This is a genomic window from Mesorhizobium sp. M6A.T.Ce.TU.002.03.1.1, from assembly GCF_003997275.1.
Lineage (GTDB): Bacteria > Pseudomonadota > Alphaproteobacteria > Rhizobiales > Rhizobiaceae > Mesorhizobium > Mesorhizobium mediterraneum.
The window spans coordinates 1-57671 of record NZ_RZTI01000007.1; the positions used below are offsets into that span (position 1 = coordinate 1).

46 protein-coding genes (1 of these 46 running past the window's edge) are annotated in these 57671 nt (G+C 61.5%); 21 read left to right on the forward strand and 25 right to left on the reverse strand.

Going from position 1 to position 57671, the window contains the following annotated elements:
- A partial coding sequence (locus EOC93_RS03670; protein WP_127203875.1) for a DUF3095 family protein occupies nt 1-681 on the reverse strand: 681 nt, incomplete at its 3' end.
- Nucleotides 682-755: 74 nt separating this feature from the next.
- On the opposite strand from EOC93_RS03670, the gene EOC93_RS03675 reads away from it, so the two are divergent.
- Both EOC93_RS03675 and EOC93_RS03680 read left to right on the forward strand, forming a co-directional pair.
- Nucleotides 756-1844, forward strand: coding sequence for a glycosyltransferase family 4 protein (locus tag EOC93_RS03675; protein WP_127203876.1), 1089 nt, complete (start codon nt 756-758; stop codon nt 1842-1844).
- Nucleotides 1841-2617 carry a polysaccharide deacetylase family protein gene (locus tag EOC93_RS03680; protein WP_127203877.1) on the forward strand — a complete coding sequence of 259 codons (777 nt, stop codon included), beginning with the start codon at nt 1841-1843 and terminating at the stop codon, nt 2615-2617. Before EOC93_RS03675 ends, EOC93_RS03680 begins: the two co-directional genes overlap by 4 nt.
- Nucleotides 2618-2731: 114 nt before the next feature.
- Here EOC93_RS03680 and EOC93_RS03685 read toward each other — a convergent pair whose 3' ends face one another.
- The 4 genes from EOC93_RS03685 to EOC93_RS03700 all read right to left on the reverse strand — a co-directional run bounded on the left by EOC93_RS03685 (nt 2732) and on the right by EOC93_RS03700 (nt 7437).
- Entirely contained in the window at nt 2732-3586 is an 855-nt protein-coding gene (locus EOC93_RS03685; RefSeq protein WP_095483623.1) for an MBL fold metallo-hydrolase, read from the reverse strand.
- Nucleotides 3587-3707: 121 nt separating this feature from the next.
- A complete protein-coding gene (locus tag EOC93_RS03690) occupies nt 3708-4157 on the reverse strand; it encodes a cyclic nucleotide-binding domain-containing protein (RefSeq protein WP_095483624.1) in 450 nt (149 codons plus the stop codon).
- A gap of 191 nt (nt 4158-4348) precedes the next feature.
- Nucleotides 4349-7063 (reverse strand): ABC transporter ATP-binding protein, encoded by a 2715-nt coding sequence (locus EOC93_RS03695; protein WP_127203878.1) that lies wholly within the window; start codon nt 7061-7063, stop codon nt 4349-4351.
- Between the two features lie 17 nt (nt 7064-7080).
- Nucleotides 7081-7437, reverse strand: coding sequence for a hypothetical protein (locus tag EOC93_RS03700; RefSeq protein WP_127203879.1), 357 nt, complete (start codon nt 7435-7437; stop codon nt 7081-7083).
- Nucleotides 7438-7519: 82 nt separating this feature from the next.
- Here EOC93_RS03700 and EOC93_RS03705 point away from each other — a divergent pair, with 82 nt between their 5' ends.
- Nucleotides 7520-8191, forward strand: a complete 672-nt coding sequence (locus EOC93_RS03705) for a class I SAM-dependent methyltransferase (protein ID WP_127203924.1) — start codon at nt 7520-7522, stop codon at nt 8189-8191.
- A gap of 89 nt (nt 8192-8280) precedes the next feature.
- Here the strand turns inward: EOC93_RS03705 and EOC93_RS03710 are convergent, their stop codons facing one another.
- The 6 genes from EOC93_RS03710 to EOC93_RS03735 form a co-directional block, all read right to left on the reverse strand.
- Nucleotides 8281-9477 (reverse strand): glycosyltransferase family protein, encoded by a 1197-nt coding sequence (locus EOC93_RS03710; protein ID WP_127203880.1) that lies wholly within the window; start codon nt 9475-9477, stop codon nt 8281-8283.
- Nucleotides 9474-10718 carry a glycosyltransferase gene (locus EOC93_RS03715; protein WP_095483628.1) on the reverse strand — a complete coding sequence of 415 codons (1245 nt, stop codon included), beginning with the start codon at nt 10716-10718 and terminating at the stop codon, nt 9474-9476. Before EOC93_RS03715 ends, EOC93_RS03710 begins: the two co-directional genes overlap by 4 nt.
- A 1-nt stretch (nt 10719) precedes the next feature.
- Nucleotides 10720-11934, reverse strand: a complete 1215-nt coding sequence (locus EOC93_RS03720; protein ID WP_095483629.1) for a glycosyltransferase family protein — start codon at nt 11932-11934, stop codon at nt 10720-10722.
- Between the two features lie 1209 nt (nt 11935-13143).
- Nucleotides 13144-13596: a DUF2147 domain-containing protein gene (locus EOC93_RS03725; RefSeq protein WP_127203881.1), complete on the reverse strand. Its 453-nt coding sequence runs from the start codon at nt 13594-13596 to the stop codon at nt 13144-13146.
- A gap of 75 nt (nt 13597-13671) precedes the next feature.
- Entirely contained in the window at nt 13672-14766 is a 1095-nt protein-coding gene (locus EOC93_RS03730) for an alkene reductase (protein ID WP_127203882.1), read from the reverse strand.
- A 61-nt stretch (nt 14767-14827) separates the two neighbouring features.
- Nucleotides 14828-15616, reverse strand: coding sequence for an SDR family oxidoreductase (locus tag EOC93_RS03735; protein WP_095483990.1), 789 nt, complete (start codon nt 15614-15616; stop codon nt 14828-14830).
- 111 nt (nt 15617-15727) lie between these two features.
- Here EOC93_RS03735 and EOC93_RS03740 point away from each other — a divergent pair, with 111 nt between their 5' ends.
- Nucleotides 15728-16294 (forward strand): TetR/AcrR family transcriptional regulator, encoded by a 567-nt coding sequence (locus EOC93_RS03740; protein WP_126103584.1) that lies wholly within the window; start codon nt 15728-15730, stop codon nt 16292-16294.
- Nucleotides 16295-16456: 162 nt separating this feature from the next.
- On the opposite strand, the gene EOC93_RS03745 is transcribed toward EOC93_RS03740, so the two are convergent.
- Together EOC93_RS03745 and EOC93_RS03750 are read right to left on the reverse strand one after the other, a co-directional pair.
- Complete coding sequence (locus tag EOC93_RS03745; protein ID WP_127203883.1) at nt 16457-17008, reverse strand: iron-containing alcohol dehydrogenase; 552 nt, start codon at nt 17006-17008, stop codon at nt 16457-16459.
- 80 nt (nt 17009-17088) lie between these two features.
- Complete coding sequence (locus EOC93_RS03750; RefSeq protein ID WP_095483635.1) at nt 17089-18330, reverse strand: ROK family transcriptional regulator; 1242 nt, start codon at nt 18328-18330, stop codon at nt 17089-17091.
- Nucleotides 18331-18553: 223 nt separating this feature from the next.
- Here EOC93_RS03750 and EOC93_RS03755 point away from each other — a divergent pair, with 223 nt between their 5' ends.
- The 5 genes from EOC93_RS03755 to EOC93_RS03775 all read left to right on the forward strand — a co-directional run bounded on the left by EOC93_RS03755 (nt 18554) and on the right by EOC93_RS03775 (nt 23509).
- Entirely contained in the window at nt 18554-18760 is a 207-nt protein-coding gene (locus EOC93_RS03755; protein ID WP_127203884.1) for a hypothetical protein, read from the forward strand.
- Nucleotides 18757-20352 carry an FGGY-family carbohydrate kinase gene (locus EOC93_RS03760; protein WP_127203885.1) on the forward strand — a complete coding sequence of 532 codons (1596 nt, stop codon included), beginning with the start codon at nt 18757-18759 and terminating at the stop codon, nt 20350-20352. The genes EOC93_RS03755 and EOC93_RS03760 overlap by 4 nt, the downstream gene beginning before the upstream one ends.
- A gap of 244 nt (nt 20353-20596) precedes the next feature.
- A complete protein-coding gene (locus EOC93_RS03765; protein WP_206532210.1) occupies nt 20597-21568 on the forward strand; it encodes a substrate-binding domain-containing protein in 972 nt (323 codons plus the stop codon).
- A 133-nt stretch (nt 21569-21701) separates the two neighbouring features.
- The gene (locus EOC93_RS03770; RefSeq protein WP_127203886.1) at nt 21702-22688 is read left to right on the forward strand and encodes an ABC transporter permease; all 987 of its coding nucleotides are present in this window, start codon (nt 21702-21704) and stop codon (nt 22686-22688) included.
- On the forward strand, nt 22688-23509 hold the full coding sequence (locus tag EOC93_RS03775) for an ATP-binding cassette domain-containing protein (protein ID WP_095483640.1): 822 nt from the start codon (nt 22688-22690) through the stop codon (nt 23507-23509). The genes EOC93_RS03770 and EOC93_RS03775 overlap by 1 nt, the downstream gene beginning before the upstream one ends.
- A gap of 17 nt (nt 23510-23526) precedes the next feature.
- On the opposite strand, the gene EOC93_RS03780 is transcribed toward EOC93_RS03775, so the two are convergent.
- The 6 genes from EOC93_RS03780 to EOC93_RS03805 all read right to left on the reverse strand — a co-directional run bounded on the left by EOC93_RS03780 (nt 23527) and on the right by EOC93_RS03805 (nt 29705).
- Nucleotides 23527-24255: an SDR family oxidoreductase gene (locus EOC93_RS03780; RefSeq protein WP_127203887.1), complete on the reverse strand. Its 729-nt coding sequence runs from the start codon at nt 24253-24255 to the stop codon at nt 23527-23529.
- Between the two features lie 53 nt (nt 24256-24308).
- Nucleotides 24309-25439, reverse strand: coding sequence for a sn-glycerol-3-phosphate ABC transporter ATP-binding protein UgpC (gene ugpC / locus EOC93_RS03785; protein ID WP_127203888.1), 1131 nt, complete (start codon nt 25437-25439; stop codon nt 24309-24311).
- Between the two features lie 4 nt (nt 25440-25443).
- Nucleotides 25444-26277: a carbohydrate ABC transporter permease gene (locus EOC93_RS03790; RefSeq protein WP_095483643.1), complete on the reverse strand. Its 834-nt coding sequence runs from the start codon at nt 26275-26277 to the stop codon at nt 25444-25446.
- A complete protein-coding gene (locus EOC93_RS03795; RefSeq protein WP_095483991.1) occupies nt 26277-27215 on the reverse strand; it encodes a sugar ABC transporter permease in 939 nt (312 codons plus the stop codon). The genes EOC93_RS03790 and EOC93_RS03795 overlap by 1 nt, the downstream gene beginning before the upstream one ends.
- Before the next feature lie 62 nt (nt 27216-27277).
- Nucleotides 27278-28561 (reverse strand): extracellular solute-binding protein, encoded by a 1284-nt coding sequence (locus tag EOC93_RS03800; RefSeq protein WP_127203889.1) that lies wholly within the window; start codon nt 28559-28561, stop codon nt 27278-27280.
- A 127-nt stretch (nt 28562-28688) separates the two neighbouring features.
- Complete coding sequence (locus tag EOC93_RS03805) at nt 28689-29705, reverse strand: hypothetical protein (protein WP_127203890.1); 1017 nt, start codon at nt 29703-29705, stop codon at nt 28689-28691.
- Nucleotides 29706-30104: 399 nt separating this feature from the next.
- Here EOC93_RS03805 and EOC93_RS03810 point away from each other — a divergent pair, with 399 nt between their 5' ends.
- The 3 genes from EOC93_RS03810 (at nt 30105) to EOC93_RS03820 (ending at nt 33054) form a co-directional block, all read left to right on the forward strand.
- Nucleotides 30105-31373 (forward strand): ADP-dependent glucokinase/phosphofructokinase, encoded by a 1269-nt coding sequence (locus tag EOC93_RS03810; RefSeq protein ID WP_127203891.1) that lies wholly within the window; start codon nt 30105-30107, stop codon nt 31371-31373.
- 12 nt (nt 31374-31385) lie between these two features.
- Nucleotides 31386-32159 (forward strand): SDR family oxidoreductase, encoded by a 774-nt coding sequence (locus tag EOC93_RS03815; RefSeq protein ID WP_127203892.1) that lies wholly within the window; start codon nt 31386-31388, stop codon nt 32157-32159.
- A 61-nt stretch (nt 32160-32220) separates the two neighbouring features.
- Nucleotides 32221-33054, forward strand: coding sequence for a DeoR/GlpR family DNA-binding transcription regulator (locus EOC93_RS03820; RefSeq protein ID WP_095483648.1), 834 nt, complete (start codon nt 32221-32223; stop codon nt 33052-33054).
- A 340-nt stretch (nt 33055-33394) separates the two neighbouring features.
- On the opposite strand, the gene EOC93_RS03825 is transcribed toward EOC93_RS03820, so the two are convergent.
- The 4 genes from EOC93_RS03825 to EOC93_RS03840 form a co-directional block, all read right to left on the reverse strand.
- Nucleotides 33395-34453: an alpha/beta fold hydrolase gene (locus tag EOC93_RS03825; RefSeq protein ID WP_127203893.1), complete on the reverse strand. Its 1059-nt coding sequence runs from the start codon at nt 34451-34453 to the stop codon at nt 33395-33397.
- Nucleotides 34454-34637: 184 nt separating this feature from the next.
- Nucleotides 34638-36332: an AMP-binding protein gene (locus EOC93_RS03830; RefSeq protein ID WP_127203894.1), complete on the reverse strand. Its 1695-nt coding sequence runs from the start codon at nt 36330-36332 to the stop codon at nt 34638-34640.
- Complete coding sequence (locus EOC93_RS03835) at nt 36325-42651, reverse strand: non-ribosomal peptide synthetase (RefSeq protein ID WP_127203895.1); 6327 nt, start codon at nt 42649-42651, stop codon at nt 36325-36327. The genes EOC93_RS03830 and EOC93_RS03835 overlap by 8 nt, the downstream gene beginning before the upstream one ends.
- Before the next feature lie 80 nt (nt 42652-42731).
- Nucleotides 42732-43433 (reverse strand): 4'-phosphopantetheinyl transferase superfamily protein, encoded by a 702-nt coding sequence (locus EOC93_RS03840; RefSeq protein ID WP_164759034.1) that lies wholly within the window; start codon nt 43431-43433, stop codon nt 42732-42734.
- Nucleotides 43434-43932: 499 nt separating this feature from the next.
- On the opposite strand from EOC93_RS03840, the gene EOC93_RS03845 reads away from it, so the two are divergent.
- From EOC93_RS03845 to EOC93_RS03885, 9 genes are all read left to right on the forward strand, one after another.
- Entirely contained in the window at nt 43933-44913 is a 981-nt protein-coding gene (locus tag EOC93_RS03845) for a helix-turn-helix domain-containing protein (protein ID WP_095483653.1), read from the forward strand.
- A gap of 103 nt (nt 44914-45016) precedes the next feature.
- Nucleotides 45017-47044, forward strand: coding sequence for a hydantoinase/oxoprolinase family protein (locus EOC93_RS03850; protein WP_127203897.1), 2028 nt, complete (start codon nt 45017-45019; stop codon nt 47042-47044).
- A 3-nt stretch (nt 47045-47047) separates the two neighbouring features.
- Nucleotides 47048-49015: a hydantoinase B/oxoprolinase family protein gene (locus EOC93_RS03855; RefSeq protein ID WP_127203898.1), complete on the forward strand. Its 1968-nt coding sequence runs from the start codon at nt 47048-47050 to the stop codon at nt 49013-49015.
- Nucleotides 49016-49177: 162 nt separating this feature from the next.
- On the forward strand, nt 49178-50029 hold the full coding sequence (locus EOC93_RS03860) for an FAD binding domain-containing protein (RefSeq protein WP_127203899.1): 852 nt from the start codon (nt 49178-49180) through the stop codon (nt 50027-50029).
- Complete coding sequence (locus EOC93_RS03865) at nt 50026-50523, forward strand: (2Fe-2S)-binding protein (RefSeq protein WP_127203900.1); 498 nt, start codon at nt 50026-50028, stop codon at nt 50521-50523. Before EOC93_RS03860 ends, EOC93_RS03865 begins: the two co-directional genes overlap by 4 nt.
- Complete coding sequence (locus EOC93_RS03870; protein ID WP_127203901.1) at nt 50516-52864, forward strand: xanthine dehydrogenase family protein molybdopterin-binding subunit; 2349 nt, start codon at nt 50516-50518, stop codon at nt 52862-52864. The genes EOC93_RS03865 and EOC93_RS03870 overlap by 8 nt, the downstream gene beginning before the upstream one ends.
- A gap of 12 nt (nt 52865-52876) precedes the next feature.
- Nucleotides 52877-53608, forward strand: a complete 732-nt coding sequence (locus tag EOC93_RS03875) for a LamB/YcsF family protein (protein ID WP_127203902.1) — start codon at nt 52877-52879, stop codon at nt 53606-53608.
- Between the two features lie 95 nt (nt 53609-53703).
- A complete protein-coding gene (locus EOC93_RS03880) occupies nt 53704-55086 on the forward strand; it encodes an aspartate aminotransferase family protein (protein ID WP_127203903.1) in 1383 nt (460 codons plus the stop codon).
- Nucleotides 55083-55751: a nuclear transport factor 2 family protein gene (locus EOC93_RS03885; protein ID WP_127203904.1), complete on the forward strand. Its 669-nt coding sequence runs from the start codon at nt 55083-55085 to the stop codon at nt 55749-55751. The genes EOC93_RS03880 and EOC93_RS03885 overlap by 4 nt, the downstream gene beginning before the upstream one ends.
- A 155-nt stretch (nt 55752-55906) precedes the next feature.
- On the opposite strand, the gene EOC93_RS03890 is transcribed toward EOC93_RS03885, so the two are convergent.
- Entirely contained in the window at nt 55907-57100 is a 1194-nt protein-coding gene (locus EOC93_RS03890; RefSeq protein WP_126103561.1) for an ABC transporter substrate-binding protein, read from the reverse strand.
- Between the two features lie 43 nt (nt 57101-57143).
- A protein-coding gene (locus EOC93_RS03895; RefSeq protein ID WP_127203905.1) for a branched-chain amino acid ABC transporter permease crosses the window boundary here: on the reverse strand, nt 57144-57671 show its 3' end. 564 nt of this gene lie beyond the right edge of the window; only the last 528 of its 1092 coding nucleotides appear in the window; the start codon falls outside the window, past its right edge — the gene reads right to left on this strand; it ends in the stop codon at nt 57144-57146.

The window sequence follows — 57671 nt, forward strand, 5'->3', positions numbered from 1 at the left end:
GATGTCGGAAGCCAGAAACTGAAAACCGCGCAGGTCGCGCAACGCCCCCGGTACGGCTATGATCGAGACGATTTCGCCATGCTGGGCTTCGATCGGGTTCCAGCGGCAGGAGAGGCCGGTCAGATCCGGCCGCGCGCCGGCCGGCGCAGGATCGATGCGGTAGCGCCCGGCTTTCATCTCGGCTTCCGCCCAACTGCCGCCACCTCCGGCGAACATGGCATAGAAGACCGCTTCGGAGGCCTGGAACCTCGCCACGCGAACGTCGAGGCCTTGCGCTCTTATATCCTTTATCGGCACGATTGCGGCACGCAAGGTCAGATCCAGTTCGTCCGCCACCCATCTCTGGACAGCCGCCAGCGCGTTGCGGATGATCTCCAGCGCCGAGCCAGGAAACGCCACGAGCGCGCCGTCGCCGCCGAAGACAAAGGGAAGATCTTGCCTACCCAGCGCATTGAGCAGCGCCGAAATGACGCTGGCACCGGCCATATTGACGGTTTTATAGCGCCCCGCCTCGATCGCCTTGGTCGAGCCGACGATGTCTGCGGTGGCCAGCGCCCAGCCATCGGGGAGAGGCCGATAGTTATCGATATCGGCAACGCTTTCGAACCTTGCGAAGACCGGCAAAGAAGCGACAAACGGGTCGGACGCGGCAGCTGTTTCCATGAGCATCAGATAGCACATTCCAGTGCTTGAAGGGTGAAGTCGATCATGGTTCGAAATTGACTTGCGCAGGCTTTCCGATGATAGGGTCCGGGATGCGAATTGCTTTCTACGCGCCGCTGAAGTCACCCAATCATCCTGTTGCCTCCGGCGACCGCCAGATGGCACGGATGCTGGTCAAGGCGCTGGAGCATGGTGGGCATAGCGTCGAACTGGCATCCGAATTGCGCTTGTATCTACGCGAACCGGAGTCGAAGAGTTTCGATGCGCTCAAGACCGAGGCCCGAGAGGAGACCGCGCGGCTGACCAAGCTTTGGGATCGTGACGGCAAGCCCGATCTCTGGTTCTCCTATCATCTCTATTACAAGGCGCCCGACCTGATCGGGCCCGAGCTGGCGTCGGCCTTTGCTGTCCCCTACGTGACAGCGGAAGCCTCCTATTCGAGGCGGCGCAACGCCGGCTTGTGGGCCGATACGCAAGCGTTGGTGGCGCGAGCCGTCGAACAGGCAGCGCTGAACATCTGCTTCACGCAAAGGGATCGTCAGGGACTGACAGATGCGATTCCCGACGCCGCTCTCGGTATGCTTTCGCCCTTCATCGACACATCGGTATTCCGGGAACTGCCGGCACGGGGTTGTCCGACGCGCCTCGTTACCGTCGCCATGATGCGCCCGGGCGACAAAGTCGAAAGCTATCGCATGCTGGCGCAGGCGCTCGGTCCGATCGGCCACGTGCCCTGGACCATGTCGGTCGTCGGGGATGGGCCTGCCCGTGACGAGGTCAAAGCGCAATTCGCCGGCTTGCCCGCCGACCGTATCGAATGGCTTGGCGCGATTGAGCCAGCCGCCGTGCCGGATGTCCTCTACCGTGGGGGAATTTACGTCTGGCCGGGTTATGGCGAGGCCTATGGCGTTGCCTATCTTGAAGCGCAGGCCGCCGGCCTTCCGGTGGTGGCTCAGGACATCGCCGGCGTGCCGGAGGTCGTGCGGGATGGCCAGACCGGGTTTCTCACCCCGCCGGGCGATGTGGCGGCGTTCGCTTCTGCCATTGAAAGGCTTCTGGCCGGCAACGACGAAAGAACCATCATGGCCGCGGAAGCCAGGCGTTTCATCCTCGAAGAACGTTCCCTCGGTGTTGCAGCGGCGCGTCTGGCCAAACTTCTTGCGAAGATCCCGGTTTCATGACATCCGATCAGATCTGGCAGCCCTTGGTGGAAGAACTGGCGTGCCTGCAACGGGCGGACCGTAAGGCAGAGTTCTGGCTGCGCGACGACGACGCCGTGGATCCGACGCCTGCGCTTGATCGGCTGCTCGACCTTACCGGTAAATTCGCGGTTCCGGTCACTCTGGCCGTCATTCCGGCCCTGACTGATGAGAAGCTTGTCGTCCGGCTTGGCGAGGCGCCGCATGCCACGGTCGCCATCCATGGCTGGGCGCACCGAAATCATGCGCCCGAGCACCAGAAAAAGCAGGAACTCGGCGCGCATCGGCCACGCGAGGCGGTGCTCGATGATCTGGCTCGCGGGCTGACGCACGTAACCGAACTGCACCGCGCACGTGCCGTTCCGATGCTGGTGCCACCTTGGAACAGGATCGAAGCCGGCTTGGTATCCGACCTTGGATCGATAGGATTTTCGGCATTGTCGGTCTATGGGCCGCCGAGGCCGGCTTCACTTGCAGTCATCAACAGCAATGTCGACATCATGGATTGGCATGGCACGCGCGGCTGCCGCGATCATGGCCTATTGGTTCAGGCTATCATCGCGCAATTGCAGCATGCAATCGACGGCGGCGAACCGGTCGGCCTGCTCACCCACCATCTCGTGCATGATGAATCGGCCTGGCTCTTCCTCGAACGGCTGTTCACAGTCACCGCACAGACTGAAGCCTGCGCATGGCTTCCGATCAGGACATTGATCGGGCGCAGCGCCGCTAGAGCAATTCCAGGAAAAGTGTGAGCGGTTTTCCCGGGAAAAGCGCGTAGCGCTTTCCCTTGGGAATTGCGTCAAAACAAAGAGATAGAGCGGTTCGCCGTTTCTGTGAAACGGTGAACCGCTCTAGAGGAAAATAGCTCAGCGCTTTTTGCGCAATGAGACTGGAAATTTGAGCGTCTGGCCATCCCGCGCGGCAAAAGCGCCGGTAAACCTGTCTTTGGCCAGTTTCTCGATCTCGTCCAGGTCCTCGTCGGTCCGCGTCGGATCGTGGTGAAACAGCGCAAGCCCCCGCGCACCGGCCGCCTCACAGAGCTTGACGCCCTGTTGCCATGTCGAGTGCCCGTAACCGCGGCGGCGTTCCATTTCCTCCTCGGTGTAGGTGCAATCGTAAATGACGAGGTCGGCATCTTCGATCAGGGCGAGCACCGCCTGATCGAGTTTGTCCGGCTCGTGCTCAGTGTCTGTGATCACCGCCACGACGCGGCCGCCCCATTCGACTCGGTAGCCTATGCAGCCGCCCGGATGGATAAGACTGCCGGTTCGGACCACCACCCCTTCGCGCGGCCGAAGCACGTCTCCGGATACGAAATCGCGATAGTCGAGGCTTGCCTTGCAGATCTCCAGTTTCACCGGAAACCACGGCGGCCGCATGAACTCATCGACCATCTGCCGGGTCGTCATGTGTCCTGCAAGATGCCCGGACCAAAGCGTAACCTTGGCGCTCCGGTCATAGATCGGCGCAAAAGACGGCAACCCGATGATGTGATCGTAATGGCAATGGGTGAAAAGCAGGTCGAAATCGGTCACGGCCGACGCCTGAAGCGCCCCGCCGGCAGGCCGTAGGCCAGAGCCCGCGTCGAACAGAAGCGTATGCTTACCGCATCGCATCTCAATGCAGATTGTGTTGCCGCCATAGCGAGAGAATTCTGGCCCTGATACCGAAATGCTGCCGCGCACACCCCAAAACCTGACCAGGAAAACGTCGTCGTCCATGCTACCCCTTCGCCCATCTTAGCCAAACAACTGCTGCTATGCGAGACAGGCTTTCTCCGGGCGGCCTTCTCAGCAAGAGGACAATGCCATCACGACGGCGAGGATCGAGCGCACGTCTTGGTTATTTGGCGCTTCGTGCGTCGATCAGATCCGCGGTCGTATGGCTTAGGCGATCGGCAAGAACCCGCAATATCTCGATGGTCATTTCCGGGAACTCCCTCATAAGCCTCAGGAAATGATCCTTACGGATTCTCAAGACTTCCAGCGGACTTGCCGCTCTGACGGTGGCAGTGCGGGAGCTGTTGCACAATATGGCGATCTCGCCAACAATAGAATTTGACTCCAGTTCGGCAACTTTTATCGGTCCGCTGTCGGAATCGACCAGAATATCCGCCCTGCCTGAAAGGATGACATAGGCGGCGTCTCCCTCGTCGCCCTGCCGGAAAAGGATCTGGCCGGCGCTGTAGCTCACACGATCGGATGTGAACGCAAGCAGCTTGAGCTTTGTCGGCTCGATGGCAGCGAACAAGGGAACGCGTTGCAGCATTCCAACTTCATCCTTGAGCAGCATTGTCGCAAACCTTCCCAATTCGCGTTTGCCAGACTAGACCAACGGACGCCCAGATGGAATCAATTCTGTTTCCGGGATGGCGAGACGAACCACGCGAATGGTAGCGAGCCCGGATCAGGTGCAAACCTCAATCCCTTGACCTTGCAACAAGTTCCCACCGGCAGAATGATCCCATCGGAATGTCCAAAGCTCTATGACAGCAGTTCCTTGAAGATACCGTTCCCTGCCAAAAGTGTCTCGTGTGTTCCGTCTTCCACCAAACGACCCGAGTCGAAGACGACAACGCGATCGAACATCATCGCCATTGCCGGATTCGTCACGACCCACACAATTGCCGGCGAATGGCCGTCGCGTCTGGCTTCCTCGAGCACGTTTCGCAGCACCTTATCCTGCATGCGCTGGTCGAGCGCCGACAGCGGCCGGTTGAGAATGAGAAAATCGGGACGCTTGATCAGGGCCCGGGCAACATCGAGCTTCTGTCGCTGTCCACCGGTCAGCCGCCTGCCACCGGAGCCGACGTTGAAGTCCAGGCCGACATCCAGAAGTTCGTCATAAAGCCCCAGTTCGTCAAGGATGTCATAGACGATAGACCGTATACGGTCCGGCGCGTCGGGATGGTTGGTGCCCACACGCCCGAACAGGACATTGTCCATGACGGTAGCCGCGGCAATGTATTTGGCAGGATCATATCGTTCGACTGCATTTTGCAGCTCGGGCGGCAGGTTTTCATAGAAACGGTTGCGTGCAGCGACGATCTTGCTCATGAGCTCGTCGCTCAGCAGGCCGAAGCGGTGCCGGGGCTCGATATAGTTAAAGCTCAAGGTGATGATCATGGCGCGGTCGTTCTCCGAAACCGCCTCGTAGGGACGGTTCTTGAGCCGTTGCAGCAAGCTTTCGTAGGCGGGTATCTCCTCGGCGCTCATGAAGGCGAGCTGCTGGAAGAACTGGTGATCGGGCGGCAGGTCGGCGAACAGCTCGATCGCCTGTTCGGCGATCTCCATGCCCATTTCGTAGAACGTGCGGTCGAGGCCGGCTTGCTTCAGCACAGAAGCAAAATAGGGATTGGCCGCCAGAGCCCTGTCGGCCAGTTCGGGGCCGGCGGCAGCGCCGAAGAGCAGGTTTTGGCCGATCGTTGCTTCCTTGTTGTACGCGCCCGGTTCGAAAGGAGCCACCAGTCCGCTCAGCCCTTCGTGTTCCAGCCGGGTTCGCAGCGCCGCACGCAGTTCGACGATCCGCCTGGCAAGCTCCGTGTGACGCGTGAGGTCGGCCGAAGAGCGCAAGCCAAGATCCAGAATGTCGCGCGACAGAACAACCGCGTCGAGCACCCGGCGCACGGCTTCAAAGAGGTCGTGCGGGCCGGTAGCGCCAGCGGAAGCATAGTTGATCCAGTCGCTGTGGATATCAAGCTCCGGATTGCCCGACCGACGCGCCTCGTCGACGTTCCAGCGGCGCTGGTCTGCCGCAGCACCCTCATAAGTCACCGATGTCAGCGGCGCGTGCTTCAACCCGTAGAGCAGGTTATCGCGGAGGCTTGCCTGGAACAGGAAAACATCCGACGAGGCATAGGACATGCGCCGGCCGGTCACTGCTTCGGGGAGTTCAAGCAGGTCGTCGGCGCCCGAAGCGACCCTTCCGCTGTCCGGCCGATTCAGCCGCGCGAAGGCTTCTGCAAGCGCCTCCGCTCCACCTGTTGTGGTGCTGACCAGCGCCACCGTCTCACCCGGCCTGACCTGGAGGGAGATACGATCGAGGAGCATTGCACCGCCATCGTCTGCCATGGACAGATTGATGGCCGACAGGGGGTTGGTCATCGGAGCGGGATCGTCGATCGTCAATGCCCCGATTGTCGGCGCAATGAGACCCTCGGCGGTAAACTGTTCAACGACCTGCTGATATTTGACCTGGACATCCTGCCGCGCCTGATCCCAATCGATCAGTTCTTTCATCGGTCCGGGCAGGTCCTTGTAGGCGCCGATCACGGCCACGAGCTGGCCGACGTCCAACCGGCCCTGGATGACCAGGTACCCGCCGATCATGTAGAACAAAAAGGGCGTGACCTGCGCGAGAAAATTGTTGAGGAACTTCACCATGAATTTCCATTGGTAAAGATCGAAACGGATTTTAAAGATAAGCCCGAGCCGGGCAGCTATGTCGGCCCGCTCGTAGTTTGATGTGTCGTGGACGTGCACCGCGCCGATGCCGTCGACGATTTCGCCAACCCGGCCCGAAAGCGCGCGCGCCGTCAACTGCCGCTCGCGCCCGAGCACGATCAGCCGCCGCCGCATTCGCGGGATGAGCACGATCTGGATCCCCACGATCACGGCCGCTATCATTCCCAGCCAGACGTTCTGGACCATGATGAACAGCATGGCCGTCAGCGCCTGGCCGCCGAGCAGCACCGGCTGCACGAAGGCATCGCCGATGAAGCCGCCCAGCGGCTCCACCTCGTCCTTCACCATGGTCGCCACTTCGGCGGATTTCACCCGCTTGAAGTAAACCGGCGGAAACCGCAGCACACGATCGACCAGATCGAAACGGATACGCCGCAGCATGCGTTCGCCGAGGCGGCCCTTGTAGGTGTTGATGTAGAGTTTGAACAGGCCGTTGATGATGACCAGCAAGAGAAACACAACGCTCAGCGCAAACAGCGTCTCCTTGCGATCGAGCTGAAAACCGGAGAAGAACTGGACCTCTCCAATGAACGGCAGGTTATAGTGTAGCCTCATGAATGGCTGGGTCGCGCCCGGTTGCTCGAAGCCGCCACCTTGGATCGGGCCGTTGACGATCAGCTTCGGCAGGTCGAAGGACATGAAATACGGGATCATCGAAAGCACGACGATCATCAATATCCAGAGTTGCTGCTTCTTGGTGTGCGTCCAGATATAGCGGGCTAGGCTGGGTTCCATATGCGGCTGTGGACCCTTCAGTTGGAAAGATGCAGGATGTAAAAGCACCTGCTGGCGAATGGCGTATCGGCGATTTCTTCGTCGCCAGCGGCAAGCTCGAAGCTGCAGTGCAGGGAGATTGTCCTGCGCTCAACGATGGAAGGAACCCGCGAGGCGGCGCGACCCAGTTCCGGCGCATGGTCGATGACAACGACATGGGCATTGTTGATCAGCGAAGAAAGCAGCTGGCCGAACGGTTCGCGGCTTCCGTAGGTTTTTGGCGAATAGCCGAGGCCCCGGCTGCGCGGCTGGTGCTGGCAGATGGACGCCGATGCTCCGGACAGATGCAACAGGCTCTCTCCGGCACCGGGCAATGGCGAAGCAGCTTGCAGCATAATCACATCCGCGAATCAACAGCCTTGCGCGAGGCAAGATTGCGTTGTGTCGCCCGAAATCCCAACATACAAGGCGAATATGATGGATGTCACGCAACCACGCAATGCCGGCATGGACTGGCACGAGCAAGCCTTGGACCTCACGCGGGGAATTGCTGCCTATGTCAACTGCCCTCTCGTGGCAGGGCTGGCGCGCGTCGTTACCAAGCATCCGAAGGCCGATATCGCCAACGCCTTCAACCACAAGCAGGTCGCCTGCAAGATGTGGGCGCTTGATAGGCTGTTCGAAAGCTGCGGCGGCCGGTTCGAGCGCATATGGGTTCTGGGTGGATGGTACGGCATATTGCCGGCAATGCTTTTCAACGACGCCCGCTTCGACATCGCGGCGGTCGATAGCATCGACATCGATCCCGAAGTCGCGCCGGTCGCCCGGACCCTCAACCGGGAAGCAGGCGACCGGTTCCGGGCGCTGACGGCAGATATGTACGCACTCGACTATGCGGCCGGGCGGCCCGACCTGACGGTCAATACGAGCTGCGAACACATAGCCGATCTGCGCGCCTGGCTTGCTCTGCTTCCGCGGGGCATGAATGTACTGCTGCAATCGAACGATTATTTCAGCGAGCCAACGCACATCAACTGCGTGGCTTCACTTGCCGCCTTCGAAGCAATGGCGGCGCTACGGGAGGTGCGGTTCTCCGGCGAACTGCCGACAAAAAATTATACGCGCTTCATGCTGATTGGAACTGTCTGATGCATTTCGCCCGCGTAGCGGTTTTGGGACAACGACGTGGATAAAAACAAGGACTTGAAGCGCGTCGCACGAACCTCGCCAGACGCGCGTTAGAATCCATCGTCTGTTTGATCATATACTTTTCCGAAACCGGGCCTCACTTTTAGGGACCAGGTTCGATACCGCTCACGCAGGATTTGCGCCGAGTGACGCGCGCCTTCCAGATCGAGACGATGCGCGGATGGCGTCGGTCCCACAAGCGCCTGTTCGATCGCTTGCGCCAAACCTTCAGGCGTCAGGTCATTTTCCATCAGCACCGTTGCAAGACCGAGTTCTTCGAGCATCAGGGCGCGAACCGTCTGTTCGGTTTCCCCGCCGGCTGCAAATGGAACGAGCAGGGAGCGACAACCCGCGCGCAGGACATCGCAGACCGTGTTGTAACCCGCCTGCGAGGCTGACAGGCGGGCGCCGGTCAGCAGGCTGGCGAAATCCTCGCGGAACCGGAAGATGGACAGGCCCGGCGTGGCATCGTGTGCGATCGCGTCAAACTCGTCTTTCGGCAGGTTTGGGCCGGTGATCAAACACCATTTCCAACCGTTGTTAGCATTCCGCGCCGCTGCGATGGTGGAGCTGACAAGGCTCTTTCCGGCAGCCCCGCCGCCAACCGACACCAGAACGTCGAAGCGCTCGGAGGTCGCGGGCGATGGCGGCGCGGCAACGAGCCCTGTGTAGGTGACCTCGGTCCTGATCGCCCCAGCCAGTGGAAATGTCTTGTCGATGGTTGCGAAAGCCGGATCGCCGTGGACCATGACAAGGTCGAAATGCCTGTTGATGAGATCGACCGTTTCCTCGTTTCGGCCCGGCTTGACGCGCTCCTGAAGGATATCACGGACGGACGTCGCCAGCAGCGGTCTGGGCGACGTCGCGTCGATGGCCTCGATCAGCGGCAAGAGTTCGAAACGCATCTGCCGGCGTCCAAATGGAAACGCCTCGACAATGACAATATCAGGCCTGCAATCCCGGAATGCCTGCAGCAGCAGCTCTGAACGCCTTTTCTTGAAATCATCATCGATGGGTTTGCCCTGCAGGTCGACAAGTCCGGAAAATCCTTCATCACCGGAGGTGACAGGTGGCAGGATTACAGATTTTACACCCAGTCCCGGAAACCCCGCGATCGGCGCCCCGCCGGTCACGACGGTTACGTCAAACCCGTCATCGACCAGAGCCGCCGCAATGCGGCTGGCGCGCGCGAGATGGCCGATGCCGAGCAGGTGCTGGACATAGAAGAAAGCGCGCAGCCGCTTCATTCGGCGGCCCGCCACTCCCGCTCGAACAGTTCCTTGAGCTGTCCAATGCTTGCCATATGATCGAAATTGCCGCGCACGCGCCGCTCTGCGGCCTCGCCGAGGCGGGCACGCAGCACGGGATCACGGATCAGGCGCTCCAGCGCCTGTGCCAGGGCAATTGGGTTTTCCGTCGGAACCAGCAGCCCGGTTTCATCCGGCGATAAAAGCTCCGGCACGCCGGAAATATCGGTCGACACGCAGGCAAGCCTCTGGCTGGCCGCCTCCACCAGAACATTCGGCAGACCGTCCCGGTCGCCATTTGCGGTGATCCTGCAGGCCAGGGCGAAGATGTCGGCGCCTCGGTAGTGCTCGAGCACCTCCTCCTGCGCAAGCGCGCCTTTCCAAGAGACGCGACCATCCAGTCCGAGCTTTTGCGCCAGCGCCTTGAGCCGTTCCAGTTCCTCGCCACCGCCGATATGCTCGAAACGCCACGCCAAATCACCAGGCAAGAGGGCGAGGGCCTCCAGCAAGGTATCGTAACCTTTCTTTTCAACGGCGCGCCCGACACTCAAAACGATAACCGGTTCGTCCGGCGCCGAGCCATCATGCTGTTTTCGCGCCTCGCCGAAACTGCCGAAGCGATCAAGGTCGAGCCCATGATAGCTCAGATGCACAGAGGAGCTGCCGTTAGCGAGTTTTTTCAGACGGTCGAAGCCGGTTTTCGTGCAAGTGACTGTCCAGCGCGCCGAGGAAAGCTTGCCGGCCAGATCCCAGTCCGCCGAAGTCCAGATGTCCTTGGCATGGGCCGAGCAGCTCCAGGGCAGTCCACGAAGCTGGCTGGCATAGCGCGTCACCGATGCCGGCGTATGCGCGAAATGTGCATGCAGCCAACCCGCGCCTTCCGGCCATTCGGCCGCCAGCACGAGCGCTTGCCCGAAGCGGCGCGCGCGATTGCGCGTAAAGTCGCGGGGGATATCGCTAGCCAGCGATCCGAGCGCGCGCCAGAAGCCCGGCCACAGCATACAGGCAAACAGCGAGCGAACCACGCGCAGCGGCTCTTCATGCAGATATTCCGGCAGATAGTGGACGAGCGCTTTGATCTCGTCATGCACGGGGTGGCGTTTTGAGTCGGTCGGCCGCCTGAGCGCGACGAGTATCAGGTCGAACCCCGCACGCTCCAGACCGAGCAGTTCCTGCGCAATGAAGGTTTCCGACAGCCGCGGATAGCCCTTCAGAACCACGACGATCTTGCGATGTTGCAACTCAGTTCATGCCTTCAATGACCGAAAGGTGATGGCCGGCCCGCCGGTCGAGCAGTTCCGCGACGATTTCGGAAATATGAGGCAGCCCTTCCAGCGTCAGATGCGGATTGCTCTGCGATGGGCGGGGCCGCTCCGGCAGCACCTTCAGTGCATTGGCAAACCGCTGGGAATCCTCGGCTTCTTCCGGCAAAAGCATCTCGATGAGGCCGAGTTCGGCTGCGCGCCGTGCGCGGATCAGTTGTTCCTCGCGGGGCGTGACGCGCGGCACGATCAGCGCCGGCTTGTCGAAAGATAGTATCTCGCAATAGGTGTTGTAACCGCCCATCGCCACTACCGCCTTGGCGCCGGCAATCAGGTCTTCCATGCGGTTGTCGAACTCGATCATCTTGATGTAGGGGATCTTGCACCCCTTCTTGAGCAGCTTGTTGCGCTTGCGCGCCGGCATGTAAGGCCCAAGCACGATCAGCGCCCTATGCTGCAATTGCGGATCCTGGTGATAGGCATCGATGACGTCGTGGATCAGGTCGGCGCCGTCACCGCCGCCACCGGTGGTAACGAGGATATAGTCGCCCTCGGGCCGGTGGCCGGGCAACTCGTTCCGCTGCAGGCTCCGTTGCAGGAACCCGACGAACCTCATCTTTGCCCTGATAGCCGGCGGCACATCCAAGCCAGTCAACGGATCGTAGAAATCCGGCGGACCATAGGCCCAGACCTTGTCGTAGAACAGGCCTATCTTGCGCATCACATCTTTGCGTGCCCACTCCGCTTCGAGCAGATGCGGCGCGTCCATCACCTCGCGCAGGCCAAGCACGAGCGTGGTGCCCCGCGTCTTGAGGTAGGACAGAGTGTCCTCAATCTCACCGCGCAGGCCGAGCGGTTCCTTGTCGACGATGAAGATATCCGGCCGGAAGGTCTCGGCGGTGTGGCGGATGATCGACTGGCGCATCCTTAGCGTCTCATGCAGATCGATATCCTTTTCCAGCGAGGTGTATTCGCCGTTGCGCAACTTGATGACGCTGGGGATCTTCACGAAGTCGACACGGGCGCGGTAGTCGAAGGCGCCAGCGATAGTCGCACCCGAAATGATAAGCACCTGAAGTCCGCGGAAATCCTCGACCAGCGAATGCGCGATTGTCCGGCAGCGCTGCAAGTGGCCGAGCCCGAACGTGTCGTGGCTGTACATGAGAATTCGAGCGTTTTGTACGTGATGGGTCATTGCTGAACGTCTTCTAGAATTCTCGCCTTGAGGACCGTAGGCGACCCCGCTTCGAAACCATCCTCGCGGGTCATCCACCGACCTGTTTGAAACATGAGGCCGCAATTTTCAATTTGTACTACCCAGGAGGTCCAAGGATGCCGCTCTTTTTGATCGTGTCTTCAAGCTGATCGTCGTCCGCTATACGACGTTCGACAATGTCGTCCAAGCTCATTAATCACCTCAAAGTTCGGGCTATTCAAGCCGCCGCGTGACAGCGCCTCGCGGCCGAAAGTGGCGCAAGCTATCACCAACTCGAAGGTATTCTGTGGAATGCCTGTTGGATAGGCTTTCTGATTGCCTGAGCCCGAAACTAGATGGAATGGCGAATATCGCCTCGGCAGGAGCGGGCCTAGATTCCGTATTATTGTCTTGGGGATGGATCGAAGGGAAACCCGGTGTCCCAAAGTTCGGCAGAAGCCATCCCTCTTGATTCCAATAAGCCCCGGTCTCTCCGAACTCCATTGGTTTCGGAGCGGTGAAGACGAATTCCGCTATCCTGCCAATATACCTAATTGCTTGATCGGCATACGAAACGACAAGGTCGCCGGGCGTCGGACGGCGCATATTGTTGTAGAACTCACTTCGCGCGCCATTGCTCTCGGTCTTGGGGGACCAAAGGTGCTGCCCATCAATCTCTTGACGGGCGGTCTGATTATGAATCACCCACCAGAACTGAGCCATCTATCGCCCAGGCTAGCCGGAAATTCGGCAGGAATCGAGTGGATGCCAGCGCTCACAGCACACCGCCTGTAGTAGGATGTGTGCAACACCGGTTGCTTGTCGATCGCGACGGCTTCGGGCTAATGCCTTAGCTGGGGCGGTGACGGTACTTTTCGAGACGGCTTGGGCGCGGCGTCGAACGCTGCAAGGTGCAAAAAAATCGGCCGATTGGCCCCGATAGTTGGCGAAATCTCAAAATATCTTTTTGTGGCGATTTTCCCTTTAAAATCAAGAGCGTAGTTTTTTGTCAATGAGTTATATGCTGTTTGAACAATCGAGTGGGAATGAGGGAGTGCGAATCTGGAATCCAGAAGATTGAGCTGGCCGCGTCGATCTCGATCAGTACATCGTCAGTCCGCAATGCTGGCTCCGGCATCTCGCTAAGCCGTTTTTCCTTTCTAAGAAGTTTTCTCTGGATAGAGCAGTTTTCGCGTCGATCTCGGCCGCTTATTCCTGGCGCTGCCAAATCTGCGAACGACCCAGCAATGACACGCCTATGTAGCCGCGCACGTTTAGCTTCTTGCCGCCATCGGTCACGTAGATCTTGCTGCTATAGGTTTTGCCATTATCCGGATCGAGGATTTGGCCGCCGGTAAATCCGGCGCCATCCTTTTTCAGGCCGGACAGGATCACCAAGCCGAAGACGGGCGCATTCTTGAGCGCGCCTTCGCACTTCGTACAGGTCGGGCTTTCGTTCGGGGCTAGGAAGACTTTCTCGATCTTGCCCTGCAAGCTCCCATTCGCTTCCGTGATGCGGATCAGCGCCCTTGGTTTGCCGCTGACGTCGTCGACGTTCCTCCACAAATCGACTGGCGAGGCATTGTCCGCCCTCGCTGCCGAGGACGCGAGCGCGGCGACCACGGTGAGCGCGATAACGGCAGATTGTTTCAGAATACGCATTGCGATGTTCTCCGAGAGGATAAGGTGCTGCCGTCGAGTTGGGATGGCTGCCTCGCAGGCGCGGCCCCGATGGGCTCATGGGTGGCTTGAGGCGGCGATCGCGGGATAGTCGGTATAGCCGGCGGAGCCGCCGCCATAGAGCGTCGCCGGGTTGAACTCCGCCAGCGGCGCGCGCGTCCTCAGCCGTTCCACAAGGTCAGGATTGGCGATGAATGGGCGCCCGAAGGCGAACAGGTCCGCCTTGCCGTCGGCAAGCTGCGACGCAGCGAGGTCGAGGTCATAGCCGTTGTTGGCGATATAGGTGTTGTTGAAGCGCCGGCGGAGCGATCCGAAGTCGAACGGCGCGACATCGCGCGGTCCGCCCGTGGCGCCCTCGACGACATGGATGTAGACGATGCCCAAGGCGTCGAGTTGATCGACAATATAGTCGAACTGCGCCTGGGGGGCGCCGCTCGAGACGCCGTTGGCGGGCGAGATGGGCGAAATCCGGATGCCGGTACGCTCAGCGCCGATCTCCTCGACCACCGCAGCCGTAACGTCCAGCATCAGCCGGGCGCGGTTCTCGACCGATCCGCCATAAGCATCCGTGCGGACATTGGCGCCGTCCTTGGCGAATTGGTCCAGCAGATAGCCGTTGGCGCCGTGAATCTCGACGCCATCGAAGCCGGCCTCAATGGCGTTCGCGGCTGCTTGCCGGAAATCGTTGACGATCCCCGCAAGCTCGTCGAGCGCCAGCGCTCGGGGCTCCGAAACCTCGACGAAGCCGTTGTTCACGAACGTCTTGGTCGCGGCCCGGATCGCCGAGGGCGCGACGGGCGCGGCGCCATGCTCCTGAAGGTCGACGTGCGAGATGCGGCCGACATGCCAGAGCTGCAGGAAGATCCGGCCACCCTTGGTGTGCACGGCGTCGGTGACCTTGCGCCAGCCGTCGATCTGCGCCTGGGAGTAGATGCCGGGCGTGTCCTGGTAGCCCTGTCCCTGCTGCGAGATCTGCGTGGCCTCGGAAATCAGCAGGCCGGCCGACGCGCGCTGGCCGTAATACTCCGCGGCGAGATCGCCTGGAACGAAGCCTGGGCCAGCGCGATTGCGCGTCAGGGGCGCCATGACGATACGATTGGAGAGGGTCAGCGAGCCGAGAGTATAGGGCTCAAACAGTGTTTTGCTCGTCATAGGTCACCTTTGTTTGTCCCCGCCGCGGCGGGATCGTTTGTCGAAATGGCTTCGTTGGTCTTCAGGCGACCGTGCGGTACCGCTCGGCGGGATGTTCGTTCCGATAGTTCGGAAGCATGGCTTGGCGCGCGGCCTGAAGCGCGTCCCACTGCCCGGCATCGGGAAGCGGCGGAATGGTCACCGGTTCGCGGCGGTCGAAGCCGACCAGCGCCGCATCAACCAGATCGCCCACCTCCATCACGTTGGAAAGCGTGTTGATGTCGGCGCCGACGTGGTCCCAGATCTCCGTTCGCGTCGTGGCGGGAAGCACGGCCTGGACGTAGACACCCTTCGGCGCGAGCTCGAGGCTGAGCCCCTGCGACAGAAACAGCACGAAGGCTTTGGTTGCGCCGTAGACCGTCATGCCGAACTCCGGCGCCAGGCCGACCACGGAGCCGATGTTGACGATCGCTCCTTCGCCGGCCTTCGCAAGACGCGGGGCCATGGCGCTGGCAAGTCGCAAAAGTGCGGTCGTGTTGAGCGCAACGAGCCGCGCGACGTCGTCGGTGCCCTGCTCGATGAAGCTTCCGCCGATGGCCGTTCCGGCATTGTTGACGAGGATCCCGATGCGGGCGTCATCGCGCAGCCTCGTCTCCACCGTTGCAAGCTCGGCAGGCTGCGTAAGATCAGCCTGGATGATGTCGATCGCCACGCCATTTTCCTGACGCAGACGGGTCCCCAGAGCCTCCATTCGTGCCATGTCACGGGCAACCAGCACGAGGTCGTGCCCGCGGCGCGCGAAGCGCTCGGCATAGGCGGCTCCGATGCCGGTGGAGGCGCCGGTGATGAGGACTGACGGGATGGTGGTCATGGCATTGCTCTTTTCTCTGATAGAACCTATATTCATGACGATCATCATGATTGAAGTTAAATATGATAGCCATCATGTAAATGTCAACAGGGGTCCGGCGGAGAATTTGAAATGAAGGTCAGTCGAGAACAGATGGCGGAGAACCGTCGCCGAATTCTGGATGTCGCCAGCCGGCTGTTTCGCGACAAGGGGTTCGATGCAGTCAGCGTGGCGGAGGTGATGAAAGCCGCCGGGCTCACCCATGGCGGCTTCTATGGCCATTTCAGTTCGAAGGACGACCTGATCGCGCAGACCCTTGCCCATGTCCTCGCCCTGGACGCAGGTGGAGAGGGCGATCTTCGCGCTTATGTCGATGCCTATCTTTCGCCCCGTCATCGCGATAATGCCGCCGGTGGTTGCCCAACGGCGGGCCTTGTTGCGGCCATCCGCCATCAGACCCCGGCTGCACGCTCGGCCATGACCGAAGGCCTTCGCTCGCAGATCGACCGTATCGGCAAGGCGCTCCCGGAGTTTGATGCGGCAGACAGACGCCGCGTGGCGATCGGAAGCTGGGCGGCAATGGTAGGAGCAGTGATTATCGCTCGGGCGATCGACGATCCCACGCTTTCGGATGAGGTGCTGGAACAGACACGTGCCTGGATCAATGCCGGGCTTGGTCAACAGTTTGCCTCTGCATGAAGCCGGGAGCCCTGAGTGTCGCCGCCACGGCCTGGCAGGCATAGCGAGCGACACGGACCTCACGAATGGAGCCTTCCATCCGCACTCCAAAAGACAGCGCTGGTTCTACGCGCCGCAGCCGGCAAGGCCGGCACCGACGCGCCGAGCAGGCCCACAGGTCGATCAGAGCGCGCTTCGATAGATCGACAGAATGTCCTGGCTCCCGAGCGGCCGGGGGTTGTTGTCGATCAGGCGCTTTATGGCAAAGGCCTCCTCGCCCCAGATCGGCAAATCTTGCCCCTGTGCGCCATGGCGCGACAGACGCATTTCGATGCCGAGCGCCTGGCAATAGTCCATGGCGCTCGTCAGAATGTCGTTGGCACGCGCACCGGCGCCGAGGCCCAGCATAGAGGCGACGCCAGCAGTCTTGTCTGGGCAGGCAGACGCGTTGAAGGCCAGCACGTGCGGGAAGATGATGGCGTTGGCCAGCCCATGGGGAAGCTTGAGCCGCGTGCCCAGAGGATAGGCCAAAGCATGGCCACCGGCGGTATTGACCGGCCCAAGCACACCCCACCGTAGTAAGAGGCCAGCATCATCCCGGCCCGCGCTTCGGTATCCGCCCCGTCGGCGACGGCGCGCCAGGTAGCGGCCCACCAGGTCGATGCCGAGGCGGGCATAGCCGTCGATCAGCGGATGAGCCTTGATATTGGTGTAGGTGCTGTCGTCATGCGGCAAGAAATGTGGGCGAGATGACTGTACGCCAAGGAGTTCAGAAGGATCTTGTCGCGATAATCATGGGTGTCACTGAAACAGCGTCATCCAGAAATCATGCTGCTTTGTGAAAGTGGATTGGCGCGGTCGATGGAAAGTCGATCGATGAGTTCCTCCACTTTCCCGAGGCTGAAGATATCCTCAAGCGCCAAATAAGCAGCGCCAAAAAGCGCACTGTCCTTCTGCGGATTGGCAAGTACGATCTGCAACTCGCGCGTGGCAAGTGGAAGGCATCGCTGGTAGACAAGCTCGCGGATACCCGACAGCAGAAACTCTCCACCCTTGGCGAGTGTGCCGCCCACCACGATCAGGCTTGGGTTGAGAATACTGACGACATCGGAGGCGACTTCCCCGATCACCCGCCCAGCGCTGCGCAGCAGCATCAGGGCTTCCGGCTTCTGCATTTCGACAAGCGATATGACATCACGGGCGTTCTCCGCCTGGAAGCCTTTGCTCGAGAGGTCCCGGGCAATCGCCCAGCCACCGGCGCGGGCTTCGACACAACCGAGCTTGCCACAGCGGCACAAAGGCGCGTTCTCGGAATTGAACTGGATATGGCCGATGTCGCCGGCCGCGCCCTGAGCGCCACGAAAGATCCTGCCGCCTGCGATAATGCCGCTGCCGATACCCGTTCCCGCTTTGATGAAGAACATGTCATCCACATGCGGGAAATTCTGGCGATGCTCGTGGATCGCCATCAGGTTAACGTCATTTTCGACATAGATTGGCACATCGAAGCGACGGCGCAGCCAGCCTATGATGTCGAATTCATCCCACCCGTGAAGGACCGAAGGACCGACGACGCGACCGCGTTTGAAATCGACCGGCGTGGGCATGCTGAGGCTGACCCCAAAAAGGGAGCCGTGGCTGGTTCGGGCCTTCGCTGCCAGGACGTCGAACCCATCGGCAATCTGCTCAAGGGAAGCCGCCGGTCCGTCCGACGCGTTGAACGGTATTGTACTTTGCGAGACAATCGCGGGTTCGAGGTCCATGGCGGCGAGATGGATGTAGGCTTCGCCAATATTGGCGACGAGAAAGAAACCCGCCCGTTCATTGATCCCAAGCACGCGCGTCGGCCTCCCGCCACTCGGCATGGTGCGCGCCGTCTCGCGGATCAGGCCTGAGTCAATCAGCGCATTCAGGCGCTGGGTGACAGTCACTCGCGACAATCCCGACGCGTCGAGCAACGCCGACCGAGACGTGGCAGCACCGGTCGCAATAAGCGAGAGAATTTCACCGCTGTTCGCAAGGGCGGGATGCTCCGCCGTACCATTTGTCCTGGCCATTCCGCTCTTCCCTGTTTGCCCGAGATTTAGCCACAAACCCAAGGGAGATAAAGGCTTGTCCGCAAGAAAGCCTTGTATATTTTGAATAAAAATATACAATACTACGTTGACTTATAGACATATCTATGGCTAAGAGGACGCCTTCTGGGAGAACCAACAAACTTGCGTGGCTGACCCGCGCTGTTCCGACGTTTCTACGTCACTCGATCAAACGGGCCCTCACATGTTGTCAGCGCAGAAGGACTTCGCCCACCCGGATCTCCTGGCGAAAGCCATTCGCGCGCTGTCAGTGGATGCAGTCGAGAACGCCACCAATCCCGTCTGGCCTGACCGTGATCGCGTCGTGCTCAGCAATGGCCACGGCTCGATGCTGCTCCAGGCAGTCGAGAAGGCGGTTTACAGGCCACTCGAGAAACAGCAGGCGAGATGACCGCAACCTACGTCATCGGACTGGACTACGGTACCGGGTCAGCCCGCGGCGTTCTGCTTGACGCCGCAACCGGCGAGCAGATCGGCAGCCACACGCATGTCTATCGCCATGACGTCATGACGCAGAGCCTTCTTGACGGCACGCCCTTGCAGCGGTCATGGGCGTTGCAGAACGCCGCCGACTATCTCGATGCGGCGGAAGAAATTCTAGGTGTGTTGGGGCGCGGACGGGTCATCGAGTCGATCGGGCTGGGCTTCTCGGCAAGCTCCCCGATGCCGACCACCACCGACGGCACAGCCCTCTCCGAACTTCATCCTGGCGAGCCCCATGCCTATGTAAAACTGTGGAAGCATCGCGCCGCGCAGCCCTACGCGGACGCGATCAACCGTGTCGGCGGATCCTTCCTGCGCAATTTCGGCGGCAAGCTTTCCGGGGAATGGCTGCTTCCAAAGGCCGCCCAGATCGCGGGCGAAGCACCGCACATATGGAGCGCGGCCGGCCGGTTTATCGAGTCCGGCGATTGGCTTGTCTGGCAGCTGACCGGCCGCGAAGTGCGAAGTCTGGGATTTGCAGCCTACAAGGCCCAGTATTCCGAGACTGAAGGCTATCCGCAGGGCATCGTGCCCGGCCTGTCCGAAAAGCTCTCGGTGCCGCACCGTATTGGCACGCCGGCTGGAAGCCTGTCTGAGGCATGGCGGGCGCGCACCGGAGTCGGCGGTCGCGCGATCGTCGCGGTGGCGGTCATTGATTCACACGTCGTGCTGCCCGCGGTTGGGGCCGTGTCGTCCGGCTGTCTCGTCGGTGCGCTCGGGACTTCGGCTGTCTATCTCTTGTTGAACGAACAGTTCCGTCCTTTGCCGCCCGGCATTGAAGGCGTGGCCAAGGATGGATCGGTTCGTGATCTCTGGTGCTACGAGGCCGGGCAGGCCGGGTTCGGCGACACGCTCGCCTGGTTCGTGAAGGCCTTTCCGCGTGGTGCCGACGAAGCAGAAAGTTTCCGTGTCTACAATCGCGAGGCGGCCGGGCTCGAACCCGGCGCTAACCATCTCGTAGCGCTCGACTGGTGGAACGGCAACCGCGTGCCGCTCGCGGATTCAGACCTCAGCGGCATGCTTGTCGGCCTCACCACCGAGACCACGGGCGTCGGCATCTACCGCGCACTGATCGAGTCACTGTGTTTTGGCGCTCGCACGGTGGTCGACCTCTTCGAGGCCGGCGATTTTGCTATCAACCGCGTGATCCTGACGAGCGGGCTGGCTCAGAACAATCCATTGCTGGTGCAGATCATGGCCGACGTGCTGGGGCGTGTCGTAGAGGTTCCAAGCATTGCCCATGCAACGGCCGTCGGCGCGGCGGTCCATGGTGCGGTCGCGGCCGAACTGGTGAACGGTTTCGCCGAGGGCACGGCCCGGTTCGGCGCGCGCACCTTCACGCCCTATCGGCCCCGTCGCGAAAGCGCGGCCGCCTACCGGTCTCTCTACAAGAATTATCGGCAGCTCAGCGACAGCCAGGCCGTGCGCAAGGCCATGCACGATCTGAACAGGGCGGCGTCTCTCGACCGGCCGGCGGAAGAAACGAAATCGGTGGCCTGAAAGGACGATTGCCACCCCGTCGATTTCTGTTGCGGAATCGCATCCTCGTCATGCAGAGCGCGCCCTGAGGCGCGGCTAACACCTACAATAATGTATAAAAACATACATAATTATGGATATAATGTTTGACGGTACGCAAAACGTATGCGTTACTCAGTGGGCCTTTGGGAGAAGGGTTCAACAACTCGGGAGGAGTTTCATGTCCACTTTGCCTATGTCGACCGGCACCAAATCCGGAACCGTCGTGAAATCAACCGTTGCGGGCCTTGTGTTCTTCGGGACTGCCTTTGCAGTGACCGCCCATGCCTCGGCCGAGGAAGTCATTGTTGGCCTCGTCACCAAGACGGAGGTCAACCCGTTCTTTGTAAAAATGCGTCAGGCTGCCGAAGAGGCGGCCAAGGCCAAGGGCGTCAAGTTGATCGCCCGCGCCGGCAAGTTCGACGGCGACAATGAAGGCCAGGTCACTGCGATCGAGGATCTGATCAGCGCGGGCGCCAAAGGTATATTGGTGACGCCGAACAATTCGACCGGCATGCTGGGTGTCATCAAGAAGGCGCGCGATGCAGGGGTCCTCGTGATCGCGCTCGATACCGCGACCGAGCCGGCCGATGCCGTCGACGCGACGTTTGCCACGGACAATTTCGAGGCCGGCGTGGAGCAGGGCGCCTATGCCCGCAAGGCGCTCGGCGACAAGAAGCCGGTGCTTGCCATGCTCGATGGAACGCCTGGCGGCACGGTCGATACGTTCCGGCACAATGGATATCTGAAGGGCTTCGGGCTCGCCGAAGGTGATCCGGCTATTGCCGGCTCGGCCATTACCAACGGTGCGCAGGACAAGGGCCAGGTCGGCATGGAAAACCTGCTCTCGAAGAATGGCGAGATCAATGCCGTCTACACCATCAACGAGCCAGCCGCCGCCGGCGCCTACGCGGCGTTGAAATCCTTCGGCAAAGAGGCCGATGTCATGCTGACCTCGATCGACGGCGGCTGTGCCGGCGTTCGCGACGTCAAAGCCGGCAAGATCGCCGCGACCGTCATGCAGTTCCCCTACAAGATGGCGGCCATGGGTGTCGATGCGGTCGCGGACTATGCGACCAACGGCAAGAAGCCGAGTGGGTTCGTCAATACGGGGTCGTTCCTGATCACCGACAAGCCGGTTGAAGGGATTGACTCCAAGGATACCGAATGGGGCCTCAAGAACTGCTGGGGCGACTGATTTCTGAATCCTCCCGGCGGGACCATGCTGGACAGGCCGTCGACAAGGCGGTGTATCTGTATCGGCATGGTCCCGTTCGTTTCCGGCCCAACCCTTGAGGTCGGGAAACGTGGCGACCGTTCCAGAGGGCACTATGAATTCGGCATCAGCACTCTCTTTCGGCAGGATGTCCAAGATTGCCGCGAGGTTCGTCGGCACGCCATCGGTTGGTCCACTGCTTGTACTGCTCGCTTTCGGCCTGATCTTTTCCCTGACCAATCCGCGTTTTCTCGCCACACAAAACCTGTCGATCATTCTCCAGCAGACGGTGATCATCGGTACCTTGGCCATTGGCCAAACCTTGATCATCCTGACGGCCGGCATCGACCTCGCAGTGGGGGCGATATGCGTATTGGGCACCATCCTTGCCGGAAAACTGGCCAACAGCGGCTATGATCCGATTGCGGCCATGGGCTTGGCCGTTCTCGCCTGCTCGGCGGCCGGTGTCGCGGCTGGAAGCCTGATCAGCGGTCTGCGCCTGCCGCCCTTCATCGTGACGCTCGGTATATTGGGCATCATCACCGCCGCGCTCAGGCTGATTTCGGCGGGCGGGGCATTTCCGGTCACCGACGAAATTCTCGGCTGGACGGGAAACACCGTCCGCCTGAACGGCTTCATCGTCACCTACGGCGTCATCATCATGCTCCTCCTCTATGGAATGGTCTGGTTCCTTCTCAACCAGACCCAATGGGGGCGACATGTCTACGCGGTCGGCAACAATCCGGAAGCCGCCAGGCTTGTCGGCATACCGGTCGGCCGACTTCTCCTCTCGGTCTACGTCCTTGCGGCGTTCATTTATGGGATCGCGGCCTGGCTGGCGCTCGGCCGGATCCCCAACGCCGACCCCAATGCCTTGCAGACCGCCAATCTCGATTCCATCACCGCCGTCGTCATCGGCGGCACCAGCCTGTTCGGTGGCCGGGGCGGATTGATCGGCACACTGATAGGCGCGCTGATCGTCGGCGTCCTGCGCAACGGGCTGACGCTCGCCGGCATTGATCCGCTCTGGCAGGATCTGGTCACAGGCATTCTCGTGATCGTGGCGGTCGCGCTAGATCAATTGACCAGAGGGAGGCGGTGATGACGCCTGTCGAGCCGAGAGAGCCGGTGGCGACCGCTCCAGTTGGCGTCGTCCTCGAAGCGCGCAACGTGATCAAACGCTACGGGCACATCACCGCTCTCGACGGTGTCGATTTCGAACTGCGCTCCGGCGAAATCCTGGCGGTCGTTGGCGACAACGGCGCTGGAAAGAGCTCGCTGATCAAGGCGCTGACCGGAGCGATCGTCCCTGACAACGGCGACATCCTGCTGGACGGCCAACCCGTCCACTTCAAGGGTCCGCTGGACGCACGCAAGCTGGGCATCGAGACGGTCTACCAGGATCTCGCCGTTGCGGCCGCGCTCGATATCGCCAGCAATCTGTTTCTGGGTCGGGAACGCCGCCGCCCCGGATTCCTCGGCAATGTCCTGCGCATGCTCGACAAGAAGGGCATGCGAGCAGAGGCAGAACGCAGCATGGCGGAACTGAAATTCCGCCTGCCGTCGATCGGCAGCGCCGTGGAAGCGCTGTCAGGCGGTCAGCGTCAGGGCGTCGCTGTTGCCAGAGCGGCACTATTCGCCAAGAAGCTTGCGATCATGGATGAGCCCACAGCAGCACTCGGCGTGCGGGAAACTGGCCAGGTTCTCGACCTGATCCAGGCAATCCGGCAGCGTGGACTGCCGGTAGTCCTGATCAGCCACAACATGCCGAACGTCTTCGAAATCGCCGACCGCATCCACATCATGCGGCTCGGCAAACGTGCGGCCGTGGTCAGTCCGAAAACCCACACCATGGCCGATGTCGTCGCCATCATGACCGGCGCGGCGAAGTTCGAAGAACCGGCAGCATCAGCTTCTCGGTAGGACCGCGGTCATAGGCCTCATCGGCAGGTATAGCCGCCATCGATGGGGAGCGACACGCCGGTGATCATCGAGGCCGTATCGCTGAGCAGGAACACGATCGGGCCGGCGATTTCGTCCTCTGTTGCCCACCGGCCGAGCGGCATCTGTTTCAGGAAGGGTTCGGCGACATGCGGCTGGCTCCAGTGGCCGGACGAGATTGGTGTCATGACCACGGTCGGATTGACGCTGTTGACGCGGATTCCGTATTTGCCCAACTCCAAAGCCGAACAGCGCGTGATGTTTTCGAGCGCAGCCTTCGAAGAGCCGTAGGAAATGTGCCCCTCGAGCGCGACCAGCGCCGCCTGGCTGGAGACATTGACGATCGCCCCGCCCTTGCCGATGCGGACCATCTGCTGCGTTGCATATTTGGTGACCAATAGCGCACCACGCGCATTGATGGTGATGACCTTGTCGAAAATGGCGATGTCTGTATCCATCGGCGTCGCGATCTCGCCGCCGAAACCGCCGCAATTGACCACTCCCCAGAGGTCGAGCCCTTCGAGAGCGCCGCGAATCTCGTCTTCCGAGGCAAGGTCGAAGGTCACAGTGCGGCAGCCCGTCTCCTTTGCGATCGCAACGAGCGCTTCGCGGGAGCGTCCGGCAGCAATCACGTCGGCGTTCGCTCGCGCCAGGTGCCGAACGGTGGCGCCGCCGATGCCGCCGCTGCCGCCCGTCACCAGAATCTTTCTTCCCTGAAAATCCGTCATGATTTCCTCTTAGCCCCTGTTTGAAGTTTTAAGCTTGTGTCGCGGCAGCCCGATCAGTTGACACGCTCCTTGAGCAGGACGCGTTCCGCATGCGCGGCGGCTGCATTGGAAATTCTGTCTCCGGCCTCGTTGAAAAGGTGGCAGACGTCAGCCGGCAGCGTGATTGCGATGCGTTCGCCCGCCCGCACGATCCGGCCTCGGCTGTCACGAATGATCAGGCTTTCCTCGCGTTCATTGGCATGTATGAATGTGTCGCTGCCAAGCAGTTCGACCATGGAAGCCTGCACGACATGGGCATCGGCCTGTCCGTGGCCCGCAAGCACGACATGTTCCGGCCGAATGCCCAGCGTAACGCGATCGCCGGGCTCGACATGCCGCTCGACCGGAATGTCTAGTACCGGTCCCCAGGAAAGAGCCACGGTCACGACCATCTCGCGAATGGCAGCAACCTTGCCGTTCAGGAAATTCATCGCCGGCGAACCAATGAATCCGGCAACGAACAAATTGGCTGGCCGATGGTAAAGCTCGAGCGGTGTGCCGACCTGTTCGATGCGCCCGCCATTCATCACCACGATGCGGTCGGCAAGCGTCATGGCTTCCACCTGGTCGTGCGTGACGTAGACCATGGTGGATGCCAGTTCAGCCTTCAGCCGCGCGATCTCCACCCGCATGCCGACACGCAATGCCGCGTCGAGATTGGAAAGTGGCTCGTCGAGCAGGAAGAGTTTCGGCTTGCGTGTCATGGCGCGGCCGATCGCGACACGCTGGCGCTGTCCGCCGGAAAGCTCTCGTGGCTTGCGCTTAAGATAGGAGCCGAGCCGCAGTTTCTCGGCAGCACGCCTTACGCGTTCAACGATTTCGGCGGCGGGCGTCCGTGCGATCTTCAGGCCGAAACCGATGTTGCGGCCGACATCCATGTGCGGATAGAGCGCGTAGGACTGGAACACCATGGCCACGCCTCTTGCCGGTGGCTCGGCACCGCTCATATCCACGCCATCGATCAGGATACGGCCGGAGCTGATCGGCTCCAGCCCGGCGATGATCCGAAGCAGTGTGGACTTGCCGCAGCCCGACGGTCCCACCAGGACGCAGAACTCGCCGTCCTCGATTGTCAGCGACAGTTCCGGAATGACGGTCGTATTGCCGAAGGCCTTGGTGACTTTGTCGATCGAAAGCATTGCCATGGGTCTAGCCTTTGACCGCACCGGCGAGCAGGCCCCGCACGAAGGCGCGCTGCACCAGCACATAAAGGAGGATGAGGGGAAGTGCGATGAGCGTAAGGATTGCGAAGAGGGCGCCGGGATTGGCCATATAGAGGCCGGAGTACTGCATGGGCACGATGGTGAGCGTCTTCATCTCGCTCTTAGTGAGAACGATGAGGGCGAGGAAGAACTCGTTCCACGTCACGATGAACTGCCAGATCGTGACGAAGACCAGGGCCGGCCGCACCAGCGGCAAGGCCACGTGCCAATAGGTTTGCCAGGCGTTGCAGCCATCTACCCGCGCCGCCTCGAAGAGTTCACGCGGGGCATCTTCCATGAAGGACTTGAGGATGACCATGGCAAACGGCACGCCGAGCGCCGCGTAGGGCAGGATGAGTCCGATATAGGTGTTCACCCAGCCGAAATTCTGAAGGAGGATGGCGAGCGGCAGGACCATGGAGGCGAGCGGAACCATCAAGGTCGTGAGCAGCGTGGTGTAGAGGAAGATCGAGCCCTTCAGCCTCAGGATTGCGCAGGCGAAGGCGAACAGCGAGGAGACCGCGACCACGATCACCACTGTCGCAACCGTGATGATCAGGCTGTTCAGAAAAATGGCCCCCAGCGGATTGTCGCGAATGACGGTGACGAAGTTGTCGAAGGTCACCGGCCAGGTGAAGAGCTCTGCGTCGAAGGCCTGAGCCGGGGTGCGCAGCCCGATCGACAGCATGTAGATCTGGGGCACCATCCAGAAGCCGAGCACGATGAAGAGGACGGCATGGATGAGCATGCCGCGGATTCGGAGGCGGGTGAGGGGCATCATCACGGATGCTGCCTTGCCGCGGGCGTCAGGCGGGCGCCCAGCGCTGCGATCTGGATCAGCGAGAGGGTGAGCGCGATGACCAGCACGATGACGGAGAGCGCGGCCCCGCTGCCTGTGTCGCCCAGCACGAAGCTCTGCTTGAAGATGAATGTGCCGAAGACCTCGCTGGCCCGGTTCGGTCCGCCGCCGGTCATCAGGTGCACGATGGGGAAGGTCTGCAATGTGCCGATAACGCCCAGGAGCAGCAGGGATTTCGTTGCAGGGGCAAGCATCGGCACGATCACATGCACGGCAAGCCGCCAGCCCTTCGCTCCGTCTATGCGGGCGGCATCGAGCACTTCGCTGGGCAGGTTGGCGATGCCGGCGATGTACATGAGCATCGAGAAGCCGGTCCATTGCCAGATGTTGACGATGATCAGCGCATAGATCGCCGTCTCCGGGTCGCCGATCGGTGACGTCGCCATGACGATGCCGACGCGCTTCAAATACTCCTGGGCAATGCCATAGTAGGGCGCGTAAATTTGCACCCAAACCAGGCTGATGACCGAAACCGAGGTCACCACGGGCAGGAAGAACATGGTGCGAAAGAAGCCGCGAAGGGCGTGGGTATGGCGCTCGATGAAATAGGCGAGCAGCCCGCCAATCAGCATCTGCACCGGTATGGTGATGACGCCCCACAGAAACATGTTGCGCACCACGGTCCAGAAGGTCGGATCGCCGAGAACCGTCCTGTAGTTGGCAAGTCCGGCAAAGACCGCTCCGGCGCTTGTGCCGACATAGAGGCTCTGCCCGGCGACCCAGAGAATCGGATAGGCGATGAAGACGACAAACAGAAGCGTCGCCGGAAGCACGAAAAGATAGAGCCGCGAAGCTCTGGATGCCGATCGCCGCCCGACCTTCGCGATGGTGGATCCGGCTCGCATAGCTTCTGTGCTCATGATGCTTGCCATTTCAGAATGAAAGCGACCGGGCGCGTCTGCGCCCGGTCGTTCGTCCCAGGTTACTTTGCAGCAAGTGCCTTCTCGGTCGCCGCCTGCACGGTGGCGAGCGCTGCTTCCGGCTCGATGCTGCCAGCCGCGACGCCGGCAAGCGCATTGTCGAGCGCCTCGGCGACTGCCGGCGAGGCAAAGCGCTGGTTTTCCGCCTTGGGCAGGTCTGCCATGAAGCGGGCCGACATCTCCTTCACGTGATCGGTAATGTCGCCCTTCGGCGAATAGCCCTCGAACGCCGGGAGGTCGTTGAGGTCATTCAACGCCTCCTGAAGGCCAACGCCGTTGGTGAGTTCGGCAAGAAAAGTCCAGGCTTCGGGGTTCTTGCCACCATTCTTGGTCAGGCCGTAGCCGATGTCGATGCCGCCGACGGGCGGGCTCGCTGGATTGCCGTCCTTGACAGGAGGCAGATAAAAAAAGTCGAAGCCGTCCATGTTCTGGACAAACTCGGACAGTGGGGGAGGGAACTTGCTTTCCTGCATCCACCAGGAGCCGAGCGCCATCATGCCGACCCTGCCCTGTGCAAAGAGCTGAGCGCCCGTCGGATAGGCATGCGCCCCAAGCGCTCCCTGTTGGAAGATGCCGTCGTCGAAAAGGCCTTTCCAGGCCTTCATCGCCTCGACGAGTTCCGGTGCTGTCCAGGGCGTTTCGCCCGCCTGGGCCTTGTCGACGATGCCCGGCGAGAACTGGTTGGCGAGCATGAGGAAAACGTTCTCGTTCTGCCAGCCGTCGGCCGCGCCCTGGAACATCGGAATATAGCCGTTGTCGGTCAGCGCCTTGGCCGCAGCTTTCAACTCGTCATAGGTCTTTGGTGCCGAAAGATTGAGCTTTTCGAAGACCTTGCGGTTGTACCAGATGCACAGAACCTGGGATTCCTGGGGGATGATGTAATAATTTTCGTCGCCCTTCGGATTGCCCATCAGCATCTGCCTGCGGTTGACCGGGAAGATCTTTTCCGCCCACTTGTCGCCCCACTGCTTGGCGGCGCGCTCGTTCACCGCTTCAAGATTTTCGCGATACTGTTGGGTGAGCGATCCCGGCTGCAGACCGATCACGTCAGGCAGGCTCCCGGACGCCGCCGCCGCCTTCAGGGCGGTGATGTATTCGGGCGAATAGTTGTAATAGGTATATTTCACCTTGACGTCCGGATGTGCCTTCTCGAAGGCGGCGATGGACTTGTTCATCGTGCTCTGCACGAACCAGGACCAGACAGTCACCTCTTTCTGCTCGGCATTCGCCGACGCAGAAAGAGCGGCGGCGAGGATCGTCGTCGCAAGAAACAGCATCTTCCTCATAGTATTCCTCCCTTTTTCTACCACGTAGTGAGCGTCGCGAGCCTCCTACTCGCGGGCGCAATGACCCATTGGAGGGTCGCTTTCCTAACCGACAGCGTTTTGCATGCGCCGCTCACCAGTTCCGGCGTCAGGCGGCCTTGGCGGCTGCGACCGTCAACACGTCTTCCGTGATCACCCGGTCGTCCGCGAGCGGGCGGTTTGGCGTCAGGCCGAGCTTCTGCAGGTCGCCGTGATAGGCGCGCACGGCTTCCTCCGGGCCAATTGTGCCGTCAGCAACCGCCCGCATCAAAACGATGAGGTGAAGCGGCGCCTCGGCGAGGTTGATCTTGCGGCCGAAGAGCGCCAGGCGAGCGCCATAGCGCTGCGACTGGGCGACGAGCTCGAACGTGTCGCGGGTGGTGCCAGCCCCGCCGCCGAGCACGCCGACGATCAACTCGGAATCGAAATTGGCGAGTTCTTCCATCGCCTTCGGCCCGTTATACGGTGTCTTCAGGAACAGCGGACGCTCGGCCTTCGGCACGCTCGCCAATGACTTGATGATGTTGTCGTTGACGAATTCGCCGATTTGCTCGCTGCTGAGACCGATATCGACGCTTGGATTGAAGACCTCGTAGAAATATTTGAAGTTGGTCCGAGCCGCCTCGGCGCGGAACTCGGCAAAGGCATTCAACGTGCGGATGTCGAGTTCGACATCGTTGCTGAAGGAAACCGAATAGAGAGCAAGGTCCGTGCCGCGCGTCGGATAGTTGGCGATAGCGCGCGAAAGATTGGCATCGCGGAATGGCACCGACGGCTTCTGGGTATAGACGCCGTGACGCACGGCGCCCCAGCACATCGTTTCCAGATTGCCGCGGATCGCCGGTTTCATCTCACTGCCGAAGAAAGCGCCACGCTCGTCGAGAAGATCAAGGTTGGACTGCGACACCAGCATGATGTCGACGATGTCCTGTTTGATGATCTCCTCGATCTGGGCGATGAACTCCTGGCGGCTACGGCGGCGCGGCGGCTTGACCGAATAGTCGAAGCCTGTAGCGGTCACGCCGGCGCCAACGTCGCTGTCCTTGGCATCGGCAATGACGAAATCGGTCGGCTTGTAGCGGCCGGCGCGAATGTTTGCCAGCTTCCTGTCGAGTCTCGTGACCATAGTTGTTCCTCGGTGGACATTTTGGGCGGCTCTGTTGCCGCGCTCTTGCTTCGCCGTTCCAACGTCATAGGCAGATATTTCTCACAATCTGTCAATAGCTACCTAAATCTTTCTAATTTGCGTGATGAGGGCACGTGGCGGCGCGCCAATCTCATTCATCTGCCATAAGTTAGGATTTGCCTAGAATTAACACATTGTTTTCATTATAATATATTCAGGAGCCCCAACGAATGGCGCACTCTGAGCATTTGCACGAATTGCGTGCTGCGATGCCCCATGAGCCGGCTCCGCAACGCCATTTCTGCGCAATTCCGGCGCGAAGCTACAGAATTGCATTGACGCTGTGGAAGATAATGATAGCAATTGGCAGTGTCGGCAGAGGTGAGGAGGAGCGCGGCCGTGAGGGATGGTTTCGTCGCATCGTGCGCAGAACGCTATCGCGCCCTGATCGATCCGCGGTCCGGTTCGCTTGGCGCGGATGCCCTTGCGTCGGCGGGCCTGTTCCTGTGCGGCATCAGCGCATGCATCGATGCGCGGGTCGAGATGCACGACATGCAGCCGCTTCTGGGCGCACCGAACGGCAGCCCTGCGGCGCAACTCGCCGATCTTCTTCTTTCGCGTGCCGCGCGCGGGGTGGGCGGCGAGGTGCGGTTCGACTGGCCGGAAGGCCCGGCGTGGCTGCGCGAGCGCTTGCCGCTGCGCTATGCACTGGGCGGAACCGGTCCTCAGGCGGCTTGGGTGCTAGGGCAACTTGGGGTCCGCTCCCTGGTCGCCATCGAGGATCGTCACGCGGCAATGCTGCGGTTGATACCGGCCGGCGTTCTGCTGGCGGAAAGCGAGACGCTCAAGACGCCGGATGCAGTGTCCCCGGCTGGTCCGCACATCCCGGAAATCTTCATCTTCGAATTCACCGCCGGCCGCGCGATCGGCGCCGTCGTGCCGACCCGCTCCTCACGTGTCATCGTGCGCTTCTGCGACCGCGGAATTCAGCATGACCAGGATTTCGAGACCATGTCGCGCCGGCTGGCGCCGTCAGCCGCAGCCGGGCTTCTTGCCGGGCTGAACGACGAGGCGGTGGAGAATGTCGGCGCCGCCAGCCGGCACGTCTTCGCTCTCAGCCGCGACTGGAAGGCAGCCGGCCTCAAGACGATCCATTTCGAGCTGGCGGGCTATGCCACGCAGCAGGCAGTCGAGGAGCTTTTTTCCCATTCCCGCGGTGCGATCACCTCGCTCGGAATGAGCCATTCCGAACTGCTCGCCATGAGCCCGTCCGCCCACCATCCCATGGAGGCTCTTGTGGCGCTAGGCGAGCGTCTCGATCTTGAGCGGGTGTGCGTGCATGCCGATACATGGGCCGCCGCCGCAACCTTGAACGATCCAAAGGAAGAGGAACGCGCACTGATGGCAGGCTGCGCTATCGCCAGCGCCAGGGCGGCGAATGGAGAACCCGCGCGAACCATCGCGATCGCACCGACGGCCGAATTCCATCCACTTCCTTTCGAAACGCCCGTCCGCAAGGGACGCTGGACCTTCGTTGCCTGCGCTTCTCCCTACTTGGAGAAGCCAGTGACGACGCTCGGCCTGGGTGACAGCTTCACCGCAGGCTGTCTGCTCATCCTCGGACAACACCGCCACGCCGACGCCGGTCCCGCACTCCAACGCGCCTGAAGGACAAATTCCATGTTTCTCGAACGGTTCCGACTTGACGGTAAAACTGCCTTCATCACCGGCGGCGGCCGCGGCATCGGCCTGTCGACGGCCGAAGCGCTCGCGGAGGCTGGCGCACGGGTTACCATATCGGACATGGATCCTCAGGTGTTGGAGGCGGGGCGTGACGAGCTAAAGCGGAAGGGCCACCAGGTCGAAGCGGTACAGCTCGACGTAACCGATTCCAAGGCCGTTGCCGCAGCCGCTCGATCTGCCAATGAGCGTCACGGCGCGGTCGATATCCTGATCGCCAATGCGGGGATCGCCTGGCCCGACACAGGCGGGGAGGATATGAGCGACGACGTATGGCTGAAGGTGATCGACGTCGACCTGAATGGCGCCTATTGGTCATGCCGGGAATTCGCAAGACCCATGCTCGAACGTGGCCGTGGCGCGATCGTCACGCTGGGTTCCATGTCCGGATTGATTTCCAACAAGCCGCAGCGTCAGGTGCACTACAACACCGCAAAGGCCGCCGTTCACCACATGACACGCAGCCTTGCCGGAGAATGGGCCGAGCGCGGCGTGAGGATAAACTGTGTCGCGCCGACCTATGTCGATACTGTCATGTCGCGCGGCGGCTTCACTGACAACAAGCTGATGCCGGTGTGGATGGAGATGACGCCGATGAGGCGCGTTGCGCGCCCCGACGAGATTGCCGCTTCCATCCTCTTCCTTGCCTCGGATGCTGCGAGCGCTATGACCGGCGCGGTTGTGGTTGTGGATTGCGGCTATACGATTTGGTAGAGATTGAACGATCTGGCCTGAAATCCGTCGACCTCGCCGTCGGCTACCGAGCGGGTGAAGCATGGACTCTCCAAGCAGACGCGTCGAGATGCTTCCCGCCAAGCGGCGGGCTCTCATCCTGGAGCACCTGCGGGTCAGCGGGGCGGCCAGCATCCAGGAGCTCGCCGACACGATTGGCGGATCGCAATCAACGGTAAGGCGCGACCTCGAACACCTGGTGGAAAAGGGGTATCTCGAACGCACCCACGGTGGCGCACATTTGCTGCAGCCGATGCGCGCCACCTTCGAACGCGAGATGACCGTCAATGCGGAACTGCAGCACGCCGAGAAGGTAGCGATCGGGCGCGAGGCCGCGCAGCGGCTGAGTGCTCGCGACAGCGTCATCTTCGACAGTTCCTCGACCGTCATGGAGGTGGTGCGCGCCGCCGCCGAGCGGGATTTGCCGCTGACCGTGGTGACGAACAGTCTCCAGATCGCCGATTTCGCGGCCGACATCAAATCCTGGCGCATCATCCTGCCGGGCGGCACTGTCCGTCCTGGCTATCGGCACCTTGCCGGTGAGCCGGGCGAGAGTTTCATCAGAACGCTTCATGCCGACCTCTGCATGACCGGCGCTTCGGCCGTCACGGGCACGCTGCTGACGGAAACCTCGCTCGAGGTGGCGTCGCTCAAGCGCGCCATGATCTCTTCCGCCCGCAAGACGATCCTGCTCGTCGACAGCTCGAAGTTCACCGCACCTGGTTTCTGCACGCTTTCGGATATTTCCGAAATCGACGAGGTGATCACCGACGAGGGCATTTCCCAGGACGCACTTTCGTCCTTGCGCTCCGCTGAGCGAAAAGTGACGGTGGTTAGCGCCAGCTCTTTGCCGGCTTCAGGGCGTTCCAAATTGTGATGGCCTGACGACGGGACGCTCGGTTGATTCGAGTGCATCCGACGCGGCAAAGTGAGCGTTGGCCGTCGCGACCTGTTCGCTGCAGGCAGGAATTTCGTTGTCCCGTAGAGTGCGCCTCGCCGCGCGCAGGCGTAAGTTGCATGTCGATTGGCACATTGAAACGACGCGGGAAATTCGCCGCGCTTCTCCATCTCGTAGTTGTTGAGGCTTGAAATGGCGCTGGTCGGTTTCCACACCGTCGCCGGGCAGCTGCAGCCCGTCTCGCGGACCTTCGAATCCTTCCATCCTTTCATCGGGAAGGCTTGTCATCGGGAAGGCTTGGGCGCTGATCCCCGCGATGCTATAGCGAGGCGGGTTCGCGCATCACGGCAACGTCTCTGGCCGCGAGGAATGCGATGATCTCGTCGTCGATCGCCTCCATGTTGGCTTCGCGAAACTTGTCGTGCGTGCCCGGGACGACAACGGTTTTTATCCTGGTTTTTTCAGACGCCCAGCCCCTGTATTGCTCCACCGTTGCGGCGCTCCATTCCGAACTGGCGAGAACCAGGATATCGCAGGGGTAAGACGAAGGCGAGAATCCGGCAGCGGCGCGGACGAGGGCGCTCTTGAATGCTTTCTGCCGGGTGTGACGCCCGATGCGCGTTTGTCCCAGCCCAGCGGCATCCAAGCCGTCGCGAAGCAGGCGCCAATAGACGACCTTGCGCGTGATCTGGCGCCGCCTGCTGGCGGTCATGCGGTCGTCCGGTATCGGCTTCAGCCAGGCCGAGCCGAGCGGCGGCGGATCGATGAGCAGCAGCGCAGGCCGCTCGCCAGTCACTTCATAGGTGAGGCGCCCGACCTCGATCGCAAGCAAACCGCCAAGGCAGATGCCGCCGATTATATGTGGGTGTCGGCCTGTCACTGAGGTCAGGCCTTCAAAATAGTTGGCGCTTATTTCGTCCAGATTGGAATACGGTGTTTCGCCGGGCTCAAGACCCATGCCGCGCACGGCCATCACCGCGTATTTCTCCTTGAGGCGCTTTCCGAAGCGATTGGCGAACAGCGCCGATCCCGAAATGCCGTGGATCATTGCGATCGGCTCATGGCCGGAACCGCCGGATACCGGCACAATGAGTTGCCGTGCGGGGTGGGTTGGCGTCAAGGACGCGACCAGCCTGCCAAATTCACGCGGCGTCGGCGCCGCCAGCAGGACCGAAGTCTGGAGCTTGATGCCGAACCGGTTTTGGACGGCAAGAACGAGAGTTTCGGCGGTCAGCGAATCGCCCCCGAGATCGAAGAAACTATCGTCGATGTCCGCGGTCGGAATTTGCAGTTCCGTGGCGAAGATGCCGGCAATAACATGCGCGGGACCGTCGCTCGGTATCGCACGGATAGGCTGGATAATTGGCCGCACGTTCATCGGCAAGCCCCCTGGATCGATGATCGTCCGCCTTTTGGGAAGCTTGGCGGTACATCGAATGCTTGCGTGCTTTTAACTCACAGCCTGTGCGGCTAACAAGGACTCATCGCAGCGACCAAGCGGGCGCTGTTCCTTTGATCGAGAGACGCAGCAGGTATGCCGATCCTGAATGGTCGCTCGCCTTTCACCGAATACCAGCCCAGGCAAAAAGCCCTTTCCATCTCTTGATCAGTTTTGCAGTTGGCCCGTTCACTTTCCTGTCGGACGATTGCGCGGTCTGGCCGTTGTTGGTGGGGCCACTAGGTGCCTGCAAATATTGCTGCAGAAGCAGCCTGTCTATCTTGCCGGTTGGCGTCAGCGGCAACGACTCGATCGCGTGGATTCGGCCCGGAATTTTCCACTGTGGGAGGATCGACCTCAAGCTGGCCCTTAATGCGTCAGTCTGAAACAAGGCTCCCTGTTTTATCACGACGAAGGCGGCAAGGGAGTGCGCATCCTGGCGAAGTTCGGTGATGACCGCGACTTCATTCACCATTGGAAGCAGCAGGAAAGCCTGCTCGATTTCCCGCGTTTCAACGCGATACCCGCGAATCTTGACCTGGTCGTCGCGCCGTCCGAGGAATTCAAGACCGTTGCTCGATAAACGCCCGATATCGCCGGTGTGAAACACACGCTGATCGGGAAAATTGAGGTCGGTGCCGAAATGCTTTGCCGTTTCGGACGCCTGCCGCCAATAACCGTCTGCCAGGAAAGCGCTGCGGACGACGAGTTCGCCGACGCCTCCCTGTTCGACCGGCTGGCCATCTTCATCGACGACCAGGAGAGACTTGTCCGCGACTGGTCGCGGCGCCGGTACCGTGCCTGGCGCGAGCAACTCGCCCGGAGCTACCGAAGCCACCGCGATGTGACCGGCTTCGGTGGAAGAGAAGCGATGGCGCAAGGCACAGGACGTCGCGAAGTGATGGCGCCATTGCTCGACGTCCGAGGCAACGACCGTTTGACCCGCCAGCGCCACCAAGCGTACCGATGGATGCAGGCCCGAGCCCGCGAGCATCGACAGATACTTGCGAAACAACATCACCGGAGGGTGCAGTAAGGTTACGCGACGCTTATCAATCCACGCCCCGAGACCACCGAGACCACCCGATGCAGCATCGTAGAGTTCCAGCGTGGCTCCGTTGAGAAGCGCGCCGAAGACGTCCGCCTCCGATGAGGCGAAACTGCAATATGTCAGGAGGGACTGCCGGTCTGTGGAGTTCACCCCGTCATACCGGGCACAAAGCCAGGCCCGATGCAGCACGGTGCGATGGCTTTTCACGACCCCTTTCGGCCGCCCGGTGCTTCCAGAGGTGTAGAAGATTGCGGCCGGGTCACCCGGGTCCATCGGAATATGCAACGCATCAGCCGAATAACGCGCGTCGATGTCCTCAAGCAGGAGAACCCGCCTGTGGTCATCGACAAGGTCATGCGCGGCAGGCGCGTGAGACGCATCGGTAAGCAGCAGATCCGGCGCCGCATCGCTGAGTATGTCGCGCTGTGCTGCAAGCGGCATACCAGGATGGAGGCAAAGGAATGCCTTTGCCGCCTTGAGCGCCGCCAGCGCGCAGATCACCATGTCCGGCGAATGGTCGACAAGATAGGCGACGCATCCGCGCCCGGGCTGCGTGTGCTCGAGGATTGCCCGGGCCAGCTGATTGGAGCGTCGTTTAACGTCGTCGTATGTCCATCGATGCCGGTCGCCGCCAATCGCCACGTGCGAGCCATACCTGCGGACCACTGTGTCGAAACGCGCCGGGATGGTCTGCTCCAACTCGGCCCGGTCGAACGCCATCATGCGACCATTCAGATCGGGCGCGGGATCGTGCAAGTGTTCAGCCATGGCCCTCTGCAAGCTGGTTTTCGGTCACGGCACTCAGTTCGGCGTCGAGCTTTGCCTTCCGTCCATAGGCGACGAGAGCCCTGTAAGTTGATGAGCGCAACCGCACACCTTCCCTCAGGCTCTCCTCGCGGGCGCGCAATTCCATTTCGCCGGGGATCAGGATTTCGGTGGCGCCTTCGGCACGTTCGCCGTTCCTGGTCTGCTCGATCAGGCGGTCGACGCGCTCGGTGAATTCCGACGCCGGCATGAATCGCTGTGGATCCAGCGCCATGAAGAAATGGCCGTAGTCGGGCGCCTGGGCGCTCTCGCGCAATCTGTCCTGATGGTGATCGCTGCCAAAACCCGCGCCGCTGAGCACGCCCGCAAGCACCTCCATCACCAGGGCCAGGCCATATCCCTTGTGTCCGCCGATCGGCACGCCAAGCCCTGCGGCGAGATCGCCGAGATCGGTCGAAGGGCGCCCCGACCGGTCGAGAATCCAGCCCGGCGGCAACGGACTGCCTTCCGCCACGGACAGGCCGATCTTGCCGCGAGGCGCGACGCTCATGGCGACGTCGAGAAGGATAGGGAAATGTCGCCCTGCCGGAATGCCGACACCGAGCGGATTGTTGCCGAATGTCGGCGTGACCCCGCCCGTCGGTGCCAGGATCAGCGGTCCGTTGGTCGTGCAGAGCCCGATGAGACCGTTCTTCGCTGCCTGCCAGACATAGTGGCCGGCGGCGCCGAAATGGTTGGAGCGGCGGACGCCGACAATTCCAACGCCGTGCCTGCCCGCCTTTTGAATGGCGAGGTCCATCGCCACCGTGCTGACCCACTGGCCCGGGCCGTTGTCGCCATCGATCCGCGCGATGGTGGCGGTCTCGTGCTCGATCCGTATTTGAGGATCGGCGTTGATCTTGCCCGAGGCAATCCGCACGGCATAACGCGGAATGCTGACCATGTCGTGCGTCGGCTGTCCGCGCAGGCTCGCCTCGAGTTGGACTTCCGCGACGATTTCCGCACCCTTGAGGCTCAATCCAGCCCGTGTCAGCGCTTCGCGACCGTAGACGCGAAGGCTTTCAATCGTCACCAGAATTTTCCCGCCATTTCCGCTCGATGCCGGTGCAGCCGCGACGGTTGGCCCGATGTCATGCCGTGCCTGGGCGACTGCGCGAGCCAGATCGGTGATCGTCTGATGCTGATAGAGCTGACGCAGATCGACGTGCAGACCGGCCCTGCTGGCTTCGACAACAACATTGATGCTCAGGATGGAATTGCCGCCTAGGTCGAAGAAGTTGTCGTGTAGCCCAACCTCATCGAGCCGCAACACCTTTTTCCAGACCCCCGTCAGGATCGTCTCGTCGTCGGTTGGCGCGACCACGCGCAGATCGACCCGGCTGGAGGGATGCGTCACGACAGTTGATCGAGCCGTCTGCGCCTCCTTGGTGAGCAGTGCCCGTCGGTCGACTTTTCCGTTCGACGTGCGAGGCAAGCGCTGCAGCATGACGATGCGTTGCGGCAGCATGTATTCCGGGAGCTGCTGCTTCAGAAATTCGCGCAGGCGCCCGGACAGAGCAGGCACTTGCGCATCATGCTGCTCATTGGCCGCAACGAAGGCCACCAGACATTTGCGATCGCCGATATTATCGTCTGTGGCAGCATCCTCCACCACGCCGACGACACATTCGCGCACGTCCGGGTGTGTGTGAATCGCAGCCTCGATCTCGCCCAGTTCGATACGGAAACCGCGAATCTTCACCTGTTCGTCGGCGCGGCCGAGAATTTCGATCGTCCCGTCAGGCCGGTATCGGGCCAGATCGCCGGTTCGATGGAGCCGCGCGCCGTCATGCGGGCTGAACGGATTTCGGACGAAGTTCTTCGCCGTATGCTCCGGATGATTGATGTAGCCGGCTCCTATACCGCCGCCGCCGACATACAAGTGACCGCCGATGCCAACCGGCACCGGGCGGCGGGACGTGTCCAGCACATAGGCCTGCGTATTGGCAATCGGCCGACCGATCGGGACGACCTTCGCCGCGCCGCCCTCGGCCGGGACGGGATAGATCATCACGATCCCTGTCGTCTCGGTCTGGCCGAACATATTGATGAATCTTGTCCCGGGTCTGCAGAGGTGCCGCCATTTTTCTATCAAGGCGCTGGGCAAGGGCTCGCTGGCTGAAAGCACGAGCCGTAGCTGATTGTCGAGCAAGCTTGCCCGCACGGGTTGATCGAGCGACATCAAGACCTGCAGGCAGCCGGCCGAGAATGATGGAACAAGGTCCAGCACTGATACGCGCTGGTGGCGTACCATCTCGAACAGCAAATGCGGATCGCGGAGTTCCTCGGCCGAAGCAACGGCCACGGCCGCACCGCAGGAGAGCGGAACGGCAAACTGCCGTATCGAGGAGGAAAACGAGAACGAAGCCGTGTGCAGGTAGATGTCGTCCGGACGGATTGCGACAGCGCGGACCATCGCCTGCGCATAGTGGCCGACATTCGCCTGCGTGATCATCGCGCCTTTGGGTTTGCCTGTGGAGCCTGACGTGTAGATCACGTAGGCAAGCGCGTCGGACGCAGGGATGGTGCCAACGTTGTGACTGTCCTCCAGCGCTAGGGAAGCATGGCAGGCGTCGATGCAGATGGTTCGGGTGTGGTCGGAGCTGTCGATGGCCATCGACTGAAACGTGGAGGGGAATTTTGGCAGCAGCGATGTCTCGGTGATGAGCAAGCTCACGCCGGCGTCACGCAGCATAAAAGCAATACGTTCGGACGGATGTTCGGGGTCGAGGGGCAGAAACGCACCGCCGGCCTTCCACACCCCGAGCAGCACCGCCAGCATCTCGGCAGACCTCGGCAGGCAGATCGCTGTCAATGTCTCGCGGGCAACGCCGCTGCGGCGAAAATACCGCGCGAACCGGCTGGCTCGCTCGTTGAGCTCCCGATAAGTGAACTGCCGGTCCCCGCCCAGCACGGCTGTGGCATCAGGTGTTCGCTCGACCTGCGCTTCGAACAGCTGGACATAATCCTGCCCCAGCAATTCGCTGGCTTCGGTGTGGTTCCAGTCGATTTCGATCTGGCGGCGGTCGACCTCAGGCAACAGGGACAGTTCCGACAGTCTTTGCCCGGGATCGCTTCCTATGCTTTCGAGCAAGGTCTGGAAATGCCGTGCCAGCCGGTCGATCGCGGCCGGCTCGTACAGATCAGCGTTGAATTGCCAAGTCGCGGACATCCCTTCCGGGGTTTCCGACAGGTACAGAGTAAGGTCGAACTTCGCCGTCACCTTGTCGATGCGCACAGGTTCCGCTGAGAGACCTTGCGCGAGATCGAAGCAAGGTCCCGCCACGTGATCAGTTGCCGACTGAGCGGGCAAGACCGAGCCTGGCAACCCTGGGATGTTCTGAAACGCGAACATGACTTGGAACAACGGCGCATGGCCGGGATCGCGCGGGATATTCAACTGTTCAACGATGCGCTCGAGAGGAACATCCTGGTGCGCGTAGGCGTCAAGCGCCGTCGACCGGACGCGGCCGAGCAATTCCAGGAATGACGGGTCGCCCGCAAGCGGCGTTCGCAAAACCAGCGTGTTGGCGAAGAACCCGATCAGCGGCTCCAACTCCTTGCTCGGGCGGTTTGCGATCGGCACGCCGACGGCGCAATCGTCTTGCCCGTTGTAGCGGTGGAGCAATGTCTTGAAGGCCGCCAGAAACGTCATGAACACGGTCGCATTATGGCTTTGACCCAGCGCCTTAAGTTGATCCGTCGTTTGACGGTCGATCAGGGCCTGTATGGTGCCGCCGCGATAGGATTGAATGGCCGGGCGAGGGCGGTCCGTCGGAAGCGTGAAGGCCGGCGGCATCTCCTTGAGCTGACGGATCCAGTAACCGGTCTGGCGCTCGAATTCGCCGGCCTCGACGCCGTGCTGCTGCCAGGCTGCGAAGTCGCCGTACTGAAGCGGCAAGTCATCGAGCGGCGACGCCCTGTCGTCATGAAATGCTTCGTACAGTTGCCTCAACTCGGTGTAGAGGACGCCGATCGACCAGCCGTCGGAAACGATGTGGTGCATCGTCAGAAGCAGGACGTGCTCGTCGGATGTCAGCCGGATCAGCTTGGCGCGAAACAGGGGACCTTGCGCCAGGTCGAACGGTTCGCCAGCGTCCTGGCTGGCGAGGTGCTTTGCCTCGGCGGTTCGTGCGTCCGCCTTGTGGCCGGACAGATCAATCATCACCAGCCTGGTTTCCTGAAATTCGGAAACCACTTGCACTGGTCCGCCCTCGCGCATGTGAAAGGTCGTGCGCAGGATGTCGTGACGTCGGCGAATTTCGTCGAGGCACAGCGCCAATGCACGCTCGTCGAGCGGGCCTGTCAGCCAGAGCGAGGCCGACATATTGTAGGCGCCGCCGGCACCCATCCGATCAAGAAAATAGACGCGCTTTTGCACGGAGGAGAGCCGTGCGAGCGTTCCTCCTTGCCGCCGGGGGATGTGTTTCGCGGCCTGCGTAGAAGTCGTCGATCCTTGCTCCAGTCGCGCTCTGCCATCCGCTACGAGATCGGCCATCTGCTCGCCGATGCGCTCCGAAAGTCGCGCAGTGGTCGGGCGTTCAAACATGCAATCGATCGGCAACGTAACCTGGAATATCTCCTGCAACCTGGCGAGAACCTGCATGGCGATAAGTGAATGACCGCCCAGGTCGAGGAAATCGTCATGAATGCCGGGCGGTTCGATTCCCAGAACTTCGGCAAAAACCGCCGCCACCCGGCGCTCAGTGGCGGTTCGGGCAATCACTTTGCCAGTCTGTGGCGGATCGCGTTGAGCGTTCTGTTGTTGCAGAGCGAGCGTCAGGGCCAGATGTTTGCGATTGACCTTTCCGCTGGAATCGACGGGGATCTCATCCACCACAACGATCCACTGCGGCACCTTCGAGCGTGCCAGCCGCTCGGCGACAAAGTCGCGGATCTGCTGAACCGGCGTAAATTGTTTCTGCCCCGCCTTGAGCACGACCGCTGCGGCGACCGTCTCGCCGAGCACCAGGTGGGGAACGCCGAAAACAACCGCCTGTCCGATCGCGGCATGCTGGAGCAGGATCTGCTCCACCAGCCGCGGCGAGATCTTTTCGCCGCCGTGATTGATGATATCCTTCAGGCGGCCGGTGACGAACAGATAACCTTCGGCATCGAGGTGGCCTATGTCGCCTGTCCGCAGCCAGCCATCGATGAAAGCGGCTTGGTTGTCAGTGCGATCATCATAATCGTGCATGACATTTGGGCCGCGAATGACCACCTCGCCACTCCCGCCGGGCGGCAACAGACGTCCGGCTTCATTCATAATGGCAATTTCTGGACCGGCAGCCTTGCCCACGGAGCCTGGCTTGCGTTCGAACGGCGGAAGGCGATTGCTCGCAATCTGCGGCGCCGCCTCGGTCATCCCGTAGGCTTCGACAAACGGTACGCCGAACGCGCTTTCGGTATCCGCGATCAGCTGTGGCGGCATTGGCGCCGAAGCCGAGCGAATGAAGCGCAATCCGCTCTGGCGCGGGTCTTCGCGGCAGAGACGGATCTGATCGAGGATCGTGCGATGCACGGCCGGGGAAGCCGTATACCAGGTCGGCTTGAGGTCGCTGAGACAGCTAAAGAAGCGGTCGGCGGAAAAGCCCTCCACGCTGATATAAGAGCCTCCGCATACCAGCGATGACAAAAGGCTGCTGATGCCATGGATATGAAACAGGGGCATCATGCCCAAGCACCGGTCGGTGTGCCGGAGATCCACCGCCGCGCAAATGTTGCGCGCCGAAACGCAAAGGTTTCGATGTGTCAGCGGTACCAGCTTGGGCCGCGCAGACGTGCCCGATGTGAACAAGAGCAGTGCGGCATCGTCAGGCGCAGCCAACGGCTGGTCACCGCGATGCCCTCGACCAGCGGCTGTCAGCGAGAAGGTCCCGGCCGCCGCATCGGGCTGCGAAACGAGTTGCAGGATCCGGATGTTCAGTGACGCCGCCAAGGCGAGCAACGGCGATTCCCAGCCGTGCGGCACGATCAGGACTTGGGCACCTAGCGCGCTGAGCTGTGCTTCAAGCTCAGATGCGGGCCATGCCGGGTTCAGCGGAGCGCATGCCGCATTGGCTACCACCGCCACGATCGCAACCGCTGCTTCCGCTCCTTCGGGCAGGATGAGCGCGACGCGGCCCGTTGGCCCGACAGCTTCCAGCGCCAGCTTTTCGCCGACATAGTGGATCTGGCGCCCCAGCCCTTCATAGGTGAGGGGTGGGCGTCCCGCGGCCAGAACGGCCACCGATTGCGGATTGTGTCCGGCATGCCGGTCCACATGGCCACGTATAGTGTCCATCAGATACCGCTCCGGGATCGAGGTTGATTAGGAATAGAGCCCATGCCGGGTTCACTGAGTGCTGGCTGGCTGCGTGGCTGTCAATGCGCAGAGACGTCAAAACACGAGAACAAGGTTCCATCGCTGTTGCCGAAGCGGCCTTCAAAGCAGCCATTGTCGGCCGCCGCCAGGCGGCTTGATCGAATGACCATGGCTTTGGCGTTCTCCACATCCAGTTCGATACGAACATCATGAAACGTCAAAAAGCGCCGGTTGAGCGGGAAATGCATTTTGTAGAAGGCTTCCTTTATCACGAACAGAAGCTTTGGCAGGTCGTAGCCTAGGCGCCCTTCGATCACGTCCCGCTCTTTCAATTCCGAAGCAAGCGACACCAGTTTTGTCAGTTCGTCGGAAAGCGGAGAATCTTCCTCGATGTCGATTCCGATGCCGAGGCAATCGGCGGACAATCCGACGGCGACAGCGCACAGGCTTCGGGTATGAGAGATTGAACCGACAATACCTGTCGGCCAGACCGGCGCCCGATCGTGTCCAATCGGGATGACGCTTTCAGGAATGCCCAGGCCCCGCAATGCCTGCCTTGCGTAAATGCGTCCGGCGCGAAACTCACGACGTCGCGCCGGCACGACATTGCCCAGAGACAGTTCTTCTTCGAGCAGCCAATCTCGATCTGCTGGTTTGAAATCGCCGCCCTCGATGACGATGCCATCCGCAACCAATTGTCGAATGGCTGCTATCAGGCGGGCTGGCGAAGAGTCGTCGCGGACTTTCGGTTCACCAGGCAATACCACTCCTTCACCGATCCAAACTGCTGCTGTCTTGCGTTGTAACAGAACGTCGACGAACCGGGCAACGCCAGGTTGCCCAGGGCACCCGTTTAGCGGGGCCCGCCAAGGTGCGCGTCATCGTAGTGGATCGGTTATGACGCAATCGGCCTGTCGATGCTTTTCATCGCCCACGATCTTCGCGTGGCGTCGGTAATCGCCAGCCGCGTTGTCGTCATGCAAGGTGAAAGATCGTGGAGAACGGGTCCGTGGAGCGGGTGCTTGCGCATCCTCAATCCGATTACACGCGTGCCCTGCTGGCTTCGGTCCCGGGACTTTCCTGGGAGCGTAGCCGCAGGGAACCAAGCCGGGATGCTGCTCTCCACGCGAACCTGCCGAAAGCGAGCTAACTGCCAAACGACCACATAAGTTTATTCGTTTTTGACCAATACGCGCCGGCGAATTCCTGTAATCTTCAGAAAAACACCGGGACAACCGGGCCAAACAGAAAGGTCGGGGAATGAAATACGTCGTCGATACGATCGGCGGTCCCGCAGGCGGTGATGCCTGGCAAGCCGCTGTTACCGAAGCCTATTTTCCGCTCGACACCGAGTATCGGAACCGTCGTGAATTTTCAGGCACGCTGGAAACCTTCTCTCTCGGGCTCGTCAGCGTGTCTAAAATGCGCTGCGATGCTGTAAGCTATCGTCGCCATCGCCGCCACTTCCTCAACGAGCGTGACGCCAGCCTGCTCGTCACCATCCCGGAGATGTCGGAGGTGAATTTCTCGCAAGGATCGAGGACCGTCAATTGCGGTCCGGGGGGCTTCCTCCTTGAGAGGGGAGATGCGCCTTACGAATTCTGGCACGGCAAGCCAAACGCGCTGTGGGTCCTGAAGGTGCCGTCATCGAGCGTTCGGGCACGGATCGGATCTGCCGAACGGCTCAGTGCACTCAGTTTCGACGCTACCCAAGGCATCGCCGCGCTCTTTCTCGACACGGTGCGAACCACGATCGGCCATGTCGATGAGATCACTGAAGTCGCTCGTGAGATGATGGGCAGGCACATCCTGGAAATGCTGTGCCTGTCGATCGTGAGTGACGATCGCGTGCTGGACAGCAGCATCTCGTCGATCCGGGCCGGCCATTTGCATCGCGCCGAGCAGTATATTCGCGACAACCTGAAGAATTCCGGCCTCGGCCCGCAGGCTGTGGCCGATGCCTGCGGCATCTCCCTGCGTTACCTGCAGGTTCTTTTTCAGGACAGCAACCAGTCGATCAACGGCTTCATCCGCGACGCCCGGCTTGAACTTTGCGCCGAGGAGCTGATGTCGGTGACCAACATCAGCAGCGTTGCCGAGATCGCTTACCGCTGGGGCTTCGCCGACCAGTCTCAGTTCTGCAAGCACTACCGGACGCGGTTCGGCTGCGCACCGACCGATACCCGTCGCGAAGCAGCGAGCCGGGCGGGTCGCGCTTCGACCTCGAGAGAGCGGCACTAGACCCGACGAAGTCCGGGCCAATTCCACCATTTACTGCGACGTCACCCCGGCAAGGGGCGATGGGGCCGGGCTTTGCCCGCAAAGACCCTACGAAGGAACTGTCATGAGCCGAATAAGAGTTGCCGTCGATGTCGGAGGGACCTTCACCGACATCTGTATCATGGACGAAGATAGCGGCGCGATCCGCATCGAGAAGACCGCCTCCACGCCTGATGATCCCATGCAGGCCATCATGAATGGCGTGGAGCAGGGCCGCATCGATCTTTCCGAGGTGACGATGTTCTCTCATGGCACGACGGTTGCCACCAATGCGCTGATCACCCGCCGCCTGCCACGCACCGCAATGGTCTGCACCGAGGGTTTCCGTGACGTTGTCGAGATCCGTCGCGCCAACAAGGAAGACCTCTGGGACACCTACAAGGATGTCGCCAAGCCCTATATCCCGCGCCGCGACCGGCTGACAGTCCGGGAACGGGTCAGTGCCGAGGGCACGATCCTGGAAGCGCTGGACGAAGAGGCTGCGCGCCGCGTCGCGGAAATTCTCGTGAAACGGCAGGTCAAGTCCATAGCCGTCTGCTTCATGAACTCCTATGTCAACGGTGCCAATGAGCGCCGCATGCGTGAGATCCTGAAGGAGGCCATGCCGGATCTGCCGGTCTCGATCTCCTCGGAAGTGATGCCGGAAATCTTCGAGCACGAGCGTTTTTCCACCACCATGGCGAACGCCGTCTGCGCCCCGGTCGTCGTCGACTACGTGTCGCGTCTCGGAGAAAAGCTTGCAGCGGCCGGATACAAGCGAGATCTCCTGTTGCTGCACAGCGGTGGCGGGGTCATGACACCCGCAAGCGTCAGGGATTTCTCAGCTCGGCTCGCAGGATCGGGCATCGCTGCCGGCGCGATCGCAAGCCGCTTCATCGGAAATCTCTGTGGCTTCCCGAACTCGATCGGCTTCGACATGGGCGGTACCAGCACCGACGTCTCGCTCGCATGGAACGGGGAGTCGCGCATCACAAAAGACTGGTACATCGAATTCGGATATCCGATCCGCTTTCCCTCCATCGAGGTGCTGACCATCGGTGCAGGCGGCGGGTCGTTGGCATGGCAGGACGAAGGCGGCAGCTTGCGCAACGGACCGCAGTCCGCCGGCGCTTTTCCAGGTCCGGCCTGCTACAAGAATGGCAACCGCACTGCCACCAACACCGACGCCAATGTCGTGCTCGGCCGTCTCGGCACCAGCCTTGCGGGCGGCAAGATCACGCTCGACCCCGCCTTGGCCGCCCAGGCGGTGCAGGAGACGGTGGCGGCACCCTTCGGCATGGAAATCCACAAAGCGGCCGAGGCGATCATCGCCGTCGCCAACGCCAATATGGGCAATGCCGTCCGGCTTCTCTCCATCAGCCGAGGCTATGACCCGCGCGACTTTGCGCTCGTCGCATTCGGCGGTGCAGGCGCATTGCACGGAGCGGCCGTGGCGAAGGAGCTTTCGATTCCAACCGTGATCGTGCCGCCCAATCCCGGCGTCACCTCCGCGCTCGGTTGCCTTCTCGTCGACGTGCAGCACGATTTCTCCGAAAGCTTCATGGCCGATGCTTCGACGGTCTCGCCCGCCGAGATGCAGACAGCCTTTGTTCTGATGGAAGAACAGGCCGTTGAGCGTCTGACCCATGAGGGCGTGGCGCGGGAAGACATGGCGCTGCAGCGTACGGTCGAGATGATGTACCAGGGACAGTGGCGCTCGCTTGCGGTGTCAGCGCCGGCGCGGATCGAGAGCATCTGCTCGCTGATCGAGGCATTCCACAACGAGCACGAACGCGAGTTCAACTACCGCCGCGAAGAGGCGCCGGTGTCGATCTTCCGCATCGCGGTCAAGGCGATCGGCATCGTCCCGAAAGCCGAGATACCGCGGCATGAAGTCTTGCCGCATAAGCCACAGCCGGTCGGCCGCCGCAGCGTCTGGTTCGACGGCGCATCTCATGACGCGGCCATGTATGAGCGTGAGCAACTCAGCGCCGGCGCTGCCTTCACAGGGCCCGCCATTGTCGAACAGTTCGATTCCACCACCGTGGTTCCGCCGGGAATGAGCGCGACCGTCGATGGCTTCCTGAACATTCTCATCGTGACGAAAGGCTGAGACATGACAAAGCTGATTGAAACGAGCCCTGGCCTCGATCCGGTAACGTTCGAGGTGCTGAAGAACTCCTTCATCACCACTGTCGACCAGATGGCCGAACAGATGCTTCGCACCTGCTATTCCTTCGTCATCTACAACCGAGACTTTTCGAACGCCCTGCACGACGCCGATGGCAACTCTGTCGCCCAGGGCAACTACGACATCGCGGTCCATGTCGGCACGCTGCACAACACGTGCAAGGAGGTGATCCGAGTCTTCGAAGGCGATATGGCACCCGGCGACGTCTACGCAATCAACGATCCCTATGCCGGCGGTACGCATTTCAGCGATGTTCGGCTCGTCCGGCCGATCTTCGACGAAGACAAACTGATCGGCTTCTCCCAGTCGAACGGACACTGGTCGGATCTTGGAGGCTCAGTGCCGGGTTCCTTCGACGTCACCGCCCGCGACATGTTCCGCGAAGGCCTGCGGATCACGCCGTTGCGCCTGTTCCAGCGCGGCCGCTTCTGCTCCGACGTCGCCAACATGATTGCGGCCAACACGCGCGATCCGGCATCGATCATTGGCGACATCCATTCCCAGGCGCAGGCGACGCAGGCTGCCGAGCGCGAACTGTTGCGGCTGGTCAAGAAGTATGGGCGCGGCCAGGTCATGCGCGGTATGGAGGAGGTTCAGGACTACGTCGAACGTTCCGTGCGAAAGCGTCTCGCGGAGCTGCCCGACGGCACCTGGGAGACGGTCGACTACATCGACCGGGATCTCGGTGCCGGCGAAGGCATGATCCCGATCCGCATCAAGATGACGATCAAGGGCGACACGATCCACTACGATTTTACGGGAAGCCATTCGACCATTGCCTCGATGTACAATTCAGCCCCGGGCGCGACCTTCTCGGCCGTGGTCGCTGGCATGAAGACCTTCTTCCCGGACCTTCCACTCAACAGTGGGTTTTACCGGATGATCGAGGTGACCGCGCCAAAGAACAGCATCGTCAGCGCGGAATGGCCGGTGGCGGTGACCGGGTTCCTGATGCCGTTCGAAAAGATCATGAACGCGATCTTCGAGATGTGGTCGAAGATCATGCCCGAACGCGCTATCGCCTGCGCCTTCAACCTGGAATATCTGCTGGCCGGGGGACGGGACGCGCGCAAACCCGAAAAGCCGATCTTCATGTTCTACGAATGGCTGCCCGGCGGCTGGGGTGGGCGTAACGGCAAGGATGGTGCAGATGTCACCACCGCCTGCTTCGGAACCGGGCTGATGTCGCAACCCAACGAAGGCAACGAGCGGGTGAACCCGACTCGGACGATCGAGTTCCAGATCAAGCAGGATTCAGCCGGGCCGGGCAAATGGCGGGGCGGCGTCGGCGTGCAGAAAACCTCGTTGTTGCTTGAGGCTGAAAATGCCGTCATGTCCTATATTTGCGACCGCGAGCGCGCTGTCGTCTGGGGTGTCGAAGGAGGCCTGCCGTCGATGCCCCACGGCTTGACCATGAAGCGCGCGGGAGAAGAGACCGAGATCTGGCTCGGCTCCGTGTTCTCCGATTACTCCGTCCACACCGGCGACCAGTTCGCTCGTCCGACGGCCGGCGGCGGCGGTTTCGGCGATCCACTGGAGCGCGAACCCCGCAAGGTGATGGAGGACGTGATCGACGACTACGTTTCTCTGGAGCGCGCCAAGATTGACTACGGCGTGGTGATCCGCGAAATCGACCGCGACCTGTGCCAGTACGAAATTGACGAGACGGCAACCGAAGCTTGCCGTGTCGACATCCGGGCGAAACGGAAGGACTGGGCACGCATGGATCCTGAGGAGATCGCGCGCAAATACCGCTCCGGCGAGATCGATGCGCTCGATGCGGTTCGGCACTATGCCGTGATCCTCGACTGGGAGACTGGCGAACTCCTCCCTAAAACCACCGCCCAGTTCCGTGAGAGCTTCGAGAAAAGGACGGTCGCTCACTGGGCGTGAGTGCCGAGCGCACCGCAAATCTTGCGGGCGCTCGCAGGGATGCCAGAGTTATCTGTTTTTTCGATGCCATACTCAAAGAATTACTATTTCACAGGAGCCTAAAGCTGGAGCAACAATGCTGCAGCGCCGCGAAAAGTTGGCTGCTTCCGAGGGGTATGACAGATGGCACCAAGCGTGGAACGATCGTTCGCCGCAGCCAGCACTATTGAAGAGGCAATGGCCGCACGCCGGCAAGGTGCGGCGGTGCTTGCCGGCGGCACCTGGATGATGCGTGATCCACGGCGCGGGGTCGACCTTCCCGAGGCTGTGGTCGCACTCCACCGAATACCGGCCTTGTCCAAGGTCGAAATCGAACCGGACCATGTCGTGATAGGCGCAGCCGTTACCCATGCAGTCCTTGGCCGCGCGTTGCACGGGGCAGTGGGCTTCGAAGGTCTGGTTGCCGCGGCGGACGGTGCGGCCAATCCCGGCATCCGAAGGGTCGCCACCGTGGGCGGCAACCTTTGTGCCCTCGACTTTGCCGCCGCCGATCTCGCCCCTGCGCTTCTCGTCTGTGAGGCGACGGTGGAGCTGGAGACGTTCGAAGGCCCAAAACTCCTCGGTATTTCGGATTTCCTCAAAGACAGGCATACGCTGCTGGCCGAAGCGATTGTGACGAGAATTCATCTGCGCCGCGACCTGGTCGCAAGTTCTCATATCCGCCTACCGCTTCGGAAAGCCGGCGACTATCCGGTCGCCATCGTCTCACTCGGGGTGGATAAGGACAAACGATGTCGCATCGCCGTCGGCTCGGTGGAGCCGGTAGCGCGGCGCTGGACCGCGCTCGAACAGGCCATGAGGGCAGGCCCGGCCTCCGCGCTCGATCCGGAACGCGCCGGGGAGCTTGCACTGGAGCACAATGATTTTCGGGGCCGCGACGGCAAGGAAGCGGAGGGTTGGTACCGGCGCCAGGTTCTTCCGCCACTGGTCAAGCGCGGTGTTGCCGCACTTCTCAAGACCGGGGGCCTGGCATGACCGTGACATTCCAGCTGAATGGCGAGGACTGCCGCTTTGATGGCGATCCGATGACGCCGCTCGTCGACATCTTGCGGCACGAACGATTCCTGACGGGGACCAAAGCCGTGTGCCGCGAAGGCTTTTGCGGCGCGTGCACGGTGCATGTCGACGACGAAGCCGTGCCGTCCTGCCTGAAGCCGGTTGGACTCGTCCATGGATGCGCGGTGACGACCATCGAGGGAATGAGTTCTGGAAACCAGGCGCTGCACCCGCTCCAGGTCAATTTCGAGGCGGCCGATGCCGTGCAATGCGGCATGTGTTTTCCGGGAATGGTCATGAGCCTTTCGGCGTTCGTGCGTGACAATCCGCATGCGAGTCGTCCCGAAATCAAGGCGGCGATGGTCGGCAACATCTGCCGCTGCACGGGATATGAGCGGATCGTCGACGCCGTGGCCGAATGCCTCGACCAAGCGCGGAAGGCTGGCCAGTTGGTGGGAGGCATCCATGTCTGAGCTGTCCGCCACGGTCATGAATCTTCCCCGCCGCGATGCGCAGGACAAGCTGCGCGGGCGGACGAAATACACCAACGACCGGATTCGCCCCGACATGTTGCATGCCGTGCTGCTGCGGTCGACCGTTCCCGCGGGGCGTATCCGCAAGCTCGACGTTTCGGCGGCACTTCGCTGTCCTGGCGTGCGCGCGGTGGCGACCGGCGCCGATGCGCCAGGGCTCTACGGCATCGGCATTGCCGATCATCCGCTCTTGGCGATCGACACGATCCGCTACCACGGCGAGCCAATCGCCGTCATCGCCGCCGAGACGGAGAAGCAGGCGCGGGCGGCACTTGCCGCCATCATGGTCGAGGTCGAGCCGCTGGCACCTGTGTTCACCATGGCCGAAGCGCTCCAGCCCGCCGCCCGCCTCGTCCACGAGGGCTGGCGCGGCTATGAGGTGATCACGGAGGGCGGCGCACGTGCCGGCAACATCGCATGGGAGGCAAAATCCAGCCGCGGTGACGTCGATGCGGCCTTCGCCCGTCCCGATATACGCATTGTCGAGAGCAGCTTCACCGTCGGTCGGCAGAACCATGTGCCCTTCGAACCGCGCGTTGCCATCGGCTCCTGGGAGGACGGCCGTGCTCACATCCAGACCTCGACGCAGGTGCCTTGGACCGTGCGCAACGTCACCGGAAGGGTCATGCAGCTTCCACCCGGGCGTGTGCGGGTCACTGTACCCCCTGTCGGTGGCGGGTTCGGCCTGAAATTCGATGCGTCCATCGAGCCTATCACGGCACTTCTGGCGCGGATGACCGGGCGCACGGTGGTGCTGGAAAACACCCGGCAGGAAGAGATGGCAACCTGCCTCTGCCGCGAGAATGCGGAAATCCGCATTCGGTCCGCTGTCACCGCCGAAGGATACATCGCCGGGCGCGAGGCGGTCGTGCTGATGGATTGCGGTGCGTATGGCGGTGAGCAGGTCTTCCTGACGACGATGACGGCGCACACGCTGGGCGGCAATTACAGGGTTGGCGCAACGCGGCTCGTCAGCCGCGCCGTATACACCAACACACCACCCAACGGTGCTTTCCGAGCTTGCAACGGCGTCTACAACACATTCGCGTTGGAGCGACATACCGACGAAATCTGCGATGCGCTAGGCTTCGACCCAACGGAGTTCCGGAAGAAAAATGTCCTGGGAGATGGTGATCTCGGTGCCACGGGCCAGGTTTTCGAGGCCGACGTGCTGGGTCCGATGCTCGATCGTATGGAGGCGTTGCGTGCCAGTACCGGCACATCAGAAGCGAAGGCCGACGGCAGGCTCTATGGAATTGCGACCACGGTCGGCACATGGTTCGTGTTTGTCGGACCCTCGGCGGCAACGGTGAACTTGAACGCCGACGGCAGCGCAACGCTGGTCACGTCGGGTGTGGAGATCGGATCGGGCACGATGGTGCAATCCCTGCCGCAGATGGTGGCTGGGCAGCTTGGCCTCGCTCCCGACCAGGTAATCGTGCGCGAAGCCGATACAGATGCCGCCGGCCTCGATGTCGGCGTTGGCGGTGGGCGCACCACCGTGTCCATTGGTGCTGCGAGCATCGCCGCCTGTGCAGAGGTGCGGGAGAAGCTGCTGCGGACCGCCGGCGAGATGCTCCAGACCCGACCGGAAGACCTGGTGCTGCGGGACGGTCGTGTCGAGATCACCGGACGTCCCGGTTCCGGCATGTCGATCCCCGCCGTCGTCGCCCATGCGCAGGCCACCATCGGCCCGATCACAGGAAGTGGAGCCTTTACCGCCAGGAACACTCCGGCAATGTCCGGCTGCGCCATGGGGCATTTCATCGATGCGCTCGACATCCCCGTCTTCGTCGTTCACGAGGCCGAGGTGGCGGTTGATCCGGACACCGGTCATGTCGAGGTGCTGGCCTATCGCGTGGTTCAAGATGTCGGCCGCGCGCTCAACCCACGCGCCATCCTGGGCCAGATACAGGGCGGCGTGGTGCAGGGGCTGGGCTATGCGTTGCATGAGGAGGTGACGCTCACCGCCGACGGACGCATCGCGCAGGACGATTTCGAGACCTATCGCCTGCCGCTGGCGCAGGACGTGGTTCCGGTCGCCGCCGACCTCTACGAGGGCGCGCCGTCGATGGGGCCGCTAGGCACCAAGGGCGCGGGCGAGGTCCCGATCCTGGCCGTGGGCGCGGCGATCGGCTGTGCGGTGGCGCGCGCCATCGGCAAGCCGGTGCAGCAACTGCCACTGACGCCACCGCGCGTGCTTCGACTGCTGCACGAGCGCGAACCACCGCCGGAATTCCCGCACATCGCCCTCGGCTGGGCAGCAAACACTCTGGGCTGAGGCAAGCAAACCATGGTCACCCTGAACTGCGACATGGGGGAAAGTTACGGCAACTGGCGCTTCGGCGACGATGCCGGCATCATGCCTCATATCGATTGCGCCAACATCGCCTGCGGCTTCCACGCCTCCGATCCATGGACGATGCTGAAGACCGTGCGGCTCGCGCTTTCTCATGGAAAGCAGGTTGGCGCGCATCCCTCCCTTCCCGATCGCGAGGGGTTCGGTCGGCGCGAAATGAAACTTCAGCCGGAGGAACTGACAGCCGCCTTCCTCTACCAAATCGGTGCGCTGACAGGAATGCTGGCCGCCGAGGGCGGGCAACTCAGCCATGTCAAACCGCATGGCATCATCTACGGCATGGCCGCGCACGACATGGACACTGCCCGGGCGATTGCCGCGGCGGTCAAGCCGTTCGTCATCCCGCTCTTCGGCATGGCGGGAACCTGTCACGAGACGGCAGCAGCTGAACTCGGCGTTGCCTTCGTGGGCGAGTTCTTTCCCGATCTTGCCTACGCTCCCGGCGGCAGCCTGATCATCCCGCGTGTACAGTCGGCCATCGACCTGACGCTTGCCGAGCACCGCATGGTGGGGGCGCTTGCCCGACGCGAACTCGTCACCACAGACGGCACGGTCCGCCCGGTCGACTTCGACACCGTCTGCATCCACTCCGATCCGCCGAATGCGCGCGACGTCGCCGCGCTGATGCGGCGGATCATCGACACCCATTCCAAAAGCCTCCCATGATTCATTTTTCCGAATCGTGAAAGCTCCACGCATGGGATCGAGGACTATCTCGAACTCACAGCCCGAACCATTTCCACAAGCCGCTGAGGACTTCCATGGAAGCGCTTTCCAACTCTCTCGCCGCCGCCGACATCGCCACCACAATGCACCCCTACACCAACCTGCGTCAGCACGAACAAACCGGGCCGCTGATCATCAGCCGCGGCGACGGCATCCGAGTGTATGACGAGCGCGGCAAGGAATACATCGAAGGGCTCGCGGGGCTGTGGTCGGTGGCCGTCGGCTTTTCGGAAAAGCGGTTGGCCGACGCTGCCTATCAGCAGATGCTGAAGCTGCCCTACTACCACACCTTCTCCTCCAAGGCGCATGAGCCGTCCATCCGGCTCGCGGAGAAACTCGTGGAGATGACGCCGGAAAACCTGACGCGTGTTTTCTTCACGTCGTCGGGTTCGGAAGCCAACGACAGCATCGTCAAGATGATGTGGTTCATGAACAACGCGCTCGGCCGGCCCAAGAAGAAGAAATTCTTGGCGCGGACCAAGGGCTATCACGGTATCACCGTCGCCTCCGGCAGCCTGACGGGCCTGCCGATCAACCATCGCGACTTCGACCTGCCGGCGATTCCCGTTCGCCACCTGACCTGCCCGCACTTCTATCGTTTCGGCATGGAAGGCGAAGACGAGGCCGCCTTCACGGCGCGTCTGCTCGCCGAGCTGGAGGCGGTGATCGCGGAAGAAGGGGCTGATACCATCGCAGCCTTCATAGGAGAGCCGCTTATGGCAGCCGGCGGCGTTCTGCCGCCGCCGGTCGGGTACTGGGAAGGCGTGGAGAAAATCTGCCGGGCAAATGATATCATTCTGATAGCAGATGAGGTGATCTGTGGCTTCGGGCGGCTCGGCACGCCCTTTGGCTGCCAGAAATTCAGCTTCACGCCTGATATCATGACGCTTTCCAAGCAGATCACCTCCTCCTACATGCCGCTGGCCGCGGTGGTGTTCTCGGAGGCGATTTACCAGGCGATCGCCGACAACACCGCAACGATCGGCAATTTCGGCCACGGCTTCACGGCGTCGGGTCATCCGGTCGCCACGGCAGTGGGTCTCGAAAACCTCGCCATCTTCGAGGAGCGGGACTTGATCGGAAACGCGGCCCGCCTTGAGACGTCGTTCCAGCTCGGCATCCGCTCATTCGCAGATCACCCACTTGTCGGCGAAGCGCGGGGCACCGGTCTTATCGGCGCCGTTGAGCTGGTGGCAGACAAGGCGACGAAACGCCCCTTCGCCAAGGTTGGGTGCGCAGGGACTATCGCAGGAGGGATCGGCCACGAGGAAGGCCTCATCTTCCGCGCCATCGGCGACCAGCTCGCGCTCTGTCCGCCGATGATCTCGACAGAAGACGATGTGAAGGAAATCATGACGCGCATGGGCCGGACGCTTGAGCGCCTGACCGGTGCGGTTGCCAAGGAGGGACTTGAATGACCCGTATGAAAGCCGAACCGGTCGTCCATATCGACGACGAACGCTTCCGGGTCACCGAATGGCGGTTTGCCACCGGGGCCGAGACCGGCTGGCACATCCATGGCTATGACTACGTCATCGTGCCGCTTACGGACGGCAAGCTCGGTCTCGAAGGCCCGGACGGCGCGCAATCGCAAGCCGCTCTCACCCAAGGGGTGCCCTATTCGCGGCGGACAGGTGTGGCTCACAACGTCATCAATGCCGGCAATGCGCCGCTCGCATTCTTGGAGGTTGAGGTCGTGGAGGCTGGCGACCTCACAGCCAGGCGGCTCGCCGTGCTCGACCGGTTCCTCGCGGCCTGGAACGCCCGCGACGTGGGCGCGCTGATGGACTGCATGGCTGAGAATTGCGCTTTCCACGGCTCGGCCGGCCCCGATGCCGAAGGGCGCAAGCATATGGGGCGTGACGCCGTGCGCGTCGCCTATGCAGCGCTGTTCGATGCCTTCCCGAAAGCCGTGTGGACCAGGGGACGGCACGTCGTGACGGGCGACACCGGACTTTCATCATGGCGCTTCGTCGGCACCACGGCAGCCGGGCCGCAAATCGAAGTCGACGGCTGCGATATCTTCGCTTTCTCGGGGGAGCTCATAGCGCTCAAGGATTCCTACCGCAAAGCGCGAGGGTAGCGAAAATCTGAATTCATCGGCAATGAGGGCGGTCCAAGCGGGCCGCCCTCCTTTTTTGTTCAAAGGCAAGATACTCAAAAGACGAAAGGCCCTGTCGTCCCAAAGCAACAGGGCCTTTCGCATATCAAGGGCGGGATTATCCGCCCCATCTTCTCCTACTTGAGCAAGGCTTCCATCGGTACCGGCTCGGAAATCGTCCAGTTGCCTACAACACCCGGCTTGCCGGCCTTGGTCTCGACGATCAGGTACCGCGTCTGGTTCTGGTGATGCAGTTCGGGCGTGAAGGTGCGAGGCCCGAACAGCGTCGGCTCATTCTTCATCTTTTCCAGTTCCGCGACGACCGCGTCGGCATCGGTCGTGCCTGCACGCTCGACCGCCTTGGCCCAGACGTCGACCATGACGTAACCCGGAAAAACATACTGGCTCGAGGGATCGGCGCCTGTCTTCTCCTTGTATGAGGCATTGAACTTCAACACGGCCGGATTGGGATCGTCGCCATAGATCGATCCCTGAACGGGGACGTAGAAGTTCGTCAGATCGGACACGGCCGAGAGCCAATAGCTACCGTCGACGCCCGAGCCGTTCAGGATCATGGAGTTGATACCCGCGGCGCGAAGCTGCTTGATGGCCGAGACAGCGCCCGGCATCATCGTGCAAAGCATGATCGCATCCGGCTCCTTCGGCAGAGACTTGATGCGGGTGATCTGCGCGGCGATGGAGGCGTCCTCGTTCTTGAAGGTGTCTTCACCGACAAGCTTGGCGCCCTGGGCTTCGAGCTTCGGCATCATCCAGTCGAAGCCGTCGCAGATGCCCTTGTTGTAGGCCGTCCAGGTATCGAGCAAACGGTAGAAGTCCTTTGCGCCCTTTTCCTTGAATGCCCACTCGGCCATGGTCGCTCCCTGCACGGCCGCCAGCACCGACGCAGAGAAGCTGTGCGGGCCGACACCCTGGATACCGGCCTTGACCGATTCCGCGCACAGGAAGAAAGAGATATGGCCGGCGTCCTCGGCCGCGAGCGCAGCCGGCGATCCGAAGTCGTAGTCGCAGGAGACGACCACGAGATCGGCGTCCTGGTCGAGCACGGAGAGGCCCGCCTTGGCGCCTTCGGCCCGGTCGGACTTGGTGTCGGCCTTGACAACCTTGATCTGCTTTCCAAGCAGACCGCCAGCCGCATTGATCTCGTCGATGCGAATCAAGGCCGCCTCCTGGGCAGGCTTGTCATAGGCTTCCATGAAGCCCGACTCCGCAGTGGCGAAGCCGATGACGATAGTCTCGTCATCCGCCAGGGCCGGGTATGCGATGGACATCGAGGCCAGAGCGGTTGCGACAATTCTCATTTTGTATGTCATGCACGTCTCCTTTTTTGTTTTCCGGTCGGGCTTGTGCCGCCGGTCACTTGTTGCGACTGCTGCGGGGTAAGGTGAGCTCGCGGTTGCCCATGAGTCCGGACGGGCGAAGCGCGAGGATCACGATCATGATGACGCCGAGGGCTATTTCCTGAACCCCTTTCGGGAGGGCGAACGTGGACTCGCCGAGCGATACGCCTGCCTCCAGCCAGCGCAGCGCCTGGATGAGGGCGGACAGCAGGACGACACCCACTACACCCCCCGACAGGCTGCCCATGCCGCCGACGACGAGCATGGAAAGGGTGATGAAGGTGAGACCGAGATAGAATGTATCGGGTGTGACCACGCCGATGGAATGAGCCATGAGCGCACCGCCCAGTCCCATCACCGCGCCTGATACGACGAACGCCACCAGTCTTTCCCTGGGAATGTCGACTCCGGAAGCCGCGGCGGCGGTGGGCTCATCGCGGGCAGCACGAAGGGCCAGGCCGGACCGGGAGATCGCGTGCGCCCAGGCGATGAAGATTGCGACCACGGCGCCGATGAGATACGGCCAGATCACGCGCACGATCGG

Bases quoted from the DNA above. Each gene is read 5' to 3' on its own strand.
- EOC93_RS03675 (WP_127203876.1), top strand. From the start codon at position 756: ATGCGAATTGCTTTCTACGCGCCGCTGAAGTCACCCAATCATCCTGTT.
- EOC93_RS03680 (WP_127203877.1), top strand. From the start codon at position 1,841: ATGACATCCGATCAGATCTGGCAGCCCTTGGTGGAAGAACTGGCGTGC.
- EOC93_RS03685 (WP_095483623.1), bottom strand. From the start codon at position 3,586: ATGGACGACGACGTTTTCCTGGTCAGGTTTTGGGGTGTGCGCGGCAGC.
- EOC93_RS03690 (WP_095483624.1), bottom strand. From the start codon at position 4,157: ATGCTGCTCAAGGATGAAGTTGGAATGCTGCAACGCGTTCCCTTGTTC.
- EOC93_RS03695 (WP_127203878.1), bottom strand. From the start codon at position 7,063: ATGGAACCCAGCCTAGCCCGCTATATCTGGACGCACACCAAGAAGCAG.
- EOC93_RS03700 (WP_127203879.1), bottom strand. From the start codon at position 7,437: ATGCTGCAAGCTGCTTCGCCATTGCCCGGTGCCGGAGAGAGCCTGTTG.
- EOC93_RS03705 (WP_127203924.1), top strand. From the start codon at position 7,520: ATGGATGTCACGCAACCACGCAATGCCGGCATGGACTGGCACGAGCAA.
- EOC93_RS03710 (WP_127203880.1), bottom strand. From the start codon at position 9,477: ATGAAGCGGCTGCGCGCTTTCTTCTATGTCCAGCACCTGCTCGGCATC.
- EOC93_RS03720 (WP_095483629.1), bottom strand. From the start codon at position 11,934: ATGACCCATCACGTACAAAACGCTCGAATTCTCATGTACAGCCACGAC.
- EOC93_RS03725 (WP_127203881.1), bottom strand. From the start codon at position 13,596: ATGCGTATTCTGAAACAATCTGCCGTTATCGCGCTCACCGTGGTCGCC.
- EOC93_RS03730 (WP_127203882.1), bottom strand. From the start codon at position 14,766: ATGACGAGCAAAACACTGTTTGAGCCCTATACTCTCGGCTCGCTGACC.
- EOC93_RS03735 (WP_095483990.1), bottom strand. From the start codon at position 15,616: ATGACCACCATCCCGTCAGTCCTCATCACCGGCGCCTCCACCGGCATC.
- EOC93_RS03740 (WP_126103584.1), top strand. From the start codon at position 15,728: ATGAAGGTCAGTCGAGAACAGATGGCGGAGAACCGTCGCCGAATTCTG.
- EOC93_RS03750 (WP_095483635.1), bottom strand. From the start codon at position 18,330: ATGGCCAGGACAAATGGTACGGCGGAGCATCCCGCCCTTGCGAACAGC.
- EOC93_RS03755 (WP_127203884.1), top strand. From the start codon at position 18,554: ATGTTGTCAGCGCAGAAGGACTTCGCCCACCCGGATCTCCTGGCGAAA.
- EOC93_RS03760 (WP_127203885.1), top strand. From the start codon at position 18,757: ATGACCGCAACCTACGTCATCGGACTGGACTACGGTACCGGGTCAGCC.
- EOC93_RS03770 (WP_127203886.1), top strand. From the start codon at position 21,702: ATGAATTCGGCATCAGCACTCTCTTTCGGCAGGATGTCCAAGATTGCC.
- EOC93_RS03775 (WP_095483640.1), top strand. From the start codon at position 22,688: ATGACGCCTGTCGAGCCGAGAGAGCCGGTGGCGACCGCTCCAGTTGGC.
- EOC93_RS03780 (WP_127203887.1), bottom strand. From the start codon at position 24,255: ATGACGGATTTTCAGGGAAGAAAGATTCTGGTGACGGGCGGCAGCGGC.
- ugpC (WP_127203888.1), bottom strand. From the start codon at position 25,439: ATGGCAATGCTTTCGATCGACAAAGTCACCAAGGCCTTCGGCAATACG.
- EOC93_RS03790 (WP_095483643.1), bottom strand. From the start codon at position 26,277: ATGATGCCCCTCACCCGCCTCCGAATCCGCGGCATGCTCATCCATGCC.
- EOC93_RS03795 (WP_095483991.1), bottom strand. From the start codon at position 27,215: ATGAGCACAGAAGCTATGCGAGCCGGATCCACCATCGCGAAGGTCGGG.
- EOC93_RS03800 (WP_127203889.1), bottom strand. From the start codon at position 28,561: ATGAGGAAGATGCTGTTTCTTGCGACGACGATCCTCGCCGCCGCTCTT.
- EOC93_RS03805 (WP_127203890.1), bottom strand. From the start codon at position 29,705: ATGGTCACGAGACTCGACAGGAAGCTGGCAAACATTCGCGCCGGCCGC.
- EOC93_RS03815 (WP_127203892.1), top strand. From the start codon at position 31,386: ATGTTTCTCGAACGGTTCCGACTTGACGGTAAAACTGCCTTCATCACC.
- EOC93_RS03820 (WP_095483648.1), top strand. From the start codon at position 32,221: ATGGACTCTCCAAGCAGACGCGTCGAGATGCTTCCCGCCAAGCGGCGG.
- EOC93_RS03825 (WP_127203893.1), bottom strand. From the start codon at position 34,453: ATGAACGTGCGGCCAATTATCCAGCCTATCCGTGCGATACCGAGCGAC.
- EOC93_RS03830 (WP_127203894.1), bottom strand. From the start codon at position 36,332: ATGGCTGAACACTTGCACGATCCCGCGCCCGATCTGAATGGTCGCATG.
- EOC93_RS03835 (WP_127203895.1), bottom strand. From the start codon at position 42,651: ATGGACACTATACGTGGCCATGTGGACCGGCATGCCGGACACAATCCG.
- EOC93_RS03845 (WP_095483653.1), top strand. From the start codon at position 43,933: ATGAAATACGTCGTCGATACGATCGGCGGTCCCGCAGGCGGTGATGCC.
- EOC93_RS03850 (WP_127203897.1), top strand. From the start codon at position 45,017: ATGAGCCGAATAAGAGTTGCCGTCGATGTCGGAGGGACCTTCACCGAC.
- EOC93_RS03855 (WP_127203898.1), top strand. From the start codon at position 47,048: ATGACAAAGCTGATTGAAACGAGCCCTGGCCTCGATCCGGTAACGTTC.
- EOC93_RS03860 (WP_127203899.1), top strand. From the start codon at position 49,178: ATGGCACCAAGCGTGGAACGATCGTTCGCCGCAGCCAGCACTATTGAA.
- EOC93_RS03865 (WP_127203900.1), top strand. From the start codon at position 50,026: ATGACCGTGACATTCCAGCTGAATGGCGAGGACTGCCGCTTTGATGGC.
- EOC93_RS03870 (WP_127203901.1), top strand. From the start codon at position 50,516: ATGTCTGAGCTGTCCGCCACGGTCATGAATCTTCCCCGCCGCGATGCG.
- EOC93_RS03875 (WP_127203902.1), top strand. From the start codon at position 52,877: ATGGTCACCCTGAACTGCGACATGGGGGAAAGTTACGGCAACTGGCGC.
- EOC93_RS03880 (WP_127203903.1), top strand. From the start codon at position 53,704: ATGGAAGCGCTTTCCAACTCTCTCGCCGCCGCCGACATCGCCACCACA.
- EOC93_RS03885 (WP_127203904.1), top strand. From the start codon at position 55,083: ATGACCCGTATGAAAGCCGAACCGGTCGTCCATATCGACGACGAACGC.
- EOC93_RS03890 (WP_126103561.1), bottom strand. From the start codon at position 57,100: ATGACATACAAAATGAGAATTGTCGCAACCGCTCTGGCCTCGATGTCC.